This window comes from Phenylobacterium aquaticum (assembly GCF_947378715.1).
In the GTDB taxonomy this organism is placed as follows: Bacteria; Pseudomonadota; Alphaproteobacteria; order Caulobacterales; family Caulobacteraceae; genus Phenylobacterium; species Phenylobacterium aquaticum_A.
In genome coordinates this window covers 1-53,610 of sequence record NZ_CANCLE010000005.1, presented here as the reverse complement: position 1 = coordinate 53,610, position 53,610 = coordinate 1, and the positions used below count along the sequence as shown (strand labels likewise).

Here is a 53,610-nt window from a genome sequence, read left to right as displayed (position 1 = left end):
ATTGGGATTGGCGGCCAGGGCTTTCTGTAGATAGCTCCGGGCCTTGGCCGGATCTCCGAACCCGATCGGGAAGCCGGGGACCTGGGCGTAGAGCGAGCCGAGGCTGGTATAGACCGAGCCGTCGCCGAGGGCGGCGGGGTTGATGTGTTCGGCGCGCTCCAAGAGGCCCCGCGCCGACTTGGCCAGGGCCAGTCCGCCCAGTCCGCCCTTGGCGCCGGCCTCGGTGGCCGAGGCTATGGCTTCCCAGACCAGGGGCTCGGCGCGGCCTGGGAATTGCCGGGCGACGGCGTCGGCCTGGGCGACCAGGCTTGCCGCCGCCGCAGCCTGAGCGGGCTTGTCGCGGATCTCGTAGTTCAGGTGAGCCCAGTCGTGGGCCAGGGCGTCGACCTTGCTGTCGAGGCTCTCGGCGGCGAAGGCGGCGCCGGCCTGGGCGGCGAGCGCCAGGGCCAGGGCGAGGGGAATCAGTCGCATGGAAGGAACTCCTTGGGCGCTCAGCTGACGAACAGCTGGGCGGCCTTGCGGTCATTGGCCGACAGGGCGCGGTCGACGAGGCCGGGGAAGAGGGCGTTGAGGCGGACGAACAGCGTCTCGGGGAAGCCGAAATAGACGTCGCGCTTGCGCGTCCGGATGGCGGCGACGATGCGCTCGGCGATCGCTTGCGGCGCATCCATGTTCATGTGGGTGAGCTTGGCGAACTCCATCACCGCCGGAGAGTTGAGCGCGGTGCGCACCGCCCGGGGCGCCACATAGGTCACGGCGATGCCGGTTCCGGACAGCTCGCGGCGCAGGGCCTGGCTGAAGCCGCGCAGGCCGGCCTTGGCGCTGGAATAGGTGACGAAGTGGGCGAAATTGATCGAGCCGAAGATCGAGCCGACATTGACGATCTGGCCGGACTTCCGGGCCTTCATCTTTGGCAGCACCGCCTGGGTCAGGCGTACGGGCGCGACCAGGTTCACCAGATAGCTGGCCATCAGGTGGGCGGGGCTCTGCCGCTCCAGAGGCCCGAAGTGCTGGATGCCCGCCAGGTTGATGACGATGTCCCAGTCGCGGGCGGCGACGGCGGCGGCGGCGGCCTCGATGCCTTCCGGTGTTGAGAGGTCCTGGCGCAGGAAGCCGGTGGCGCCGACCGGTTCGGCCCGGTCGAGCACGGTGACGCGGCCGCCCTCGGCGGTCAGCAAGCGGCTGATCAGTCCGCCCAGGCCGCCGGACCCGCCGGTCAGCAGAATTTCTTTTCCATCAAAGGACATGGGCGATCTCTTGAACCTGGACGCGGCTGTGCGGGATGGCGCGGAAGACGTCGGCGAAGCGCTGGAAGATCCCCTTGGCGACCTCGATGATCGCGGCCTGGTCGGCGGGGTCCTCGACCTCGTCCATCAGCTTCTGGAAGAACACCAGATGGTCCTGGTCCAGCGCCCCATGGGAGGTCAGGTAGGAGAAGCACTGGGGGCCGAGGTCCAGGCTCCTGGCGACGGCCTGGGCGCCTTCGGTGGCGAGGCGGACGCTTGTCCCCTCCAGCACCAGGACCATGCCAAAGAAGCCCATCGGATTGACCGTGGCGATGTAGTCATAGGCGTAGTCGACCATGGCCTGGGTCGCGGCGCGGGGTCGGCCCAGACGCACGGCCTCGGCGTCGCCGCCGCAGTGGCGAATGTCATTGAGAATCCAGGCCTCATGGCCGGTCTCCTCGGCGATGTACTCGTCGAGCGCGTGGCGGAACCGGGCATGGCCGTCGTCCAGCCTGGCCTTGGCCGCCTGCATCAGGGGCACGGTGTGTTTGACGTGGTGATAGGCCTCGGTGAGATAGGCGATGTAGGTGGCCAGCGAGATCTGGCCGGTCAGGCCGTCCTGGATTTGCGGCACGGCGGCCAGCGCCTGCTGGCCCTCCACGGTCTCGGTGATCAGTCGGATGAAGAAGGTCACGGGGCGGTCCTATTGTTGAACGGGGGCTTCGACGAAGACCCTGTGGTGCTGGAGAATGACGGCGCGGCGGGGCCGGCCATTGCCGGTGAGTTCGCCGGCGGCGGGATCGAGCGGCGGGCGAACCCGCCAGCGGCCAACCTGGGCGTAGGGCGGCAAGTTCTGGTTGGCGCGGGCCACGGCCTGAGCCAGGTCCCGGTCCGACATGTCCGGCGACAGGGGGACGATCAGGGCGCCCAGCTCGGCCTGCGCCTCGCCGAACACGATGGCCTGGCGGATCTCCGGTTGGGCCAGCAGCTCGCTCTCCACCCATTCCGGCGCGATGTTGCGGCCATAGGCGTTGATGATGGTGTTGGCCTTGCGCCCGTCGAGATGCAGGAAGCCGTCGGCGTCGATCCGGCCGAGATCGCCGGTGCGGACCGGGCCTGACTGAACCGCGCCGCTGGCGTAGCCGAGGAAGGGGTGGGGCCCGACCACGATCTCGCCGTCGGCCCCGATCTCCACCGTCAGGTGGTGCAGGGGGCGGCCTACGGCGCCGATCTGTCGGGCGGCCGGCGTGTTCAGCGCCACGACCGAGGCGCATTCGCTGAGGCCATAGCCTTCGAACACCGGCAGTCCGAGACTGTCGGCCTGGGCCAGCAGCTGTGGCGAGACCTTGGCCCCGCCCACCGCCACCAGGTTCAGGGCCGGGAAGCGGGGGCCGGTGAAGATCATCACCATCAGCAGGGCGCGCAGCAGTTCCGGCACGAGGATCAGGCTGGTCGCGCCCTCGGCGGCGATCGCGCCGGCCAGCCTGGCGAGGTCGGGGCGGAAGGGCTCCGCCAGGCCCAGGGCCGCAGGCGGCAGCACGTGGTAGCGCCCGCCCGCCAGCAGGGTCGTGTAGAGCCCGGCGACGTTCTCCAACAGGATCGACAGCGGCAGGAGCGGCAGGTGGCGTCCGGCATAGTCGGCGCCGATCATCTCGACCAGGGAGGTCGCGACCGCCTCCATCTGGTCCAGGGACAGGCAGACGCCCTTGGGCTGGCCGGTTGAGCCGGAGGTGTAGGTGATCTTGGCCGTGCCCGCCGGCAGTTCGGTGGCGGGATCGCCCAGCAACTCGGCGTCGAGCGGGGTTCCAGCGACCAGCAGCGGGCCGCCCTCATGACCGGCGGTGATCAGCAGGCCGGCCCCGGCGTCGGCCAGGACGTGCAGGCGCTGGGCCTGGGTGAAGAAGGCGGGAATTGGCAGGCTGGGCCAGCCCAGGCGGATCAATGCAAGGTCAAGCACGACCCAGGCGGGGCCGTTCTCCAAGACCACCGCCACCGGGGCGCCGGGCCGCACCAGGGGCGCGAGCGCGAAGAGCTGAATGGCGGTCGCCTCAATCTCGGCGGCCAGTTCCGCATAGCTGAAGGTCCGCTCGGCGTCGCTGAGCGCGATGGCGTCGGGGGAGTCTGCGGCGCGGGCGGCGATGGCGGCGAGGACCCGGCTCACAGCGCGGCTCCAGCACGCAGGTCGGGGTGCAGGCGGGGCAGGATCCCGCACTCGACGATCGGATCGGCCAGCAGCATCTGGGCGAGCGCCGGCAGGGCGGGCGCGATGGCGCCGGCCAGCACCTGAGGGTCGCGGCTGTAATAGGCGCCCCAGTCGGCCCCCTGGTCGGGCAGGCGGTCGGGCGCGGCGCGGGTCAGATGTTCGGTGGCGAAGCCAACCCGGGCGAAGCCGCGGCGCAGTTGGCGGGTGGCGGTGGCGACCGCGTGGGTGCAGCCCTGACGGTCCAGGTGGCGGGCCAGGGCCAGGAACAGGAACAGCGAGGCGCCGGGGCTGTCGGAGGCGAGGTTGCCGATCTCGGCGACCTGGGCGCGGCGCAGGGGGGCGCCGAACCGAGCCTCCAGCGCCACCTCGACGGGGGCGTCCAGATATTGCTCCAGGAACAACGGGGCCCGGGCGGCGAGGCGGAAGCCGACGGCGGCGTGAATGTTCCCCTGGCGGTCCTGCACACTCATCAGGGTCGGGTAGTGGCGGCGGATTTGGCCGTCGAAGGCCTTGGCGTAAGCCGCCTCGAGATAGGCTTCGACCCGCTGGCGCTCGGGCTGGAGCAGGTGGTGGATGGAGATCACACCTGGCTGCAGGCGGGTGAAGCGGCGGACGCGATCGGCGTCGAACCTCAAATGGCCCAGGAGGGCGCCGTCATCGACCATCATCACGTCCAGCAAGGCTCATCTCCGGTTTTGGCGCGCGCCCCACGCCCTTCACCCAGCCATGACGACGTGGTCGGAGAACCTCCTCATCGGTTTCGATTGCGCCGGTCGGCGGCATGGGGATGATCGCGGTTGCGGCGAGAATCTTTGGCCGCAGGAGCCCGTCTTGGACGACAGCGATCCCCACCCTCTGCTGGCCGTCTATCTGGCGCGGCGCGAGGAGCTGGTGCGCTACTTCCGCGTCCGCCTGCGCTCGGAGGCCGCCGCCCAGGATCTGGTGCAGGACATCTTCCTGCGGATCACTCCGCCCCCCACCGAGGAGATCGGCAATCCCGGCGCCTATCTCTACCGGCTGGGTACGAACCTGATGCTCGACCGCATCAAGCAGCAGCGCCGGGCCGGCCGCCGCGACGCCGACTGGCGCGACAGCCAGACCATGGCGGCCGGCGGCCAGGACATGGCCGACGAACCTCCTGCCGACGAGGTGGTCGCCGCCCGCCTGCGCCTGGCCCAAATTGTCCAGGTGGTGGCTGACATGCCCGAGCCGGTGCGTGAGGCCTTCCGGCTGCACAAGCTGGAGGGGCTGAGCCATGCCGAGACGGCGGCGGCCATGGGGGTCTCCCGCTCCAGCGTGGAGAAATACATCATGGCCAGCCTGAAGCGCATCCTGGCGAAGGTCGGCCGATGACCCGGAGCAACCGCCTGAAGATTTCTTGGAGGCGCCTGGCGCTTTGTGGCGTCATTGGGGCGAGGACCATGATGCAGACGCCCCACCCCAAGAGCCCGAGATGAGCGCCGACGCCGACGCCCCGGCGGCCGAAGCCCTGCGCGACCAGGCGCTGGTCTGGCTGGTGCGCGTCCAATCGGACGCCGCGACGGCCGAGGACTGGGCGGCCCTGACGGCGTGGCTCGAAGCCTCGGACGCCCACCAGGCCGCCTTCGAGGCGGTTGAGTTGCTCAGCGCGGAGATCGGCGACCGGGCAGGTGAGATCGCGGGTGCGATGGCGCCCGCCAGCGCCCGGATCATTCCCTTCCGGCCCCGCCGCCTGGCCCCCTTCATGGCCGCCCTGACTGCGGCGGCCGCCGCCGTGATCGTGGTTCCCATGGCCTGGCGGTCCTATGAGGGCGCGCCGACTGTCTATTCGACCGGACCCGGCCAGACCCGGGTGGTGGCCCTGGCCGACGGCACTCATATCCGCCTCGACGCGGCCTCGAAGATGACCGTGCGGCTGGGCTGGACGGCGCGTCGCGTCGATCTGGCCGACGCCGAGGCGACTTTCGATGTCGCACACGACCCGTCAAAGCCGTTCCTGATCACGGTTGGTGACCAGCAGGTCCGGGTGGTCGGCACCGAGTTCAACATCCGCCACTATGACAAGGCCGTGGTGGTGTCGGTCCGCCGAGGGATCGTGGAGGTGCGCCAGCCGGCGCTCGGCCCGCAGCCTGTCGCGCGCCTGACCAAGGGCCAGGAGCTGCGGCATGTGGAAGGCGCCGTCCAGTCGACACGGGCCGAGGTCGACCCGGACGCCGCCTTCGCCTGGACGCAAGGGCGGATGGTCTGTGACGACCGGCCGCTCAGCGAGATCGTCGCCTATCTGAACCGTCGCTATCCGGTCCCGATCCGCCTGGGCCCGGCGGCGGCCCGTCTGAAATTCTCCGGTGTGCTGGAAATGGGCGACCAGCAAGCCCTGGTCCGTCGCCTGGCCGGCTATCTTTCGCTGCGGGTGGATCGCACCGGGCGGGAAATCACTCTAGGCTAAACGCTCCATTCGGCCCCGGGGACGTTCGTCTTGCCTCGCCATGACTGGCGCCGGCCGGCGCTCGCCCTCTGCCTGCTGGCCGCGTTCGGCCTGGCCTCGCCCGCTCGCGCGGCCGCGCCGGTTCACGCCTTCAACATTCCGCGCAAGCCGCTGAGCGCGGCCCTGGTCGATCTGGCGCTCCAGGCCGGGGTGTCGATCAGCACCCGCGCGGCGGAAACCTGCGCCCCGTCGAGCCAGCCTCTCATTGGCCGATACAGTCTGGGCCAGGCGCTCGATCGGCTGTTGGCGGGCACGGGCTGCGGCTACCGTCTGGTTGATGCGCGCGCCGTCGAGATCGTTCGCCTGCCGCCGCCTAGACCCGCCGCGACGCCCCTCCGCGTGGCGCCGCTCGCCGATGTCGCCGAGCTGGTGGTGGTGGCGACGCGCCAGCCGACGCCGGCCGATCGGCTGGCCTATCCGGTCAGCGCCCTCGAGGGGCGGACCCTGGAGTCCCAGGGGGTGCGCGACGCCAGCGACCTGGCCTTGGTCACCCCGGCCATGACCGTCACCAATCTCGGTTCCGGGCGGGACAAGATCCTGCTGCGCGGCCTGTCCGACGGCCCCCTGACCGGGCGGACCCAGTCGATGGTCGGGCTTTATCTCGACGACGCCCGGATCACCTACAACGCCCCGGACCCGGACCTGCGGCTGACCGATGTCGCCCAGGTCGAGGTACTGCGCGGCCCGCAGGGCGCCCTCTACGGATCGGGCTCGCTGGGCGGGGTGCTGCACCTGGTCACCGCCGCGCCGGACGCCAGCCGGAGCACGGGTTGGCTTTCGGTCTCCGGCGGGGTGACGCATGGAGGATCCGGCTCCAACCTGCTGGAGGGCATGGTCAATCTGCCGATCCTCAAGGACCGCGCGGCGATGCGCATGGTGGCCTATCGTGAGGTCCAGGGCGGCTATATCGACGACGTCGGCCTGGGCCTGAAGGACGTCAACCGCTCGATCCGGACCGGCGGGCGGCTGGCGCTCAGCCTGCGGCTCAACGCCGACTGGACCGCCAACGGCGGCCTGGTCTTCCAGGCGATCAATTCCGACGACACCCAGTACGCCCTGGCTGGCGAGGCGCCCTTCACCCGCCGCAACGCCCTGCGTGAGCCGCACGACAACGACTTCGCCATGGTTCACCTCGGCCTGACCGGCGATCTGGGCTGGGCGGAGGCGCGCTGGACCACGGCCTATGTCCGCCACCAGCTGACCAGCCGCTATGACGCCACCCGCGCGCCGCCCGTAGCCGTTCCGTCGGGGCCGGCCGCCTTCGATGACGAGAACAACATCGCCAGCCTGGTCACCGAGGCGACGCTCTCCTCCCATCCGGATGCGAGGGTGCAGTGGCTGGGCGGACTGTTCGTCGCCCGCACCCGCCAGGACGTGACCCTGGACCTGACCGCCCTGGGCGCGACGCCGTTCGTGGCCTTGTCCGAGGCGCGTCGCGATCGGTTGGATGAGGCGGCGCTCTACGGCCAGATGATCTGGCCCTTGACCGACCGGCTCAGCCTCACTCTAGGCGGGCGGCTGTTCAGTTCCCGCATCCAGGTCGACAGCGTGATCCGGACGCCCGCGACCGTCGCCGCCGCCTATGCCGCCGGGCTCAGCCGCACCGGCTTCTCCCCCAAGCTGTTGATCTCCTACGCCCCGACCGCGCGGAGCCTGATCTATGTGGAGGCGGCCGAGGGCTATCGCGCCGGGGGGATCAACACCACGGGCGCTCCTGGTCAGGTGTTCAGCGCGCCGGGCGGCCCCGAGCCCTACCGCAACTACCAGGGCGACGAGCTGTGGAGCTTCGAGGCGGGGGGCCGCGTCACCCTGCTGGAGGGGCGGCTCAGCCTGCGCGGGGCGATCTTCCAGGCCAGCTGGAAGAACATCCAGAGCGACCAGTTGCTGGCCTCGGCCCTGCCGTTCACCGCCAATATCGGCGATGGGCGCAACCGGGGGCTGGAGGCCGAGGCGGCCTATCGGGCAGGGCCGCTGGTGCTGCGCGCCGAAGGCCTGGTCAATGCGCCGGAGCTCGACCGCGCCAATCCGGCCTTTCCGGCCCGCGCCGAACTTGGGCTGGCCGGGGCGCCGAATGTCTCGCTGGGGGTGAGCGCCCACTATGGCTGGGAATTGCCCCGTGACCGGACGTTCGAGCTCGACGGCCGCTATGCCTATGTCGGCCCGTCGCACCTGACCTTCGATGCGGTGACCTCGCCCCGGATGGGCGGCTATGGCGCGGGGCGGCTGGCGGCGACCCTGGCCGCCGACCGCTGGCGGCTGACCCTGGCGGTGGACAATCCGACTGAGTCCCGAGGCGACACCTTCGCCTATGGCAACCCCTTCACCCTGCGGACCACGACCCAGGTGACCCCGCTCAGGCCGCGCACGCTCTCGCTCTGCCTCAAGGTCGCCTACTGAGCCCGCCCCGGGCAACTGAGGCGTTGGAGCGCGCCGTCGGCTGTGATCCTCTGGCGGTGCAAACGGAGCAGCCGGCATGAAGTTCGACGACTATCGCAAGCAGGACGCCGTGGGCCTGGCCGGGCTGGTCGCCAAGGGTGAGGTCTCGGCCGGCGAGCTGCTGGAGACCGCCGTGGCGCGGATGGCTGAGGTCAATCCAAGGATCAACGCCGTGACCCTCGACCTCGCCGAGCGGGCCCGCCAGGAGACCGCCGCCGCGAAGCCCACGGGGCCCCTGGCCGGCGTGCCCTATCTGCTGAAGGATCTCGGCGCCCTGCTGGCCGGAACCCCGACCACGGGCGGCTCGGCCCTGTGGAAGGACAATGTGCCCGCCTCCGACAGCGCCCTGGTCAGCGCCTACAAGCAGGCGGGCCTGGTGATCTTCGGCAAGACCAACACCCCGGAATTCGGCCTGATGCCGGTGACCGAGCCGGACTTCCTCGGCCCCTGCCGCAATCCCTGGGACACCGGGCGCACCCCGGGCGGCTCCTCCGGCGGGGCGGCCTCGGCGGTGGCTGCGGGCATCGTGCCGGCTGCTCACGCCAGCGACGGCGGCGGCTCGATCCGCACGCCCGCGTCCGCCTGCGGCCTGTTCGGCATGAAGCCGTCGCGCGGCCGGGTCTCCTTTGCTCCGCTCGGCGAGGGCTGGGGCGGGGCCTCGATCCAGCACGCCGTGACCCGCTCGGTTCGCGACAGCGCCGTCCTGCTGGACATCGCCTGCCAGCCGCAGGCCGGCGACCCCTATTATCTCGACGCCCCGGCCACGCCCTTCGCCCTGGAGGTCGGCCGGACGCCCGGGCGGCTGCGCATCGGCTTCACCACGGCGGCCCTGGCCGCGCCCGCGCTCGATCCAGAATGCGCCCAGGCGGTGCTGGACGCCGCCAGGCTGTGTGAAAGCCTGGGCCATGTGGTCGAGGAAGTGACCGTGCCCGGCGACCTGGCCGCCATGCAGAAGGCGGCCGGCGACGTGATCGCGGCCAGCGTCGCCGCCACCCTGGAGGCCGAGGGCGAGAAGCGCGGCCGCCCGGCCACCTCGGACGATGTCGAGCTGCTGACCTGGGCCATGGCCCGGCGGGGGCAGCAGGTGACCGGGGCGGCCTATGTCCGGGGCTTGGCGACCATCCACGCCTATGGCCGGGCGGTGGCCGAGCTGTTCAAGACCTATGACGTGTTGCTGCTCTCGACGCTCGGCAGTCCTGCGATCCCGATCGGCTGGCTGACCGAAAACTTCGAGACCTATGCGCCCCGACTGTTCGACTTCATGCCCAACACCCAGGCCTTCAACAACACCGGCCAGCCGGCCATGACCGTGCCTCTGGCCTGGTCGAAGTCGGGCCTGCCGATCGGGGTGCAGTTCGTGGCGGGCATGGCCCATGAGGCGATGCTGTTCCGCCTGGCCGGCCAGCTGGAGCAGGCGGCGCCGTGGTTCGAGCGGGTGGCCGAAATCTAGTCTGGGGCGTTATAGGCGCCGCTTGTTTTTACACGGAGCCTAGCCATGCCCCTGACCTTCGCGCGCGTCGCCCCGATCCTGATGCTGATCGGGTCCAATATCTTCATGACCTTCGCCTGGTACGGCCACCTGAAGGTGCATAACCGGCCGCTGTGGCTGATCATCTGCGTCAGCTGGGGGATCGCCTTCTTCGAATATTGCCTGGCGGTGCCGGCCAACCGGATCGGCGAGCAAGCCTATTCCCCCGCTGAGCTCAAGACGATGCAGGAGGTGATCACCTTGTCGGTGTTCGCCGTGTTCTCGGTGACCTATCTGGGCGAGCGCCTGACCCTGAACCACGCGCTCGGCTTCGGCTTCATCGCCATCGGCGCCCTGTTCGTGTTCAAGGGGCCGTTCTAGGCGGCCGTGTCCTTCGCCGGCAGCAGGCCCAGGATCGCCCCGGCGATCAGGTAGCTGACCAGCTGGTAGCCCATGTTCATGATCACCAGGCGACCCGGCAGCTGCAGGTACAGGAAGTCGATCGACATGGTGGTGAAGTTGAAGAAGAACCAGACCACCACTGCGGCCCCGATGCCGGCCAGGGAATTGACCCCGAGCCTGGCGAACACCCAGGCCAGCCCCACCACCAGGATCAGGGTGTTGACGATGCCCAGGCTCATATTGACCGCCTGGTTGGCCATGGAGGGCGCGTGGCCCATGGCCTCGGTATAGGCGGCGGTCCACACGTCGGACAGCAGGACCCCGTACCAGAGGTAGCCCAGCCCCTCGAGCAGCACCACGCAGATGGCGACCGCGACCCAGTTCACGCCCTTGATCATGTCAGCTCTCCCCAGAACGTCGGTATGCTGAGGCTATTGGGACCGGAAGGCGAGGGGGAAATCGCGCGGGCCACGCTGGCCGGCGAGAAGGCGGCTTTGGCGAAGCGGCCAGGCGCCCTATAAGCCGCCGCTTCCAAGTCTCCTCATTTCGAGCCCCCGCATGACCCGCATCCTCATCACCTCGGCTTTGCCCTACATCAACGGGATCAAGCACCTGGGGACGCTCGCGGGCTCCATGCTGCCGGCCGACGTCTTCGCCCGCTTCCAGCGGTCGCGGGGCCGCGAGACCCTCTATCTCTGCGCCACGGACGAGCATGGCACGCCCACGGAGCTCGCCGCCGCCGAGGCCGGCCAGAAGCCCGCCGATTTCTGCGCCGAGCAGCATGAGATCCAGCACCGGCTGGGCCGGGCCTTCGGCCTGTCCTGGGACCATTTCGGCCGCTCGTCCTCGCCGCAGAACGCCAAGCTGACCCAGCGCTTCGCCCAGACCCTTTGGGAGCAGGGCTTCATGGAGGAGCGGGTCACCCAGCAGGTCTATTCCAACGCCGACAAGCGCTTCCTGCCCGACCGCTATGTGATCGGCACCTGTCCGCACTGCGGCTACACGTCGGCGCGCGGCGACCAGTGCGAGAACTGCACCCGGGTGCTGGATCCGGCCGATCTGATCCACCCGCGCTCGGCGGTGTCGGGCTCAGAAGACATCGAGATCCGTGATTCCAAGCACCTGTTCCTGCGCCAGAGCCTGTTCTCCGACCGGCTGCGCGCCTGGATCGATGGCAAGAAGGGCGACTGGCCGCTGCTGGTCACCTCCATCGCCCTGAAATGGCTGGACGAGGGGTTGCAGGACCGAGGCGTCACCCGCGACCTGGAATGGGGTGTGCCTGTCAACGCCGCCGACTGGGGCCCGAACCCGGATGGTGTGACGCCCGACATCGCCGGCCTGGCCGGCAAGGTCTTCTATGTCTGGTTCGACGCGCCGATCGAATATATCGCCGCCACCTGGGAATGGGCCGACGCCCAGTCCGCCGCAGCCGGCAAGGGCCCGGCGGTCGACGCCGACTGGGAGCGCTGGTGGCGCAATCCGGTGGCCTCGGACGTCACCTATGTGGAGTTCATGGGCAAGGACAACGTGCCGTTCCACACGGTCGGCTTCCCCTGCAGCCTGATCGGGATCAACGAGCGGTTCGACGGGACCCACTGGACCCCGGCCAACAACGCGCCCTGGAAACTGGTCGACCGGCTGAAGGGCTTCAACTGGCTGGACTATTACGGCGGCAAGTTCTCGACCTCCCAGAAGCGCGGGGTGTTCATGGACCATGCGCTGGAGCTGTTGCCCGCCGACTACTGGCGCTGGTGGGTGACCGCCAATACGCCGGAGACCTCCGACGCCACCTTCACCTGGGAGCAGTTCCAGGCCCAGGTGAACGCCGATCTGGCCGATGTGCTGGGCAATTTCGTCAACCGCATCCTGAAGTTCACCGAGACCCGCTTCGAGGGCGTGGTTCCGGACGGCGGCGAGGACGGCCCGCTGGAGATCAAGCTGCGCGCCGACATCGACGCCAAGCTGGCCGAGCTTGAGGAAAACCTGGAGGGCATCGAGCTTCGCAAGTCGGCCCAATCGCTGCGCCAGCTGTGGGTGCTGGGCAACCAGTACCTGACCGAGGCGGCGCCCTGGACCGCCATCAAGACCGACCGCGACCGCGCCGCCGTGGCCGTGCGCACCGGCCTGAACCTGGTGGCCCTGTTCGCCAAGGTCTCCGAGCCCTTCATCCCCTTCGCCTGCGAGAAGATCGCCGACGGCGTGGGCGAGAGCTTCCCCGGCCGCTGGCCGGCCAGAGGCGAGGCGCTGAACGCCCTGCCGCCCGGTCGGACGGTGAAGGCCCCCGACGTGCTGTTCCGCAAGGTCGAGGATGCGCAGGTCACCGAATGGGTCGAGCGTTTCGGCGGCGCCGAGGCGGGGTGAACCGTCAAGGTTGACTCACCCTGCGGCGCCCCCTCGGAATGGCTTCTGACGTCGGGGCGATTCAGAAGCCCGGCGCGGGAGGATGACTTGACCAACGCCGCCTTCGAGGGCCGGCCGTGCCCGGACTGGTACGCCGAGCCCCAGCTGGGGATCTTCATCCACTGGGGCATGTGGGCGATACCCGCCTGGGCGCCGCGGGGCGCCTCGCTGACCGAGCTGGTGCGCGACGACTACGACCACGCTTTCGCGCTGGGGCCCTATGCCGAATGGTACCCCAACGCCATGAAGGTGGCGGGCAGCCCCACGGCGGTGCGCCACGCCGAACTCTATGGCGACCAGCCCTATTCCGCCTTCCGCGAGCCCTTCGAGGCCGCCGCCCAGGCTTTTGACGCCGAGGCCTGGGTGGATCTGTTCGAGGCCGCCGGCGCCGCCTATGTGGTCTTCGTCACCAAGCATCATGACGGCTTCTGCCTATGGCCGACCGGCGTGGAAAACCCCAACCGGCCGGGCTGGCATAGCCAGCGCGACTTCGTCGGCGAACTGGCGCAGGCGGTGCGCAAGCGCGGCATGCGGTTCGGGCTCTATTATTCCGGTGGGCTGGACTGGACCTTCCACCACAGCCCGATCTCGAACTTCGGCGAGATGTTCGCCTGCGTGCCGCCGGGCGAGGCCTATCGCCAATACGCCGTCGCCCAGGTCCGCGAACTGATCGACCGCTACAAACCCTCGGTGCTGTGGAACGATATCGCCTGGCCCGACGGCCGCGACCTCGATGACCTGTTCGCCTATTACTACGCGGCCGTTCCCGACGGCGTGGTCAACGACCGCTGGATGGGGAACACCGGCCTGTTCGACAGCCTGCGCACGCCGGAGGGCCTCGCGGGTTTCAACGCCATGGTCAAGGCTCGGACGGCTGCGAGCGGCGGGGAGAGCAGCTCGACGCCACGCCACCACTTCGACTTCCGCACGGTGGAATATGCCGACGGGGGCGACATGGGTGGAGCCAAGTGGGAATCGACCCGGGGTCTGGGCATGGCCTTTGGCTACAACGCCAATGAGGAGACGGCCGACTATCTGACCGGCGAAGCCCTGACCGCGCTCTATCGCGACGTCACGGCGCGGGGCGGCAATCTGCTGATCAATGTCGGGCCGATGGCGGACGCGACGATCCCACCGGTGCAGCAGGCCCCGTTGCGGGACCTGGGGCGGATCCTGCGGGGTGGGTAGAGTGGTGACGAAGCCTGTCGATGTGCAGGCGAAGGAGAGGACGATGAAGCCGCCGGCCACGAAGTTCGTATTCCTGAACAGGCGACCGGGCCTGTTCGAGACGTTCGACTACCGCTCGCCCTATGCCTTCGACAGCTTCGCCAAGTGGATACTGAACACCTTGGGGCGGCGCAAAGCCGGCGAGGGCGCCCTGAGCGACGGCCGGGAGGAAGGTCTGAAATTCCTCGGGTTGTCAGGGCGCAGGTCGGAGAGGCGACGGCGCGACTAGCCCTTCTTCGCCGCGTGCCTCGCCAGTTCGGCGGGGGTGATGTCCAGGGCCCGGGGCATGATCTCGTTATAGGTCGTGACCTTGCCCAGATCGATGATCACGCTGCGGTGGCCCTCCCAGATCATCCGGGCCGAGACCAAGAGCACGATGACCAGGCCCAGATAGCCCAGCCAGCGGAAGCGGTGCAGCAGCTTGGCGATCCAGCTGGCGGCCACGCCCATCAGGGTGATGGACAGCAAGAGGCCGGCGATCAGCACCTGCGGGTGTTCCCGCGCGGCGCCAGCCACGGCCAGCACATTGTCCAGCGACATGGTCAGGTCAGCGACCAGGATCTGCAGCAGGGCCTGACCCATGGTCTTGGCCTTGGTCGCCCGACGGGTCTTGCCGCCGATATTGACCCCGGTGGCCTCGCCCAGGGCCGTCTCGCCTTCCGCCTCGGCCTCATGGCCCTGGTCGGAGAGCTCGCGCCACATCTTCCAGCAGACCCAGAGCAGCAGGAGCCCGCCGGCCAGCAGCAGTCCGACCAGCTTGAGCAGCTGGACGGTGATCAGGGCGAAGCCGATCAGCATCACCACCGCGCCCATCAGGCCGAAGACGATGGCCTTGCGGCGTTGCTTAGGTGGCAGACCGGCGGCGGCCAGGCCCACGGCCACGGCGTTGTCGCCAGCCAGCGCCAGATCGATCATCACGACCTGGAAGAAGGCGACGAGGGCGCCGGCGGCCGGCAGATGGGTCAGGAAGTCCATCGCCCCTTAGTGCGGCGCCCCGTCCGGAGGCGCAAGCACGTCAGGGTTTGGGGGCGAAGGCCGTGACGACGTTGCGGCCCCGTTCGTCCTGGCGCACCTGCACCGTCGCGCCCAGGGGTTCGCCGGCGATCATCTGGCCCGCGATGTCGTCCGGGCCGGCCTCGGTCATGGCCACGAACCGGTTCCCCGCCGCGTCGGCGCAGACCAGCACCCCATGTGGGGCCTCGCGGCCATAGTCGATGGTGTAGGTGACCACGGTCCCGGTGGTGGGCGCCTCGGCGATCACGGGCTTTGGCCAGGCGTTGATCTCGGCCTGCAGACCCTTGGACTCGAAGCCCTTCCAGGTTGCCGGCCGGGTCGAATAGACGCCGGTGGAATATTTCGACAGGAAGCCGCCATTGGCGCCGACGAAGCCGTAGTCACCCGGTCGCGCGCGCAGAGCCCGGACCATGCTGGCGATGGCGTGCATGGAATAGTTGTTCCCGGCTCCGCCGAAGAACGGCAGGCCGCCGGTGACGGTGAGCGGGCGAGGATCGTCGGCGGCTATGCCCAGGTCATCGCGGACCGTGGTCACGGCGATCGGAAAGCAGCTGTAGAGGTCGAACACCGCGATGTCGGCCGCCGTCACCCCGGCTCGCTCCAACGCCGCCTTGGCGGCGATCGCCGCCGCAGGATAGGCGGCCAGGTCCTGGCGCTCGATCGGGGTGCGCTCGGCGACGTCTGCGCCGCCATGCAGATAGATCCACTTGTCTTCCGGAATGCCCAGTTCGCGGGCCTTGCCGACCGAGGTCATCAGCACGGCCGCGCCCTGGTTGGCCTGGTCGCGGGCCACCATGCGGCGGGGGAAGGGATCGGCGACGATGCGGTTCTTGGGCGTGACGGTCGCCAGGCCCTGGGCGTCGAACACCTCCTGGCTCATGGCGTGCGGATTGCCGTGGGCGACCTCCGTGAAGGGGGCGAACAGCCGGCCCATCTCCAGGGCGTAGGCCTCGCGGTCGAGGCCCGTCTTGGCGCGGCGCGCGTTCTCGAACATCGCATAGAGCTGGATCGGGGTGCGGGCCCCGTGGCCGGCGAGGTCCATGGTGACCAGGCCGTCCAGGCCATAGCCACGGTTCTCCATCTGGCCGCCGACGCTCTCGTTCCAGTCGCGCTTTTCCCCCTGGCTCATCAGGTGGCGCACGGTGGAGATGGCTTCGGAGCCGAAGAACAGCGCCATGCCGGTTTCGCCCTTGGCGATGGCCTGGGCGAACTCATTGACCAGGTGCTGCGGGCCCTGGCCGCCCACGGGCTCGAGGATGGCGCGGGCCGGATCAGCGCCGATGCGCTGGGCCACGGCGCGGGGGAAGTTGTCGGCCCGGCCGAAGGGGGCGACAGCCTGGGGCCCGGAAATCTCGAACTGCGGAATGCCGGCGACGACGTCGAGGTGCGGGGCCAGGGCGGCGACCGACAGGGCGTCATCGAGGGCGGCGCGGGCGGCGGCGGCGGCCAGGTCCACGGGCGACAGGGCTTGATAGCCGGGCGCGTCGATGCGCTCCGAGGCCTCGCCCACGCCCACGATGATCGGCGTCAGATCGCTCATTCCAGATACTCCTCAAAGTCCTGGCGCGGTCGGACGCGCCCTCGACGCGGACACTAGCCGGCTGACGCAGCGGCGCCCAAAGTCATTGAGACGACGGTTGCGTGCGGGCGCTGCAATTCCGCATATGTGGAAGGGGCGAGGGGCGCGATGTGACCGACGCAGTGGTGAAATCGGCTCAGCGGGCCTTCGCAGTGCTCGAGTTGTTCGAGCTGGAGCGTCGGGCGTTGAGCCTTGGCGAGGTGACCGCGCGGCTGGGCTATCCGACCTCCAGCGCCGCAGCCCTGCTCAAGAGCCTCGTGGTCATGGGCTATCTCGAATATGACCGGGCGCGGCGGACCTATATGCCGACCATGCGCATCGCGGTCCTGGGCCAGTGGGTGCATGAGGGGCTGTTCGGCGAGGGCGCGATCCTGGCCGCCGCCCACCGGCTGCACGCCGAGACCGGCCTGACCGTGGTGCTGGCCGCCCAGTCCGACCTGCATGCCCAGTACCTGCATCTGGTCCATTCCGGAGAGCCGTTGAAGGCCATGGTGACGCCGGGCCAGCTGCGGCCGCTCGCCCATTCGGGCATGGGGTTGCTGTTGCTCAGCGCCCAGCCGGACGCCGAGGTGCGCCGCCTGATGCGCCGGGTGCGGGCCCGCCAGCCCGACGACCGCATGGATGTCGCAGACCTGCTGGTGCGGCTGCATGGCGTTCGGACGCGGGGCTACGCCTTCTCCAAGGACGCGGTCAGCCCGGGCTTCGGCCTGATCGGCGTGCTGGCGCCCCGGGCGGTCGCGGCCCGGCAACTGGCGATCGGGGTGACGGGCCGCACCGAGGAGCTCGAGCCCCTTGAAGCGGGGCTGGTCTCGCGCCTGCGCGAAGCGGTGGCCGCTCTGGGCTCTATCTGAGCGGCGGCGCGCCAGGCAGGGTCGCCAGCCACTTCAGGACCAGGATCTGCAGGGCCACCCGGTGGTCGCTGGAGCCGTGATCGCTGTCCAGGGTCACCGCCTGCAGCTTCTTGGCCTTGGCCTCGGCGAGCGCCGGCAGCAGGGCCAGCGCCTTGTCGTCATCATCGTCACGGGTATCGGTGACCACCAGCAGCGGGTGATTGGCGAGAGCGGGCGCCAGGTCGGCCAGTCTCCAGGTCTGGCCTTCGGTGGCGATGATCTCGGCGATCTGCCGAGCGGTCATGCCGCTGATCCGGCCGTCGATGTCGTCGAGGCTGGTGGCGGCGAAGTGATCGCGTTCCTCAGGCGTCATCTTGGCCAGGGCCGGTTGGTCGGCGCTGATGTCCCACGGCGCGAGCAGGGCGCAACCCAGCACCGAGGGGGTGTGGGCGCAGGCATAGGCCGCGTCATAGCCGCCCATGGAGTGGCCCAGCACGACCACCCGGCCCGGATCGAAGCGGAAGGCCTTGGTGGTGGCCGACATGTGCAGCCAGTCCATCACCGCCATGCCGTCGTCCGCCGACCCGCCGAGGCTGAAGGCGCCCCCCGAGCCCCAGGTTCCCCGATAGTGGAAGGTGATCACCGCCCATCCCGCGCGCCGCATCACCTGGGCGAGGTCGAGGTTCCCGTCGTAGCCGGGCAGGCCGTGCATCAGGATCGCGACCGGATGCGGTCCGCGCCCGGCCGGCAGATAGAGCAAGGCGTTCATCATCTGGCCGCCGCTGGGAATTTGGACGGCGACGCCGCGGGCGGGGAAGGCTGCGTCCGCAGGCGGGTCGGCATAGATCGCGGCCGGGAGATCGGCGGGCGGCGCGGCCCATGCCTGGGTCGCGAGGCCCAGCGCCAGCAACATCGACGGCAGAGATTTCATGGGTCGGACTCCGGGCGAAGCAGCGAGTGAACCCGCCGTGACCAACATGGCCTTTCGCGTTTGGAATGACCATTGCCGCTTGGCGGTCCGGACGCCTCGGCTAAGCTCTCGGCCATGAGCTCTGGGGGGCGCTGATGCGAGACGGTCGATCGATCCTGGTCCGCGCAGTTGGGTTGGCTCAGGCGCTTGTGCTGCTGGGAGCTGGCGCGGCGACGGCGGCGGACCTTGCCAGCCTGCGCAAGCCGATGACTGACCTGACCCCGGCCGCCGTGCTGCATCTGAGCGCGACCGCCGACTGGGTGGCCATCGCCCGGCATGAGGTCTGGATCGGCGGGACCGGCCCGAACGCCCTGCATGAGATCGACCCGAAGACCAATCGCGAGATCGCGGCGGTCGCCCTGCCGGGCGAGCCCTGCGCGGGGCTCGTCATTGGCTTTGGCGCGATCTGGGCGCCGCTGTGCGGGGACAAGGCCGGCTTGGCCCGGGTGGATCTGAAGACCCATGCCCTGATGGTCCTGCCGGTCGCTCCAGCCGGGGCGGAGGGCGGGATCGCGGCCAGCGCCGACAGCCTGTGGATGGCGACCAACAAGGACGGCGCCCTGGCGCGGATCGATCCGGTGTCCGGCGCCGTGCGCCAGACCGTGAAGCTGGCGGCGGGATCCTTCAACCCGCACGTCCGTGGCGGCGTGGTCTGGGTGACCAGTATTGAGGCCAGCCTGGTCACCGCCGTGGACTCCAGGACCGGTGTGGTGCTGACTACGGTTCCCACCGGCCCCCGCCCGCGCTTCCTGGCGGATGGGGCGGGCGCGGTCTGGACCCTGAACCAGGGTGACGGCACGCTGACTCGCATTGATGCGCGGCGCCGGGTCGCGGTCGGGACGACGGCCCTGGAGACCCCGGGGCATGGCGGCGACATCGCCTTCGCTCGCGGCAGGGTCTGGACCACCATGCGCAAGGTTCCGCTGTCGGCCACCGACGCGCGCACCGGCCAGGTTTGGCGGCAATGGGTGGGGGAGGGCGGCGATTCTCTCGGCATCGGCTTCGGCGCCATCTGGCTGACGGACTACTACAAGGGCGACGTGGTGCGGATTCCGCTGAAGACCGCGCTTCGCCCCTGAGCGGCGGTGGTCAGGCGGCTGGTTTCTGGCTACCAAGCGGCCATGTCCGCCCAGATCGATCCGTTCCACGCCATCGCCATCTCCAGCCTGGCCCACCGGCTGAAGGCGGAGGGGCGCTCCATCATCCACATGGAGTTCGGCCAACCCTCGACCGGCGCTCCGGCGGCGGCCATAGCGGTGGCCCACCAGGTGCTGGACACCGACGGCATGGGCTATTGGGAAAGCCCGGCGCTCAAGGCGCGGATCGCGCGGCACTATGACGAGACCTATGGGGTCAAGGTCGAGGCCGACCAGATCATCCTGACCTGTGGGGCGTCGCCGGCCCTGCTGCTCGCCCTGGCCTCCAGCTTCTCGCCAGGGGATGAGGTGGCTTTGGCGCGGCCGGGCTATGTGGCCTATCGCAACACCCTGAAGGCCCTGCACATGGTTCCGGTGGAGATCGCCTGCGGACCCGAGAGCCGGTTCCAGCTGACCGCCGCTCACCTGGAGGCGCTGGATCCCGCGCCGGCCGGGGTGGTCCTGGCCAGCCCGGCCAATCCGACCGGCACGATCATCGAGGCTCAGGAGCTGGAGGCGATCGCCAAGGTCTGCCAGGCGCGCGGCATCCGCATCGTCTCCGACGAGATCTATCACGGCCTGAGCTATGTGGCGCCGGCCCGCTCGATCCTGGAGTTCGCGCCTGACGCCCTGGTGATCAACAGCTTCTCGAAATATTTCAGCATGGTGGGCTGGCGTCTGGGCTGGTTGCTGGCCCCCAGGAGCCATCTGTCACGGGCCAGGGCCTATGTCGGCAACCTGTTCCTGACCGCGCCTTCGCTCAGCCAGCACGCGGCTCTGGCCGCCATGGACGCGCGCGAGGAGTTGGAAGGCCATGTGGCCGTCTATCGGCGCAATCGCGAGCTGTTGCTGGCCGCCTTGCCCGATCTCGGCCTGCGCTCGATCGCGCCGCCGGACGGGGCCTTCTATATCTATGCCCATGTGGGACATCTGACCGAGGACAGCCTGGCCTTCTGCAAGGACCTGCTGCGCGACACCGGGGTCGCGACCGCGCCCGGCGTCGATTTCGATCCTGTGGAAGGGCGTCACTACATCCGGCTGAGCTTCGCGGTCTCGACGCCGGAGGTCGAGGAGGCGCTGAAGCGCCTGACGCCCTGGTTCGCCGCGCGCATGGCGGCGACCGCCGTCTAGATCCTATTGGGGGAGACCCGCGCGGCCGTGCAGGGCGCAACCGCGCCACAGCGCCGCAAGCATCATGCCGATGAGCGCTCCGAGGGCATTGATCATGCCGACCTCCTGCCGTCCTCCGCGCCGCGTCTGATGCGCGGCTAAGACGGGGAGTGAAACACCGATAACGCTGTTTGGCAACGCGGCTCCGCGCGCCGAAGGCGCGGGGTTTCGCGCGGTCGTCGGCGCCGGATCGTTGTCATCCGGCGCCGTCCGAGCGGCTGGGCGAGGCCCAGTTCGTCAGTGGGCGTGCTCGAGTTCCTTGGCGTGGTCGTCGTGCCCGTGCCCATGATCGTCATGGCCATGATCGTCGTGCGCGGCGGCCGGCGCATGGCCATGGTCGTCGTGGCCGTGGTCATCGTGAGCCGGTGCGGCGTGGCCATGGTCGTCATGCCCGTGCCCGTGGTCATCGTGGGCCGCAGCGGCGGGCGCGTGACCGTGGTCGTCGTGCCCATGATCATCATGGGCCGGCGCGGCGTGCCCGTGATCGTCGTGGCCATGATCGTCATGAGCGGCGGCGGGCGCATGACCATGGTCATCGTGGCCGTGGCCGTGGTCGTCGGCGGCCGGTGCGGCGTGGCCGTGGTCGTCATGGCCGTGCCCGTGATCGTCATGGGCGGCGGCCGGCGCGTGGCCATGGTCGTCATGTCCATGCCCATGATCGTCATGAGCGGCCGGAGCATGACCATGGTCGTCGTGAGCCGGCGCGGCGTGGCCGTGATCGTCATGCCCGTGATCGTCATGGCCGTGGCCATGATTATCGTGAGCGTGGGCGGCGGCGGCGATAACCCCGGCGGCGGCGGCGCCCGCAGCGGCGGCGGCCAGCGGCGCGGCGAGGCCGCTACCGTGGCCGTGGTCGTGATCGTCGACCTCGACGGCATGGCCGCCGGTGTCGGTCATAGTGCGGAACTTCCGCCGACGCTCATTGCGGCGGGCGCTTTCGCCGGCGTTGCGGGCGATCGCCACCAGCAGGGCCAGGCCCAGCAGCAGCAGACCGACAGCGACCACCTTCTTGGAGGCCACCACCCCGATGCCGGGAATCTTGACGGTGGGCATGCCGGGGATGGCCAGCTTATCGAGCAGGGACCCCTTGTCGCGCGGCGTCGGCGCGGGCAGGGCGGCCTTCACCGCCTGCTCCAGGCTGGCGAGCGAGAAGGTCATCGGCAGCTTGAAGCCCTTGAGGCTGGCGTCGACGTCGGCCTTCAGGGGGCCTTTCTCGCCGGCGCCCGGCTTGACCTGCCAGTTGAAGGCGGGCGCCTGGCCGAGCTTCAGCTTGGCGGTCTGCGGACCGTTCGGGGTGATCTCATAGCCGTCGCCGGACAGGGTGGCGGTGACGTCCGCCTTCTTGGCGGCCTTGCCGAGGCCGAGCTTGCCCGCTTCGCGCTGGATGATCGCCAGCAGGGTCTGGGGCAGCGACAGGCTGACCTGGGCGGTTTCGCCCTTGGCCAGGCCCTCAGGCACGGTCAGCTTGGAGCCGGCGGCCACTTCGCCGCCCACAGCGGTCTGCAGGGCGGCCAGCTTGGGATCGGTCGGCGCCGGCAGGCCCGTGGCCGGAGGCGGCGTCATCACCGCGGCGACGATCGGCGCCGGCTTGGCGGTTTCGCTGACCACGGTCTGGGGCGCGGGCGCGGCCGTCACCGGCGGCAGCGGCTTGGCGGCCACGATCTGGGGCGCGGGCTTGGCCTGGGCCATCATCACCGGCGCAGGCTTCGCCTGGGCGACGCCATAGGCATGGACGTGGCCGCTGACATGAGCGCGGGGCGCATAGCGGGTGCCATAGACCTGACGCCGCTCGGCGGCGGTCATGTCTTCGGGATTCTTGACGGGACGCATGGCGGTGACCAGCACGCCGTCGGCGCGGCGATAGGTGACCAGACGCATCAGATATTTCGGATTCGAGGTCGCGGACGGCCCAGGCGCCTGGGCCTTCGTCCCACCAGGTCCGCCCATCAGGCCGGAGCTGTCCGACGAGCCCGGCGCGCCGCCCATCAGCGACGGCGGCGGAGCCTGGCCATAGCTGTTCGGCGGTGGCGGGGTCTGGTGCGGCGACGGACCGCTACACCCCGCGAAGGTCAATAAGGCGACCGCTGCAGCCCCCCGCAACGCCGTCTTGGTTAACACGCCCGCCATCGGAAGCCCCCATCCCATCGCGTAGATCACAGGTCAAAGTGACCGAACTTGGTGTCAGGATGACAACAAACACGGTGGAGGCGGAAATCAAAAGGGTGAATCGATTGAGGTATATGCATTTCGCCTGATGAGCGAACGGCGTTCGCCCCATTTATCGGACACGTGTCGCCTCATAGAGGGCGACCGCCGCCGCGGCTGAAACGTTAAGACTCTCGAACCCGCCGGGCATGGCGATGCGGACCAGCTCGTCGCAGTGCTCGGCGACGAGCCTGCGCAGCCCCTCGCCCTCGGAGCCCAGAATGAGCAACACGGCCTGACCGTCCAGGGCGGCGTCCAGGGTTCGCTCTCCCGATCCCGCCAGGCCGAGCGCCCGCCAGCCAGATTCGGTGAGGGTCTCGATGGCCCGCGACAGGTTGGTCACCCGCGCCGTCGGGATCTTGTCGACCGCGCCGACCGCCGCCTTGGCCAGCATGCCGGTCAGCTTGGGCGCATGGCGATCCTGCAGGATGACGCCCGCCGCCCCGAAGGCGGCGGCCGAGCGCAGCACGGCGCCGACGTTCTGCGGGTCGGTCACCTGGTCCAGCATGATCAGCACGGCGCCGGGCCGGGCCACGAAGTCCTCGAGCGAGACGTCCTCAAGCGGCGGACCGCGCAGGGCGACGCCCTGATGGACGGCGCCGGCGGGCAGATTCTGACCAATCAGTGGGGCGTCGACGATCTCCAGGGCGGCCGGTCGGCCGAATCGCGCCTCGATCTCCTTGGCGCGATCGGCGGTGGCCAGCAGGCGCATGGGCGCGCCCCGCGCCGGGTTCTCAAGGGCCGCAGCCACGGCGTGCCAGCCCCAAAGCCAGTCATCCGAGGCGTTATCGCGCTTGGGATGGAAGCGCGCGGGGGCGGGCTTTCCATGCGGCTTTTTAGAACCCTTTCGGGCTGCGTTGCGTTCGTGAGACGACGACACTATAAGACGCCCTCCAAATTGGGGCCGGAGATGATTACCGCGTCCTAATAGGGCTCTGAGCGCGCTGGGGGAATGTCCCGAGTGGCAAAGGGGGGGGACTGTAAATCCCCTGGCGTCAGCCTTCGTAGGTTCGAGTCCTACTTCCCCCACCACGCGCCAGAGCAAAACATCTTCAGGGAGGCTCGCCCGAGCACCGCCCCAATTGCGGGTATAGCACAGTGGTAGTGCAGCAGCCTTCCAAGCTGAGGATGCGGGTTCGATTCCCGCTACCCGCTCCAACCCATTCGACCTACGCCGTCAGGGACCCCCATGGCCAAAGAGAAGTTTGAACGCAATAAGCCGCACTGCAACATCGGCACGATTGGTCACGTTGACCATGGGAAGACGACGCTGACGGCGGCGATCACGATTGTTCTGGCGAAGAGCGGTGGCGCGACGGCGAAGGCCTACGCGGATATCGACGCTGCGCCGGAAGAGAAGGCGCGCGGGATCACGATCAACACGGCGCACGTGGAATATGAGACGGCGAACCGTCACTACGCGCACGTCGACTGCCCTGGTCACGCCGACTATGTGAAGAACATGATCACGGGCGCGGCCCAGATGGACGGGGCCATTCTGGTGGTTTCGGCCGCTGATGGTCCGATGCCGCAGACCCGCGAGCACATTCTGCTGGCGCGCCAGGTTGGTGTTCCGGCCCTGGTGGTGTTCATGAACAAGGTCGACATGGTCGACGACGAAGAGCTGCTGGAACTGGTTGAGATGGAGGTTCGCGAACTTCTGTCGTCGTATCAGTTCCCGGGCGACGACATTCCGATCGTCAAGGGCTCGGCCCTGGCGGCGGTTGAAGGTCGTGAGCCGGCGATCGGCGAAGACCGGATCCTCGAGCTGATGACCCAGGTCGACGCCTATATCCCGCAGCCGGATCGTCCTGTGGACCTTCCGTTCCTGATGCCTGTGGAAGACGTGTTCTCGATCTCGGGCCGCGGCACGGTTGTGACCGGCCGTATCGAGAAGGGGATCGTGAAGGTCGGTGAGGAAGTCGAGATCGTGGGCATCCGCCCCGTTCAGAAGACGACCTGCACGGGCGTGGAAATGTTCCGCAAGCTGCTGGATCAAGGCCAGGCCGGCGACAACGTGGGTGTGCTGCTGCGCGGCACCAAGCGTGAGGACGTCGAGCGTGGTCAGGTTCTGTGCAAGCCGGGTTCGATCACTCCGCACACCAAGTTCGTGGCCGAAGCCTATATCCTGACGAAGGAAGAGGGCGGCCGTCACACCCCGTTCTTCACCAACTATCGTCCTCAGTTCTACTTCCGCACGACGGACGTGACCGGGATCATCAAGCTGCGCGAAGGCGTGGAAATGATCATGCCGGGCGACAACGCCGAGCTGGACGTCGAGCTGATCACCCCGATCGCCATGGACCAGGGCCTGCGCTTCGCCATTCGCGAAGGCGGCCGGACCGTCGGCGCCGGCGTGGTGTCCAAGATCATCGAATAGTCGCCGCCCTCGTCAGAGGGTGACGCTGAAGACCAGGCCGCCCAGGGAAACCTGGGCGGCCTTTTCTTTGGGTGTTCAGCGAACCTGGCGCATGGAGGTCACGGCCTCGCCCATGCCGAACTGGTTCAGATCACGGACATCGGAGGTGAAGATCTCACAGCGGCCGCGGAAGTCGCTGTCGGTGCAGACCTGCCAGGCGCTGCCCCGGCTGATCCGCAAGCTCATGGCCTTGTCATTGTCGCGCTTGGGCAGGTTGGTGATCTCACGATTGGCTCCAAAGCTGGGCCCTGTGAAGTTCACCCCATAGAAGATGGTGATGGAGCCGCCGCTTGCCCCTGGCCGGCCCGGATAGCCCCCGGCGCCATAGCCGCCGTTCCCATAGCCACCTTGGCCATAACCACCCTGGCCATAACCACCCTGGCCATAACCGCCCTGGCCGTAGCCACCCTGGCCATAGCCTCCGTTGCCGCCGCCATTTCCGGGACCATAGCCATTGCCGTAGCCGTTCCCATACCCGCCGCCATTGACCGGCGGGCGGTAGCCGCCTTGATTGGGATCACCGGAGAAGCAGGCCAGCTGGCCGTCTCGGTTCTCGATTTCGCCGCGGCAATCGGTGTAGCGCAGGCTGGAGCTGCGCCAGCCGCCGCGCACGTCGCGGCATTCGGCTGACAAGGTGCGGTTGGCCCCGCCGCCGCTGACCCGCACGTTCTGGCAGGTCTGCCAGTAGCTGCCGGGGGGAGGGGCGTCATAGCCCTGGGCCAATGCGGCGTGCGGCGCCGCCGCGGCGATTGTGCTGGCGCCCACCAGCGCGGCGATGGAGAAAATTCCGGTTTTCATGCCCAACCTCAAGCCTGTCGTTTCGTCCCTGGCGCACGGCCTTCGCATGCGCGCCTCGTGCCGGGTTGATCTTCCGAACCCTGGGGTGAACGGCGGCTGAACCGGCGCAGGCCCTCGGGGCGGCGTCACCCTGGAGCTTCACCCTAGAAGCTCAGCCGCGAAAGTGGAGTCCGATCGTGCCGGCCGGGCCGCAGGCTTGACACGGCCTCTCGCCTGCTGCGCGGTGACCGGGTTTGGGGAGAGAAGTCGGATGGCGTGGCGGGCAAGGGGACGGATCGCGATCGGGACCTTGGGGATGCTGATCCTGGGGCTGCTGGCCGGGCCGGCGGCGGCGCGCCAGCCAGACCTGGCGCATATGACTGGCGGCGAGCTGGCCGCCTTCGCCCGCGCCTTTCCCAAGGGCGGCGAGCTGCACAATCACCTGTCCGGCGCGATCTTCGGGGAGACCCTGCTGCAGTGGGCGGTTGAGGACGGACTCTGCATCGACACCAAACGCCTGGCGCTCGCCCCGCCCTGTACGCCCGATGACACCCTGAAGCCGGCGGCTGCGGCGGTCCGGGACGAGACCCTTCGCTCGGCGCTGATCGATTCCTTCTCCACCCGACACCCCGAGTTCATGGGCCGCTCCGGCCACGACCAGTTCTTCACCGCATTTGGTCGCATCGGCGCCCTGCCGGAGGCCCGGGCCGGGGATGAGTTGGCCGTCGTGCTGGAGGGCCTGGCCCGTCAGAACACCTTCTATCTGGAGGTGATGGTCACGCCCCAGGGCCTGGCCGCCGCGCTCAAGGGCGGGCAGGCGGGCTGGAAGGGCGGGGATCTGGCGGCCCAGAAGGCGGCCGACAGCGCGGCCGGGCTCGAAGCCCTGGTCCCCGCCGCCATGGCCCAGACCGACGCCCTGGAGGCCCGCGCCCGCACGGTGATGAAGTGCGGCGCCCCCGACGCGTCGCCAGGCTGCCAGGTGACCGTCCGCTATCTGGTCCAGACCATCCGGGTCCTGGCGCCGGAACAGACCTTCGCCCAGTTGCAACTGGGCGTGGCCCTGATCGCCGCCGACCCCCGCTGGGTGGGTCTGCAGATGGTGGCGCCGGAGGACAATCCCGCGTCGCTCGCCAATTACAGCCTGCACATGCGGATGGTGGACTATCTGACCGATCACGGCCGCAAGGTTCCGGTGGCTCTTCACGCCGGTGAGCTGACGCTGAAATACGCTACGCCCGCCGACCTGGGGTCTCACGTCGCCCAGGCGATCCGCGTGGCCGGCGCGCGGCGCATCGGCCATGGGGTCGACTTCGCCCAGGAGGATGGGGCCGAGGCCCTGGCGGCGGAGGCGGCGGCCAAGGGGGTGCTGGTCGAGATCAATCTGTCGTCCAATGACTCCATCCTGGAGGTCCGGGGCAAGGCCCACCCCTATGCCTGGCTACGCCAGCGCCGGGTGCCCACCAGCCTGTCGACCGACGACGCCGGCCTGCTGCGCATCGACCTCTCCCATGAATACGCCCGGGCGGCGGGGGAGGGGGCCGACTATGCCGACCTCAAACGCTCGGCCCGCAACGCCATCGCCTATGCCTTCCTGAGCGGGGAGGGGCTCTGGCGCGACCCTGGGACCTACGCCAAGCCCGCCCAGGCCTGCGCCGGGCAGATCGGCGCCGAGGCGCCCAAGCCCGGCCCCTGCGCGGCCCTGGTGGCGGGTTCGGACAAGGCGCGGGAACAATGGCGTCACGAACATCTGCTGGCGCTGTTCGAAGCCGCAGGCGCAGCCAGATGAAACCTCTGTCATGACCGCGAATTAAGCTGCTCGCCCAGGGCCGCCCGACTACCGTCCGCGCAGGGTTGTTCATAAAGGAGGAGACGAATGCGTCTTCTAGCCGCCATCGCTGCGACAGGTCTGGCCATGGCCGGCGGCGTCGCCAACGCCGCCTCCGTCGAGGTCAAGGACGCGGTCGCCCGCGTCGTCGTGATCCCAGAGGATCGCTCAGACGTGAAGGTCGAGATCATCTCGTCCAATCCCGCCCTGCCGCTGCAGGTGCGCAACCTGGGCGGAAAGTGGATCATCGACGGCAATCTCGACCGCCGCATCCGCGAGTGCCACGGCTCCGAGGGCCATGTCTCGGTGCGGGTGTCGGGGATCGGCGACATCGCCTATGCCGATATGCCCCAGGTGGTCATCCGGACGCCGCGCGACGCCGATGTCGCCACGGGCGGCGCGGTGTTCGGCTCGGTCGGCAAGACCGCCAGCCTGAGCTTCTCCAACGCCGGCTGCGGCGACTGGACCGTGGCCAACGTGGCCGGCAAGTTCCGGCTCAATGAGGCGGGCTCCGGCGACGTCAATGTCGGCTCGGTCGGGGAGGCGGTGATCCGCATCGCCGGCTCCGGGGATGTCCACACCCAGGCGATCGCGGGCCGGCTCGAGGTCGAGACCGCCGGCTCCGGCGATGTCTGGGCCGCCTCGATCGGCGGGCCGTTGAACGTCAAGATCGCCGGCTCGGGCGATGTCCGCGTCGCAGGCGGCCACGCCGACGAGATGGCGGTCACCATCGCCGGCTCTGGCGATGTGCGCTTCGACGGCGTCGTGGGCGAGCTCAAGGCCAAGATCGCCGGCTCTGGCGATGTCAGCGTCAAGCAGGTCACGGGCGGCGTCAGCAAGGCGATCGTCGGTTCGGGCAGCGTCAACATCGGCTGATCTCACCCCGTCACGAGCCGCCTCGCGCGGCTCTTGACGGGGCCGAGTCGCACACGTATAGACGCGCCTCCTGTTGGATCGGCTGTGCGCTTCGAAGTGATTTGAAGCGCAGACGCGGTTCGCGGAACGACCTGAGGCAAGCTAATTCAGCATCTCGGGAAGCGGCCCTCGCGGAAGGTTTTCGCGCGGGCCTAAATCGTTTGAGCGGACTTACGCGTACGGGCTCCTTTTACGAGGGGCGCGGGTTGGTCTTTGAAATGGTCAAAGTCACGCGGACGGACCGTCGTCTGTAGGGGAAATTGAAGAGCGATATGGATCGTCAGAACATCCGCATCCGGCTCAAGGCCTTTGACCACCGCGTGCTGGACCATTCCACACGCGAGATCGTCAATACGGCCAAGCGCACCGGCGCGACCGTGCGGGGGCCCATCCCCCTGCCGACGCAGATCGAAAAATTCACCGTCAACCGCTCGCCGCACATCGACAAGAAGTCGCGCGAGCAGTTCGAAATCCGCACGCATAAGCGCGTGCTCGATATCGTCGACCCCACCCCGCAGACCGTGGACGCGCTCATGAAGCTCGACCTGTCCGCTGGCGTGGACGTCGAGATCAAGCTGTAAGGGGGATCGGTCGATGCGTACCGGCGTGATCGCCAAGAAACTGGGTATGGCCCGCTTCTTCGATGAAGCCGGCGTCCATGTTCCCGTGACCGTGCTCAGCCTTGAAGGCTGCCAGGTCACCGGCCAGCGGACCCAGGAAAAGGACGGCTATGTTGCGCTCCAGCTCGGAGCCGGCGCCAAGAAGCCGAAAAACACCAGCAAGGCCATGCGCGGCCATTTCGCCAAGGCTGAAGTCGAGCCGAAGCGCGAACTGGCCGAGTTCCGGGTCAGCCCGGACAACCTGATCGAAGTGGGCGCGGAACTGACCGCCGACCACTACCTCCCCGGCCAAAAGGTCGATGTGACGGGCGTGACGGTTGGTAAGGGTTTCCAGGGCGCCATGAAGCGCTGGAACTTCGGCGGTATGCGGGCCACCCACGGTGTGTCCGTCTCCCACCGGGCCCACGGCTCGACCGGTCAGCGCCAGGATCCTGGCAAGACCTTCAAGGGCAAGAAGATGGCCGGCCACCTCGGGGTCGAGACCGTCACCACCCTGAACCTGACCGTCTGGCGCATCGACGCCGAGCGCGGCCTGATCCTGGTCAAGGGCGCTGTGCCCGGGACCGAGGGTTCCTTCGTGAAGATCCGCGACGCGGTGAAGATTGCGGCTCCCGCCGAGGCTCCCAAGCCTGGCGCGTTCCGTAAGCCTGGCCAGTCGGTTGCGGCTCCCGCGGCGGAAGAGGCTCCTGCCGAGGCGCCCCAAGCTGAGGGCGAAGCATAATGAAACTCGACGTCATCAAGCTCGACGGCGCGAAGGGCGGTTCGATTGAACTGTCCGACGCCATCTTCGGTATCGAAGACATCCGCGGCGACATCCTGCAGCGCATGGTCACTTGGCAGCTCGCCAAGCGCCGCTCGGGCAATCACAAGATCCAGGTCCGGAACGAGGTCTCTCGCACCGGCAAGAAGATGTACAAGCAGAAGGGCTCCGGCGGCGCTCGTCACGGTTCGCGCCGTGCGGCTCAGTTCGTCGGCGGCGCCAAGGCCCACGGTCCCGTGGTCCGCAGCCACGCCTTCGATCTGCCCAAGAAGTTCCGCGCCCTGGCCCTGCGCCATGCGCTGTCTTCCAAGGCCAAGAGCGGCGCCCTGGTGATCGTGGATACGGTGGCCATCACCGATCCGAAGACCTCGGCCCTGCGCGCTCAGCTCGGCAAGATGGGTTGGACCAACGTCCTGGTGATCGCCGGGTCGGAAGTCGACACCAACTTCGCCATGGCCTCGCGCAACATCCCGAACGTGGACGTGCTGCCGAACGCCGGCCTCAACGTCTATGACGTGCTGCGTCGCCAGACCCTGGTCCTCACCAAGGACGCGGTCGATGCGATCAACGCGCGCTTCGCCGAGAAGGAGGCCGCGTAATGGCTAGCCCGACCGCCCGCCACTACGACGCGATCCTGTCGCCGGTGATCACGGAAAAGGCCACTCTGCTCTCCGAGCAGAACAAGGTCGTCTTCCGGGTCGCCAACGACGCGACCAAGGACGAAATCGCCGCCGCCGTCGAAGCCCTGTTCAAAGTCACTGTCACCAAGGTCAACACCCTGGTCGTCAAGGGCAAGACCAAGCGCTTCCGGGGCCGTCCGGGCCGCCGCTCGGACGTCAAGAAAGCTGTCGTGACCCTGGCCGAAGGCCAGTCGATCGACATCACCACGGGGCTCTAAGCAGATGGCTCTGAAGCATTACAATCCGACCTCGCCGTCCCGTCGTGGGCTGGTGCTGGTCGACAAGTCCGAGCTCCACAAGGGCAAGCCGGAGAAGTCGCTCGTCCACGGTCTGACCAAGACCGGCGGTCGTGGCGGCGGTGGCCGGATCGCCGTCCGCTTCCGCGGCGGCGGCGCCAAGCGCCTGTACCGCATGGTCGACTTCAAGCGTCGCAAGTGGGACATCCCGGCCACGGTCGAACGCCTTGAGTACGACCCGAACCGGACCGCCTTCATCGCGCTGATCAAGTACGCCGATGGCGAGCTGGCCTATATCCTGGCCCCGCAGCGCATCAAGGCCGGCGATCAGGTGATCGCCTCCGAGAAGGCCGACGTGAAGCCGGGCAACGCCATGCCGCTGCGTGGCATGCCGATCGGCACGATCATTCACAATGTCGAGCTGAAGCCCCTCAAGGGCGGTCAGATCGCCCGTTCGGCTGGCGCCTACGCCCAGCTGGTCGGTCGTGACGCCGGCTACGCCCAGATCCGCCTGAACTCGGGCGAACTGCGGATGGTCCAGGACAGCTGCATGGCCACGGTCGGCGCCGTCTCGAACCAGGATCACATGAACCAGGTGCTCGGCAAGGCCGGCCGCACCCGTCACATGGGCTTCCGCCCGCACGTCCGCGGCGTCGTCATGAACCCCGTCGACCACCCGCACGGCGGCGGCGAAGGCCGCACCTCTGGCGGTCGTCACCCGGTCACCCCGTGGGGCAAGCCGACCAAGGGCGCCAAGACCCGCACCAACAAGACGACGGATAAGTACATCATCCGTTCGCGCCATGCTCGGAAGGCTCGCTAAGCCATGACCCGTTCCGTCTGGAAAGGTCCGTTTGTCGACGGATACCTGCTGAAGAAGGCCGAAACCGCCCAAGGTTCCGGCCGCAAGGACGTGATCAAGACCTGGTCGCGTCGCTCCACCATCATGCCGCAGTTCGTGGGCCTCACCTTTGGGGTTCACAACGGCCAAAAGCACGTCCCGGTGCTGATTAGCGAAGACATGGTCGGCATGAAGCTCGGTGAGTTCGCGCCTACCCGGTACTTCCCGGGCCACGCGGCCGATAAGAAGGCCAAGAGGAAGTAGTCATGGCCAAGCAAGCAAAAGCCCGGCGCTTCAGCGCCGCCGAGGCGGTGGCCAAGGTCACCTCCCTGCGCATCAGCCCCCGCAAGCTGAACCTCGTCGCTCAGTCGATCCGCGGCCTCAAGGTCCAGCGGGCTCTGAACGAACTGGAATTCAGCCACAAGCGCATCGCTCGCGATGTGCGCAAGGCGCTCTACTCGGCGATCTCCAACGCCGAGAACAACCACAACCTCGACATCGACTCGCTCGTCGTCGCCGAGGCCTTCGTGGGCAAGAACCTGGTTATGAAGCGCTTCTCCGCCCGCGCTCGCGGCCGGGCCTCGCGCATCGAAAAGCCGTTTAGCGAGATCACGATCGTGGTCCGCGAGCTGGGTGAGGCCGCCTGATGGGTCAAAAAGTCAATCCGGTCGGGCTTCGCCTCGGCATCAACCGCACCTGGGACTCCCGTTGGTTCGCCGACGGCGCCGAGTACGGCAAGCTTCTGCACGAGGACATCAAGGTCCGTAAGATGCTGAAGAAGCGCCTGTACCAAGCCGGCGTCTCGCGCATCATCATCGAGCGTCCCCACAAGAAGTGCCGCATCACCATCTATGCCGCGCGCCCTGGCGTGATCATCGGCAAGAAGGGCGCGGACATCGACAAGCTCCGCAAGGACGTCACCACCATCACCGGCGGTGAAGTTCACCTAAACATCGTTGAGATCCGCAAGCCGGAAACCGACGCCCAGCTGGTGGCCGAGAACATCGCCCAGCAACTCGAGCGCCGGATCGCCTTCCGTCGCGCCATGAAGCGTTCGCTGCAAAGCGCGATGCGTCTGGGCGCGAAGGGCATGCGCATCGAAGTCGCCGGTCGTCTGGGCGGCGCGGAAATCGCCCGTACCGAGTCCTACCACGAGGGCCGGGTGCCGCGTCACACGCTGCGCGCGGACATCGACTACGGGCTGACGGAAGCCAAGACCACCTACGGCATCATCGGTGTGAAGGTGTGGGTGTTTAAGGGCGAAGTCCTCGAGCACGATCCCATGGCGCTGGATAAGCGCCTGGCCACTGAATCCGGTCCCGCTGGCGAAGGCGGCGGTCGTGAACGGGGCGATCGCCCTGATCGCGGTCCGCGTCGCGATCGCCGCGACCAGGCCGGCGCGTGAGGTTGAGCCATGCTTTCACCTAAGAAAACCAAGTACCGCAAGCAGTTCAAGGGCAAGATCCACGGGGTCGCCAAGGGCGGCTTCTCCCTGAACTTCGGGTCTCACGGCCTGAAGTCGGTCGAGCCTGAACGCATCACCGCGCGTCAGATCGAAGCGGCTCGTCGGGCGATCACTCGCCAGATGAAGCGCCAAGGTCGCGTGTGGATCCGGATCTTCCCGGACGTTCCTGTCACCGACAAGCCCGCCGAAGTTCGGATGGGTAAGGGTAAGGGCGCGGTTGAGTACTGGGCCGCCCGGGTTCACCCCGGTCGGATCATGTTCGAAATCGACGGCGTGCCGGACGATGTGGCCCGTGAAGCCCTGCGCCTCGGCGCGGCCAAGCTTCCGGTGAAGACGCGTATCGTCACCCGCATCGACGCCGCTGTTGCGGAGCACGCGTGATGAAGATTGATGACATCCGGGGCATGACGCCCGACCAACTCGGCGACACCCTGCTGAGCCTGAAGAAAGAGCAGTTCAACCTGCGTTTCCAGGCCGCGACGGGCCAGGTCGAGAAGACCCACCGTTCGAGCGAGGTCCGCAAGGACATCGCCCGGATCAAGACCGTCCTGCGCGCCAAGCAGTCCGCGGCCTAAGGAGACCCAAATGCCGAAACGAATTCTCGAAGGCGTGGTCGTCTCCGACAAGGGTGACAAGACCATCGTCGTGAAGGTCGAACGGACCTTCCTGCATCCGGTGCTTAAGAAGACCGTCCGTCGGTCGAAGAAGTACCACGCGCACGACGAAGCCAATGCCTACAAGGCCGGCGAGATCGCCCGCATCATCGAATGCGCGCCGAAATCGAAAACCAAGACCTGGGAAGCGCTGCCTAAGGCAGCCGCGGTCCAGGGCTCGTAAGGAAGGTCTGATCCATGATCCAGATGCAGACTAACCTCGAAGTCGCCGACAATTCCGGCGCGCGTCGTGTGATGTGCATCAAGGTGCTCGGCGGCGCTGGCCGTCGTTACGCCGGCGTGGGCGACAAGATCGTCGTCTCCGTCAAGGAAGCCATTCCGCGCGGCCGGGTGAAGAAGGGCGACGTCCTTCAAGCCATCGTCGTGCGCACGTCCTCCGCGATCAAGCGCAAGGACGGTTCGGTGATCCGTTTCGATAAGAACGCCGCCGTCATCGTGAACAAGCAGAGCGAGCCGATCGGCACGCGGATTTTCGGCCCGGTTCCCCGTGAACTGCGCGCGAAGAACCACATGAAGATCATCTCCCTCGCGCCCGAGGTGCTGTAATGGCCGCGAAGATCAAAAAGGGGGATCGCGTCGTGATCCTCGCCGGAAAGGACAAGGGCCGCCAAGGCAATGTCCTGAAGGTCCTGCCCAAGGAAGACCGCCTGGTCGTGGAAGGCCTGAACCTGGTTCAGCGTCACACCCGTCCGACCCAGGCCGATCCGCAAGGCGGCATCAAGAGCAAGGAAGCGGCGCTTCACGTGTCCAACGTGGCGATCGTCGATTCCAAGGGTAAGCCGACCCGCGTCGGTTTCCGTGTCGAAGGCGACAAGAAGGTTCGTGTCGCTAAGACGACCGGCGAGGTGATCAATGGCTGAGCAAGCTTACGAGCCCCGACTGAAGTCCGAATATCGCCAGCGCATCCGCGCGGTGATGAAGGAACAGTTCGGCTACACCAACGAGATGCAGATCCCCAAGCTGGACAAGATTGTCCTGAACATGGGGATCGGTGAGGCGGTCAACGATACCAAGAAGGTCCAAACGGCCATCGCGGATCTGACGGCCATCGCCGGCCAGAAGCCGGTCGCCACCCGCGCGCGCAATTCCATCGCCGGCTTCAAGCTGCGCGAAGGCATGGTGATCGGCGCGAAGGTGACCCTTCGCAAGGACCGCATGTACGAATTCCTGGACCGTCTGATCACCATCGCTCTCCCGCGGGTGAAGGACTTCCGGGGCCTGAAGCCCACCTCGTTCGACGGTCGTGGCAACTACGCCATGGGTCTGAAGGAGCACATCGTGTTCCCCGAGATCAACTACGACCAGATCGATCAAATGTGGGGCATGGACATCATCGTCGCCACGACTGCGAAGACCGACGACGAAGCGCGCGCGCTTCTCAAGGAATTCCAGTTCCCGTTCGTTCAAGCTTAAGGGCGGGAAGGAAAGCAAAATGGCCAAGAAAAGCGCCGTCAACCGCAACGAGATGGTCAAGCGTCTCGTCGCGCAATACGCCTCCAAGCGCGAGTCGCTCAAGGACATCGCCAACGACGAGAAGCTGCCCCTCGAGGAGCGCTTCGAAGCCCGGCTGAAGCTCGCGGAACTGCCGCGGAATTCGTCCAAGACCCGCATCCGTAACCGGTGCGAGATCACGGGCCGTCCGCGCGCCTATTATCGTAAGCTGAAGATGAGCCGGATCTCCCTGCGCGAACTCGGTTCGCACGGGCTGATCCCCGGCCTCGTGAAATCGAGCTGGTGAGGAGGGTCCCATGGTGAACGACCCCGTTGGCGATATGATCGCCCGCATCAAGAACGCCGCCACCCGTGGCCGTTCGAAAGTCATGACCCCGGCCTCGAAGATGCGCGCGCGCGTCCTCGATGTGCTGGCCGAGGAAGGCTACATCCGCGGCTACCACCTGGTGGAAAAGCCCGGCGCCTTCCCGGAATTCGAGATCGAGCTGAAGTACTTTGACGGCCAGCCCGTCATCGTCGAGATCAGCCGCGTCTCGAAGCCGGGCCGTCGCGTCTATTCGTCGATCGCGGACCTGAAGCCGGTTAAGAACGGCCTGGGTATCTCGATCCTGTCGACGCCCAAGGGCGTCATGTCCGACTCCGCGGCGCGCGATGCGAACGTGGGCGGCGAAGTCCTCTGCCGGGTCTATTAGAGATGTCGCGGATCGGAAAGAAGGCGGTCGCCGTCCCCACCGGGGTTACGGTCACCATCTCCGGCCAAACGGTGTCGGTGAAGGGCCCCAAGGGGGAACTCGCCTGGACCGTGGCCGAAGAAATCGAGGTCAAGCAGGAGGGCGCCGAGCTGGTGCTGTCCAAGCGTGTCGAGAACACGCGTGCTCAGGCCATGTGGGGTCTGTCCCGCACGCTGGTCGCCAACATGGTCCATGGGGTCACCCAGGGCTATGAGGAGACCCTCGAGCTGGTCGGCGTCGGCTATCGCGCGGCGATGAAGGGCAATGCGCTCTCCATGCAGCTGGGCTTCAGCCACGAGGTGGACGTTCCTCCGCCCGAAGGCATCGCCTTCGCCGTGCCGAAGCAGACTGAAATCAAGATCAGCGGCATCGACAAGCAGGCGGTCGGCGAGATCGCCGCGCGCATCCGTCGTATCCGCCCGCCGGAGCCCTACAAGGGCAAGGGCGTGCGCTACGCGGGCGAGAAGGTGCGTCGCAAGGAAGGCAAGAAGAAGTAGGCCATGGCTCTTACTCCTCGTGAAACGTCCAAGCGCCGCGCCGAGCGCAACCGGATCCGCCTTCGCAAGCTGTCGAATGGCCGTCCGCGTCTGTCGGTGTTCCGTTCGGACAAGAACATCTACGCCCAGGTCATCGATGATGCGAACGGCGTGACCCTGGCCTCGGCCTCGTCCCTCGAGGGCGAAGGCAAGACCAAGGGTTCCGACAAGGACGCCGCCGCTCGCGTCGGCGCTCTCGTCGCCCAGCGCGCGATTGAAAAAGGCGTCAAGGACGTCGTCTTCGATCGTGGCGGCTACATCTATCACGGCCGGGTGAAGGCGCTGGCTGACGCCGCGCGCGAAGCCGGCTTGAATTTCTAGGGGTAATCCAATGGCTCGTGGAAACGAACAACGCGGCGAAGGCGGTCAACGCCGGGGCCGGGACCGGAACGCCCCGCAGGAAGAGCGCGCCGACAGCGACATCGTCGAGAAGCTGGTGCACATCAACCGCGTTGCCGCGACTGTGAAGGGTGGCCGTCGTTTCTCGTTCGCCGCCCTGATGATCGTCGGCGACCAGAAGGGCCGCGTCGGCTTCGGTCATGGCAAGGCGCGTGAAGTGCCGGAAGCCATCCGCAAGGCGACCGAAGAAGCCAAGAAGTCGATGATCCGTGTGCCGCTCCGCGAGAGCCGCACCCTGCACCACGACGGCAAGGGCCGTTGGGGCGCTGGCAAGGTCATGGTCCGTGCGGCGCCCGCCGGCACCGGCGTGATCGCCGGCGGTCCGATGCGCGCCGTGCTCGAAACCCTGGGCGTCCAGGACGTGGTCGGCAAGTCAGTCGGCTCGTCCAATCCCTACAACATGGTGCGCGCGACCTTTGAGGCGCTGAAGGCTCAGTCTTCGCCCCGCCAGGTCGCCAACAAGCGTGGCAAGAAGGTCGCCGACGTGCTGGGCCGCAAGGCTGACGGCGCTCCGGTCGCCACCGACGGAGAATAAGTCATGGCTAAGGTCACCGTTCGTCAGACGGCGAGCCCCATTCGCCGGACCAAGGACCAGCGCGCGACTCTCGCGGGTCTGGGCCTGAACAAGATTGGTCGCACCGCGATCCTGGAGGACACCCCCTCCGTGCGCGGCATGATCGCCAAGGTCCACCATCTGGTGGAAGTGCTCGAAGGCTAAGGCCTCAAGGGGCGGCGGAGACGCCGCCCCTGTTCGCGCATCGGCCCGGGGTTCCGGGCCATTCGTTTTTACATCAGCCGAGTCGGGGGCGGGCCCCCGGCGACAGATCTCCAAGGAGAGGCATCCCATGACCAAGCTCAATGAACTCGCCCCGGCGCCGGGCTCCACCAAGAACCGCATGCGCGTCGGTCGCGGCCCGGGTTCGGGCAAGGGCAAGACCGCCGGTCGCGGTGTGAAGGGCCAGAAGGCGCGCTCCGGCGTCGCCATCGCCGGCTTCGAAGGCGGTCAGATGCCGCTGCACATGCGCATGCCCAAGCGCGGCTTCAACAATCCCTTCGCCCTCGAGTTCGCGGAAGTGAACCTGTGGCGTCTGGAGCAGGCCTTCGCCGCCGGCAAGCTCGACGCCAAGAAGCCGATCGACGCCGCCGCCCTGCTGGCCGCCGGCGTGATCCGTCGCGAACGCGACGGCGTCCGTCTGCTGGGCAAGGGCGAGATCAAGACCAAGATCAACATCACGGTCTATTCGGCCTCCGCCGGGGCCAAGGCCGCCGTGGAAGCCGCCGGCGGCACGGTCACCACGACCATGCCGGTCGAGAGCGACGCGCCCAAGGGCAAGCTGCAGAAGAAGGTCAAGGCCGAGGCCTGAGGCCAAACACCCTCTCCCTCGTGGGGAGGGTGGATGGCGCGGCGCGCCTGAGGGGTGGGGGCTCGGTCCGGCCGAACCCCACCTTGGCCGGCGCGCTGGCCAGTCCCTTCCCACAAGGGGGAGGGAAGGGCTGACAGAGCCTGTCAGACACCCTATGTACGACCAGTCTTAAACGCTCGGGGACTTGCATGGCTTCGGCCGCCGAACAGCTCGCAGCCAATATGAACTTCGGCGCCTTTCAAAAGGCGACGGAGCTTCACAAGCGTATCTGGTTCACGCTCATCGCGATGATCGTCTATCGGCTCGGGACCTATATCCCGATCCCCGGCATCGACATCGAAGCCTTCTCCCGGGTGTTCGAGGGGCAGTCCAAGGGCATCCTGGGCATGTTCAACATGTTCTCGGGCGGCGCCGTGCAGCGCATGGCGATCTTTTCCCTGAACGTCGGCCCCTATATCTCCGCCTCGATCATCGTCCAGCTGCTCGGCACGGTCTATCCGCCGTGGGAGAAGATGCGCAAGGAAGGCGGGGAGGCGGGGCGCAAGACGCTCAACCAATATACCCGCTACCTGACTGTGGTCCTGGCCTTGCTGCAGTCCTTCGCCATCGCCACGGGGCTGCAGGCCAGCCCGGGCCTGGTGGTCAATCCGGGCCTGTTCTTCGTGGTCTCCACGGTCATCACCCTGACCGGCGGCACCCTGTTCCTGATGTGGCTGGGCGAGCAGATCACCAGCCGTGGCGTCGGCAACGGCGTGTCCCTGATCATCTTCGCCGGCATCGTCGCCAATCTGCCCACCGGTGTGTGGCAGTTGCTGACCGTCATGCGCACCGGCCAGATGTCCACCTTCGGCGGTCTCGCCATCCTGGTGGTCGCAGTCGCGGCCATCCTGTCCATCGTCTTCATGGAACGCTCGCAGCGCCGGCTCCTGGTGCAATATCCGAAGCGCCAGCAGGGCAATCGGATGTTCGGCGGCGACACCTCGTTCCTGCCGCTGAAGGTCAACACCTCCGGCGTCATCCCGCCAATCTTCGCCTCGTCGCTGCTGCTCTTGCCGACGACGGCCTTGAGCTTCCTGACCGCGGCCAATCTGCCAAGCCAGCTTCAGTGGCTGCCGACCGTGGTCGGCAAGCTGCAGCACGGACAGCCGCTGTTCATGGTGCTGTACGCGGCCCTGATCATCTTCTTCTGTTTCTTCTACACCTCGGTCGTCTTCAATCCGGAGGACACGGCGGAGAACCTGCGCAAGTACGGCGGCTTCCTGCCGGGGATTCGCCCGGGTAAGCGGACGGCGGAGTATCTGGACTTTGTCCTGACCCGCCTGACGGTCATCGGCGCGGTCTACATCACCGTGGTCTGCCTGGTGCCGGAGATCTTCATCAGCGCCTTTCACGCGCCCTTCTATCTGGGCGGCACCTCGATCCTGATCGTGGTGAGCGTGACCATGGATACGGTCACTCAGATTCAATCGCACCTTCTGGCCCACCAGTATGAGGGCCTGATCAAGAAGTCGAAGCTGCGCGGGGTGCGCGGGCGTTAATTTCAGACGCCTGGCCGCGGTTCAACCGGTCATGGGGATGACCGGCGGGGAGGGATAAGACCACTATGAATTTGATCCTGTTCGGACCGCCAGCGGCGGGGAAGGGCACCCAGGCCAAGCGTCTGGTGGAGGACCGCAAGATGGTCCAGCTCTCGACCGGTGACATGCTGCGCGCCGCCATCGCCTCGGGCTCCGAGCTCGGCAAGCGGGTAGAGGGCGTGATGCAGCGCGGCGAGCTGGTGACGGACGAGATTGTCATCGCGCTCATCGAAGAGCGCCTGCCAGAGGCCGAGGCTGCAGGCGGCGCGATCTTCGACGGGTTCCCGCGCACCCTGGCTCAGGCTGAGGCGCTGGACGCGATGCTCGCCAAGCGCGGCGCCAAGATCGATGTGGTGCTGCGACTGAAGGTGGACGACGAGGCGTTGATGACCCGGATCGCTGGGCGCTTCGCGGAGTCGGGCCGGCCGGACGACAATCCGGACAGCTTCAAGGTTCGGCTGGGCGCCTATAACGCCCAGACCGCGCCGCTGCTGCCCTACTACAAGGACCAGGGCAAACTGGTCGAACTGGACGGCATGGGCTCGATCGAGTCGGTGGCCGGCGGGATCGACCAGGCGCTGGTCAGGCTTCAGGCTTAGGGGCCTGGGCTGACGAATCGCTCCATGCCCCCGGGCGTGGACGGGTTTTACGGACGTCGCGGCCCCTTCGGGGGGCGTGCCGGCCCGAAGATGAAGACCGGTTCGCCGAATTTCCCCGGCCAGGCCCCGCAAGGGCCTTTGCGGGGAGTAAAATTCGTTAAACCGGGCATTGACGGAAGCGTAACGATCCCTATAACGGGCCGCTTCCGCGAAACGCGCGATCGCCGCGCTGGCCTTCCCGTCAGGGATGCAGGGGCCGGGGCGTCGTTCGCGCATCTCTGCGTGACCAGGAGAATACACGACGTGGCCCGTATCGCCGGCGTAAACATTCCGACTAACAAGCGCGTCGTCATCGCGCTTCAGTACATCCATGGCATCGGCCAGGCTAAGGCCCGCCAGATCGTGGACAAGGTTGGCATCGAGGACGCTCGTCGCGTCAATCAGCTGACCGATGCTGAGGTGCTGCAGATTCGCGAAACCATCGACCGTGACTTCACCGTCGAAGGGGACCTGCGTCGCGAGACGGCGGTCAACATCAAGCGTCTGATGGACCTGGCCTGCTACCGCGGCCTGCGTCACCGCAAGGGCCTTCCGGTCCGCGGTCAGCGCACGCACACCAACGCCCGCACCCGCAAGGGTCCGGCTAAGCCGATCGCCGGCAAGAAGAAGTAAGAGAGCTCAGCGATGGCCAAAGAACCGGCTCGCGTCAAAAAGCGCGAACGCAAGAACATCACCTCGGGCGTGGCGCACGTGAACGCCTCGTTCAACAACACCATGATCACCATCACCGACGCGCAAGGGAACACGATCTCGTGGTCCTCGGCCGGCATGATGGGCTTCAAGGGTTCCCGGAAGTCGACGCCCTACGCCGCCCAGATGGCCGCGGAAGACGCCGGCAAGAAGGCCGCCGAGCATGGCGTGAAGACGCTGGAAGTCAACGTTTCCGGCCCGGGTTCGGGACGTGAGTCCGCTCTTCGCGCGCTGCAGTCGGTGGGTATGACCATCACGACCATTCGTGACGTGACCCCCATTCCGCACAACGGCTGCCGGCCGCCCAAGCGCCGGCGCGTCTGAGTACCGAAGTACTGCTATCCCCATGCGCCGGACCGCGTAAGCCGCGTCCGGCGATCCTGCGTTCGAGGGACATCCATCCGTGATCGAAAGAAACTGGAACGAGCTCATCCGTCCCGAGAAGCCGATGATCGAGACCGGCCAAGACGCGAACCGCAAGGCGCGTCTGGTGGCCGAACCTCTCGAGCGCGGCTTCGGCGTGACGCTGGGCAACAGCCTGCGTCGTGTTCTCCTATCCTCGCTGCAAGGCGCCGCTGTGACGGCCGTGCAGATCGATGGTGTGGTGCACGAATTCTCCTCGCTTGAAGGCGTCCGCGAAGACGTCGTCGACATCGTCCTGAACATCAAGCAGATGGCGCTGCGCATGCACGCCGAAGGCCCCAAGCGCATGACCCTGCGCGCCACGGGCCCCGGCGCTGTTACGGCCGGCCAGATTGAGTCCGGCGGCGACATCGAGATCCTGAACCCCGACCACGTGCTCTGCACCCTGGACGACGGCGCCACCGTGCGCATGGAGTTCACCGTGCAGAACGGCAAGGGTTATGTGCCCGCCGAACTGAACCGTCCGGAAGACGCGCCCATCGGCCTGATCGCCGTGGACAGCCTCTATTCGCCGGTCAAGCGCGTCGCCTATCGTGTCGAGCCGACCCGTCAGGGCCAGAGCCTCGACTACGACAAGCTGATCATGGAAGTGGAGACCAACGGCGCCGTTTCGCCGGTGGACGCCGTGGCCTACGCCGCCCGCATCCTGCAGGACCAGCTGCAGATCTTCATCACCTTCGAAGAGCCGAAGAAGAAGGTCGAAGGCGAAGCCAAGCCGGAACTGCCGTTCAACCCGGCGCTGCTGAAGAAGGTCGACGAGCTCGAGCTCTCGGTCCGTTCGGCCAACTGCCTGAAGAACGACAACATCGTCTATATCGGCGACCTGATCCAGAAGACCGAGGCGGAGATGCTCCGCACCCCGAACTTCGGACGCAAGTCGCTGAACGAGATCAAGGAAGTGCTCGCGGGCATGAACCTGCATCTCGGCATGGACGTGCCGAACTGGCCGCCCGAGAACATCGAAGAACTGGCCAAGAAGTTCGAAGACCAGATGTAATACGGCCCAAAATCTGCGCAGCAGATTTTGGATCTAGAAGTCGGAGCAGGTTCGGGCGGCGGAACATTTCCGCCTAACGTGCTCCCCGCGCCGACTCCGGGCTGCTTCGGCGGTCTGGGCCTGATGAAGCCGCACCAGCGGTGAAGGGCCCCGGCGCATCGTGTTGACCCAAGCGGGAGCTGTTTGGGATTGATCAGGTTGGAGCGCTCCCGTGGATATCGGGGGCCTCAAAGCGGGCCGAAGGGCTCTGGAGATTTTATATGCGTCACGGAAAAGCCCACCGCAAACTGGGTCGCACCAGCGCCCACCGCACCGCGATGTTCGCCAATATGGCGGCGAGCCTGATCAAGCACGAGCAGATCGTGACCACCCTGCCCAAGGCCAAGGAGCTCCGGCCCGTGGTCGAGAAGCTGATCACCCTGGCCAAGCGCGGCGACCTGCATGCGCGTCGCCAGGCGATCAGCACGGTGCGTGACGTCGAACAGGTCGGTAAGCTCTTCGCCGTGCTGGGTCCGCGCTACAAGGACCGCATGGGCGGCTATTGCCGCGTCCTGAAGGCCGGCTATCGCTATGGCGACAACGCGGCCGTCGCCGTGATCGAGTTCGTCGACCGTGATCCGTCGGAAAAGGGCAAGGACTCCGGTCCGGTCCAGGTCTCCGGCGGCTTCGACGACGAATAGGGCTTCCAGCCTCGCGAATTTTCAGAGCCCCGGACAGCGATGTCCGGGGCTTTTGCGTTTTCAGTCCGTCATGGAAGCGCGTTAGATCAGGGGTGATGAACAAGCTCCTCTGCGCCCTGGGCGCCCTGTTGTGCCTGGTTGGCGCTCCGGCCTTCGCGGCGGATCGGCCCCTGACCCTGCTGATCTCCATCGACGGCTTCCGGGCCGACTATCTGGACCGGGGTGTGACCCCGGCGCTCAGCGCGCTTGCAGCCGGCGGCGTCCGCGCCAAGGCCGGCATGCGGCCGTCCTTCCCCTCGCTGACCTATCCCAATCACTACACGCTGGTGACCGGTCTGAGGCCCGACCATCACGGGTTGGTGGACAATGTGATGGTCGACGCCACGCGGCCGGGACAGACCTTCCGGATGGGGGCCAAGGGCATCGCCTGGGACCGCTTCTGGTGGGATGGCGGCACGCCGATCTGGGTGACGGCCGAGCAGGCGGGCCTCCGCACCGCGACCATGTTCTGGCCGGGCTCGGACCTCGATGTCCAGGGCGTGCGCCCCCACGACTGGCTGATGTTCAACCAGGCTGTCCTGGCCCCGGCGCGGGTGGACCAGGTCCTGGCCTGGGTCGATCGCCCGCCAGCGGAACGGCCCAGCTTCATCACCCTCTATTTCGACGACGTCGACACGGCCGGCCACTATTTCGGGCCGGATAGTCGCGAGGTCGAGCAGGCGGCGGGGCGCGTCGACGCCCAGATCGGCCGCCTGGTCGCCGGGCTCAAGGATCGCGGGCTCGCCGCGAACATCGTGGTGGTCGCCGACCATGGCATGGCGCCGGTCTCCAAGGACCGCATCGCCTATATCGATGACGTCGCTCCGGCAGAGAGCCTGAACATCATCACCATGGGATCCTCCATTGAGCTGTTCCCGGCGGCGGGCCAAGAGGCCGAGGTCCGGCGCGCCGTGATCGGCCGCCACCCGCACTTCACCTGCTGGCCCAAGGCGCGCCTGCCGGTCCATCTGCACTTCGGAACCCATCCCCGGATCCCGCCCATTGTCTGCGTGGCGCAGACGGGGTGGATGCTCGAGACCCATGCCGGCCAGGCCAAGCACCCCATGGTCTACAAGGGCGCCCATGGCTTCGATCCCTATGACCCGACGATGCGGGCGCTGTTCGTGGCGGCGGGGCCAGACTTCAAGCCGGGGGTGGTGTTGCCGGTCTTCGACAATGTCGATGTCTATCCGCTATTGGCCCGGCTGGTCGGGGTGACGCCCCTGAAGGGCGACGGCGATCTCGCCCCCCTGCAGGCCGCGCTCACCCATTGAGGGGCGGCCGGCCAGGGGGCATGCTGGCGCCATGGACGGCGCCGAGACCCGCCTGGAAGGCTTCATCGCCAAATACGCCGACGCTACGGCGATCCAGGCTCGGCTGGCGATCGCGGAGATGCGCCGGCGGCTGCCCGGGGCGATCATCCTGGTCTACGACAACTACAACGCCCTGGCCGTCGGCTTCGGGGCCACGGACAAGCAGGCGGGCCTGGTGTTCTCCATCGCCGTCTATCCCCGCTGGGTCAGCCTGTTCTTCGCCCGGGGCATCGGGCTCAACGATCCCGATGGCCTGCTGAGGGGCGAGGGGAGCCGGGTGCGCCACATCGTGCTCGAAGGGGCTCAGAGTTTGGACGATCCCCGCGTCCGCGCCCTGATGGACCAGGCCCTGACCCGGGCCGATCCGCCCATAGACGCCCGTCAGCCCAGCCGGCTGATCATCCAGTCGGTGTCGGCGAAACAACGCCCACGCCGGGCGGGTTGACATAGTTGCATAATTGAAGAAATATTATCGCAAGATGAAATGAAGTGCGCCTGCCGGGGAGGTGGCCAAGATGACCGAACGTTCCGCCATCGTCCCGGTGATCTGGTATCGCGACCCCCGCGCGGCCATCGCCTGGCTGGAACGGGCCTTCGGGTTCGAGCCCCTGATGATCGTCGATGACGGCCAGGGCGGGGTGGCGCATTCCGAGCTGGGCTTCCGGGGCGGCCTGGTCATGTTGGTCGGCCCGCCGCGGGACCATGCGGTCAGCCCGAGCCAGTTCGGCGGACGCTCCACCCAATCGGTCCACGTGCAACTGCCCGACGGCCTCGACGCCCATTGCGAGCGGGCCCGGGCGGCCGGCGCCCGCATCGCCCGCGAACCGGAGACCCAGGCCTATGGGGACCGGGTCTACACCTGCTTCGATCCTGAGGATCACCCCTGGTCCTTCGGCCAGACCCTGGTCGTCCTGTCGGCGGCCCAGATGGCCGAGGCGACGGGCCACGACATCACCACCCAGCTGGAGCGCCCATCATGACCCGCAGTCTGAGTTCGGCCCTGTTCTATCGCGATCCCCGCGCGGCCCTGGCCTGGTTGGCTGAGGCCATGGGCTTCGAGTTGGTCATGCTGCTGGAAGACGCCGAAGGCAATGTCGCCCATTCCCAGATGGCCTTTGGCGATAGCCGGGTGATGATCGGATCGGAATGGTCGGCGGACCACCAGAGCCCGGCCTCGGTCGGAGGTCGCAACACCCAGGCCGTGCACGTCAATATCGACGAGGACGTCGACGCCCATTGCGAACGGGCGCGGCGGGCGGGCGGCGTGATCCTGGTCGAGCCGGAAACCCAGTTCTATGGCGCGCGGACCTATCGCTGCCGCGATCCGGAGGGCCACATCTGGACGGTGTCCCAAGCCGTCAAGCAGGTCAGCCGCGAGGAGGCCGAGGCGATAACGGGTCTCAAGATCACCGGCTGGGAATGACCGCGGCCCTCGCTCTCGACCGCACCTTGGCGGCCCTGGCCGATCCCTGCCGTCGCCAGGTGGTGGATCTGCTGGCGCGCGGTCCCCGCGCCGCCGGGGACCTCGCCCGCGAGGTTGGGGTGCCAGCCCCGGCGATGAGCCGTCACCTCAAGGCCCTGAAGGACTCAGGCCTGGTGGAGGACAGCCACCCCGCCTTCGACGCCCGTGTCCGTGTCTATGCCCTGAGGCCTGAACCCATGATCCATCTGCTGCGCTGGCTGGAAGAGTCCGAACGGCTGTGGAGTGAGCAGCTGCTGGCCTTCAAGGCCCATGTCGAGCGCCAGGCGTGAGTTCCAAGGTCTTCGTCGCCCTGCGGGTGAAGGCCTCCCGCGAGCGCGCCTTCGAGGCCTTCGTCGGCGAGATCGGCGCCTGGTGGCGACCGAACATGCTGTTTGCGACCACGCCGCGCCCACCGGGCCGCCTGGCCTTCGAGGCGGGAGAGGGCGGTCGACTCACCGAGACGCTCGCCAATGGCAAGGTGTTCGAGATCGGCCGCATCCTGGCCTGGGCGCCGCCGGAGCGCCTGGTGTTTTCCTGGCGCCAGGCCAGCTTTCCGCCGGACCTGACGACCGAAGTCGAGGTGCGGTTCGAGGCGGTGGGCGAGGAGACCCGGGTCAGCGTCGAGCATCGCGGCTTCGACCAGGTCCCCCGCGACAATGTCGCCCGCCATGGATTCCCGGACCAGGCGCTCGGCATGCGGCTGGCCGAATGGTGGCGCGACCTGCTAACCGGCCTGGGCGACGCGGCTCAGTGACCGGCTTGTCAGAGTTCTTGCTTTGTTTCATGTTGCGCGTGAGGGGACCCCGACCATGACTCAATCCGATCCGGCCACGCCCGGCGGGCGCAACGCCGCCTTCCGCTTCATCTTCGTCTGCGCCCTGATGAACGCGGTGTCGTTCGGCATCATGATCCCGGTGCTGCCCAACCTGATCAAGTCGTTCGTCGGCGGCGACACCGCCCACGCGTCGGAGATCAGCATGGTGTTCTCGGTCTCCTGGGGGCTGATGCAGTTCTTCTGCGGCCCGATCCTCGGCATGTTGTCGGACCGGATCGGGCGGCGGCCGGTGCTGCTGATCTCGTTCTTCGGTCTGGCGATCGACTTCGTGTTCATGACCTTCGCGCCGACCCTGGCCTGGCTGTTCATCGGCCGGATCATCAATGGGGCGACCGCCGCCAGCTTCTCCACCGCCAACGCCTATGTCGCCGACGTCACCGCACCGGAGGCTCGGGCCAAGACCTTCGGCATGATGGGGGCGGCGTTCAGTTTCGGCTTCCTGATCGGCCCCGTCATGGGCGGCTTCCTGGCCGGCGGGGCGATGCAGCACCTGATCGGGAATTTCGCCCTGCGGCTGCCGTTCCTGGTCGCCGGCGTCCTGACCGCGATCAACTGGCTCTATGGCTATTTCATCCTGCCGGAGTCCCTGCCGGTGGAGCGTCGGATGACCCGGTTCGACTGGGCGCGGGCCAATCCCGTCGGGTCGCTGGGCTTCCTGAAGGCGCACGGGTCGCTGCTGGGGCTGGCGACGACCGGGTTCCTGTTCCAGATCTCCCACACCGTCCTGCCGTCGATCTTCGTGCTCTATGCCGGCTATCGCTATCATTGGGGCAGCGACATCGTCGGCTTGACCCTGCTGCTGACCGGCCTGCTTGGCATTCTCGTCCAGACCCGTCTGGTCGGACCGGTCGTCGGCCGGATCGGTGAGCGCGGTTCGCTGCTGCTGGGTACGCTCGGCGGGGCGCTTGGCTTCGCCCTCTACGGCTTCGCTCCCAATGGCTGGGCCTATGTGGCCGCGGCGCCTGTCTTCGCCCTGATCAATTTCGTGCAGCCGGGGCTCCAGGGGCTGATGACGCGCCGGGTGGGGCCGCAGGAGCAGGGCCGCCTCCAGGGCGCCAACCAGAGCCTGCAGGGCATCGCCTCGATCCTGGGCCCGCTGGTGTTCAATGGCGCCTTCACCTACGCCGTGCTGCATGACGCCACCCTGCATGCGCCCGGCCTGCCGATCTTCATCTCGTCGAGCCTGATGCTGACCGCCTTCTTCCTGGCGGTGAAAGTGGGTCGTCCCCTGGAGCCCGCCGCCGCCCTCGCCTAGAGGGCGCTTTCGGGCTTGCCACAACCAGATGGGCGGATAGGATCACGCGATGGAAATGACGACGACAGACGGGACCATGGCGGCCTAAGCACGGGGCCCGCCGGCGCGTGACGCCCGGCCAGACCCCTTCGCCCCTTCCGAATTCCGCTCCGCCCGCGCCCTTCGCGCGGGCGCGTCGAGTGTCTCCCATGACTCATGATCCGATTTCCGCCCCGGGCGAGACCGCGCGCGCGGCCGTCCGCCAGGCCGGGCTGCCCTTCATCGCCATCACCATCTGCCTGGACGTGGTGTCCCATTCGATGGTGTTCCCGGTCCTGCCCCGGCTGGTCGAGGGGCTGGTCGGCGGCCAGGTCTCCTCCGCCGCCCGCTGGGTGGGGGTGCTGGTCGCCGCCTGGTCGGTGGCCCAGTTCTTCGCCGCGCCGGTGATCGGCATGTTGTCAGACCGCTTCGGCCGCCGGCCGGTGATCCTGATCTCGATCTTCGGCCTCAGCCTCGATCTGGCGATCATGGCGCTCGCCCCGACGCTGGCCTGGCTGTTGGTCGGCCGCATCCTCTGCGGCCTGACTGCCGGCGCCCAGGGCGCGGCCATGGCCTATGTGGCCGACATCACCCCGCAGGAAGATCGGGCCAAGAGCTATGGCTGGCTGAACGCCGCGGCCTGGACCGGGGTGATCCTGGGCCCGGCGCTGGGCGGCCTGATGGGCGCCTGGAACCCGCGCGCGCCGTTCTGGCTGGCCGCCGCCGTCGCCCTGGGCAACGGCCTCTATGGCCTGCTGGTCTTGCCGGAATCCCTGCCGCGCGACCGGCGCGCGCCCATGCGCTGGGCCAAGGCCAATCCGATCGGGGCTCTGGGTCTGCTGGTGTCGCGTCCGGGACTGCCGGTCCTGGCCCTGGCGCTCTTGCTGCTGTGGTTCGCCATGTTCGCCATGAACAGCGTCTTCGTGCTCTACACGGCCTACCGCTACGCCTGGGATCCTCTGGCGCTCGGGGTGTTCTGCAGCGCGCTCGCGGCGGTCAATATCGTGGTCACCAGCCAGCTTTCCGGCCGCGCCGTCACCTGGATCGGCGAACGCAGGACCCTGCTGGCCGGCCTGGTCGCCCAGGTGATCGGCTTCCTCGCCTGCGGCCTGGCGCCCACCGGGGTGCTGTTCTGGATCGCCAATATCCCGATGACCCTGGCCAACATCGCCGGCCCGGCCTTGCAGGCCATGATGACGGCCAAGGTCGAGCCGGACGAACAGGGACGCCTGCAGGGGGCCATGGGCGGCATATCCAGCCTCACCGGCCTGTTCGGTCCCATCGCCTTCACCCAGATCTTCGCCCTGGCCATCGCCGCCGGCCGGGGGCCGGCCTGGTCCGGCGTAACCATACTGGTCGGCGGGGCGTTGAGCTTGATCGCCGGCCTGCTGGTGCTGTTCTTCACGCGCGAGAGCGCAGGGGCCCCTGATCCGGCCTAGCCCCCGCCATCATTGCGCCCGAAACCTCGGCTGTTTTTCGGGTCCACCTATCGGAGACTTCATGCGCGCTCACCGCCTCCTGATCCCGGCCCTGGTCCTGCTGGCGGCCTGCTCGGATCCCTCGGCCCGGTCCAACGCCCAGATCCCGCCGCTCGCCCAGCCGACCCGGGCGGCGCCCGGCGACGCCGCGACCTTGAAGGTCTCCTTCGCGCCCGTGGTGAAGAAGGCGGCCCCCGCCGTGGTCAACATCTCCGCCAAGCGGGTGGTGCGCCAGCAGGCCGATCCCTTCTGGCAGCTGTTCGGCATGGGCGCCCCGCGCGAGCGGGTCGAGGGCTCGCTGGGCTCCGGTGTCCTGGTCCGCGCCGACGGGATCATCATCACCAACAACCACGTCATCGAAGGCAGCCAGGACATCACGGTGGGCCTGGCCGATCGGCGCGAATTTCCGGCCAAGGTGCTGCTGGCCGACCCCCGGGTCGACCTGGCGGTGCTGAAGATCGATGTCGGGGCCGAGCGCCTGCCGACGCTGGCCATCGACGACAGCGGCGAGACCCAGGTCGGCGACCTGGTCCTGGCCATCGGCGATCCCTTCGGCGTCGGCCAGACGGTGACCAATGGCATCATCTCGGCGTTGAACCGCTCGACCGACCCCAATGGCGACGCCGGCAACGCCTATATCCAGACCGATGCGGCCATCAATCCCGGCAATTCCGGCGGCGCCCTGGTCGACATGGACGGCGACCTGATCGGGGTGAACAGCTTCATCCTGTCCCGCTCAGGCTCCTCGGCCGGGGTGGGCTTCGCCATTCCGGCGGCCATGGTCCGCCGCATCGTCGAGACCGCGGCTGGCGGCGGCCACGCCCTGGTCCGTCCGTGGTTGGGCGCCCGCACCCAGACCGTGACCCCAGACATCGCCAAGAGCCTGGGCCTGCCGATCCCCCAAGGCGCCCTGGTCGCGGACCTCTGGCCCAACGGCCCGGCCGCCCGGGCCGGGCTGCGCCAGGGCGACGTGATCGTCTCGGTCGATGGCAAGTCGGTGGCCGACGCCGCCGCCGTCAGCTACGTGGTCGGCTCCAGCCGCCCGGGCCAGGCCCTCAAGCTCGGCATCCATCGCGGCGCGGGCGAGCAAGCTCTGATCCTGAAGGCCGAGGCGGCTCCCGCCACGCCGCCGCGTGACGAGAAGCTGCTGACCGGTCGCAATCCCTTCGATGGCGCCACCGTGGTCAATGTCTCGCCGGCGGTGGCCGACGAACTCGGCATCGATCCCTTCGCCGCCAAGGGGGTGATGGTGATCAATATCGGCCGGGGCTTCGCCATGAACGCCGGACTGCGCCCGGGCGATGTGATCAAGCGGGTGAATGGCCGCGACATCGCCACGGTCGGCGAACTGACCGGCGCGCTCAGCGCGGGCGGCGGCCAGTGGCAGGTGACCATCGTTCGCGAGGGCCAGGAGATCACCGGCAACTTCCGCACCTAGGCGCCCAAACGCGGCCTTGCCTCGCGCCGCGTCCCCGTCCCAACTGCATCATTCCAGTGGGGACGGGGGAGCAGGGCATGCGGATCAACAGGCGCGCGGTCGTAGGCTTGGGCTTGGCGGCGGGCGCCGCCCTGGCCAGGCCGGCGGAGGCCCAGACCCAGGTCGCGGTCACCGTCGCCGGCGGTCAGCCCGGCCGCTTCGCCGAAGCGCTGGACGAGATCGCGGCCTATGGCGCTCAGCACATGAGCGCCTACGGCCTGCCGGGCCTGACGCTTTCGGTGGTCGGGCCAGACGGCCTGACCGCCTTCATGCGCTATGGCCACGGCGACGCAGATCGTCGGGCGCCGATCAGCCCGGACCAGCTGTTCCAGGTGGGCTCGATCTCCAAGTCGTTCACGGCGCTCTGCGTGTTCAAGCTGATGGAAGCCGGCAAGCTCAGCCTGGATGCCGATGTCCGCGATCTGCTCCCCGACCTGCCGCTGCCCAGCGACGGGCCGACCACGGTCCAGAGCCTGCTGAACCACGGCTCCGGCCTGCCGGATGACGCGCCGATGTTCCCGCGTGGCGGGGACGGGCGGCTGTGGCGCGGCTTCGCGCCCGGGACCCACTGGTCCTATTCCAACCTCGGCTTCGCACTCCTGTCGCATCTGGTGGAGCGGATTTCGGGGCGGCCCTTCGCCGACTATCTGCAGGCCGAGATCCTGACCCCGCTCGGCATGACGGCGACCAAGCCGGCGATCCTGACCGGCGATCGGGCGCTCTATGCGGCCAGCTACGCGCCGTTCTACGCCGACCGGTCCTTCCCCCGCGCCGGCCCCCTGGGCCCTGGTCCCTGGACCGACATGACCGAGGGCTCGGGCTGCGTGGCCTCGACCGCCGCCGACATGGCCCGCTATGCCCGCTACCTGATTGCGGCCGGGTCCGGCCATGGCGCGCCGCTGTTGTCCGACGCCGCTGCGGCCCGGTTCTGCACGCCGAGCATCGACGCGCCCGGCTGGGCGGTGAAGGGGGCCAAATACGCCAATGGCCTGGCGGTCGTGCCGGTCGAGGATCGCCCCCTGCTGCACCACACCGGCGGCATGCTGTCGTTCAATTCGGCGATCCACATCGACCCCATCGCCGGGGTCGGCGCCTTCGCCAGCACCAATGTCGGCTTGATGGGCTATCGCCCCCGGGAACTGACCGCCTTTGCCTGCGCCCGGTTGCGAGCCGTGGTGGAGCCCCGTCCCGCCCCCAAGCCCACCCCGGTTCCGCATAAGACGCCGGACACCCCCGACGTGCTGGGTCGCTATGTCGACGCCAAGGGCGTGGCGCTGGAGGTTGCGGCCTCGGCGCGCGGCGTCACCGCCACCATGGCCGGCAAGGCGGTCGAGATGGAGCTGGCCGACGAGGACGCCTTCATCGCCGTCGATCCCGCCGCGACGCCCTTCGCCCTGGTCTTCCGTCGGACCGCCAAGCTGGTGACCCGGGTCTGGTGGGGCGAGACGGAATATGTCCGCTCGGGCCAGGCTTTCACCCCGCCCACCTCGCCGGCGCTCAAGGCCCTGACGGGCCACTATGGCAATGACGATCCCTGGCGCGGATCGTTCCATGTCCTGGCCCAGGGGGAGAAGCTCTATCTGGACGGGGGCACGCTGCTGACGCCGCTGCCCGGTGGCGGTTACCGGGTCGGCGACGACGACTGGTCACCGGAGCGTCTGTGGTTCGAGGCGATGGCGGGCGGGCGGCCGCAACGGCTGGTGCTGTCCGGCGTCGACTATTTGCGCCGGACCTAACGCGCGCTTCGCCGATTTGCTAAGGCTCCCCGATGGCCGACCTCTTCGAAGCTGCGGGGATGACCCCCCACGCGCCGTCCCCGCTCGCCGACCGTCTGCGCCCGCGGACGCTCGACGAGGTCGTGGGCCAGGATCACCTGCTGGGTCCCGAGGGCCCGATCGGCCGCATGGCGGAGGCCAGGCGCCTGGCCTCGATGATCCTGTGGGGGCCGCCCGGCACCGGCAAGACCACCATCGCCCGGCTGTTGGCCAAGGCGGCGGGCTATGAGTTCCAGCAGCTGTCGGCGGTGTTTTCCGGGGTCGCCGACCTGAAGAAGGCCTTTGAACAGGCCCGCATGCGCCGCTCGGCCGGCCAGTCGACCCTGTTGTTCGTCGATGAAATCCACCGGTTCAACCGCGCCCAGCAGGACGGCTTCCTGCCCTTCGTGGAGGAGGGGATCGTCACCCTGGTCGGCGCCACCACCGAGAACCCGTCCTTCGAACTGAATGGGGCGCTCCTGTCGCGTTGCCAGGTCTTCGTGCTCAAGCGGCTGGACGACGAAGCGCT

64 protein-coding genes and 2 tRNA genes (1 of these 66 only partly in view) are annotated in these 53,610 nt (G+C 67.9%); 54 read left to right on the top strand and 12 right to left on the bottom strand.

All coding sequences use genetic code 11. From position 1 onward, the window contains the following. The 5 genes in view from Q7P21_RS01860 to Q7P21_RS01840 are tightly spaced (at most 20 nt apart) and all read right to left on the bottom strand, a layout consistent with a single transcriptional unit that may run on beyond the window. Window positions 1-471: the 5' portion of a lipopolysaccharide assembly protein LapB gene (locus tag Q7P21_RS01860; protein ID WP_304164273.1), read on the bottom strand. It extends 186 nt beyond the left edge of the window; 471 of the gene's 657 nt are visible here — the first part of the coding sequence; its start codon is at window positions 469-471; its stop codon lies off the left edge, out of view. A 20-nt stretch (window positions 472-491) separates the two neighbouring features. Beyond that, the gene (locus Q7P21_RS01855) at window positions 492-1,247 is read right to left on the bottom strand and encodes an SDR family NAD(P)-dependent oxidoreductase (RefSeq protein WP_304175459.1); all 756 of its coding nucleotides are present in this window, start codon (window positions 1,245-1,247) and stop codon (window positions 492-494) included. Beyond that, the gene (locus tag Q7P21_RS01850; protein ID WP_304175457.1) at window positions 1,237-1,920 is read right to left on the bottom strand and encodes a TenA family transcriptional regulator; all 684 of its coding nucleotides are present in this window, start codon (window positions 1,918-1,920) and stop codon (window positions 1,237-1,239) included. Before Q7P21_RS01850 ends, Q7P21_RS01855 begins: the two co-directional genes overlap by 11 nt. A gap of 9 nt (window positions 1,921-1,929) precedes the next feature. Beyond that, a complete protein-coding gene (locus tag Q7P21_RS01845) occupies window positions 1,930-3,387 on the bottom strand; it encodes an AMP-binding protein (RefSeq protein WP_304175455.1) in 1,458 nt (485 codons plus the stop codon). Further along, window positions 3,384-4,100 (bottom strand): thermostable hemolysin, encoded by a 717-nt coding sequence (locus Q7P21_RS01840; protein WP_304175464.1) that lies wholly within the window; start codon window positions 4,098-4,100, stop codon window positions 3,384-3,386. The genes Q7P21_RS01845 and Q7P21_RS01840 overlap by 4 nt, the downstream gene beginning before the upstream one ends. A gap of 160 nt (window positions 4,101-4,260) precedes the next feature. Here Q7P21_RS01840 and Q7P21_RS01835 point away from each other — a divergent pair, with 160 nt between their 5' ends. The 5 genes from Q7P21_RS01835 (at window position 4,261) to Q7P21_RS01815 (ending at window position 10,178) form a co-directional block, all read left to right on the top strand. Then, entirely contained in the window at window positions 4,261-4,782 is a 522-nt protein-coding gene (locus tag Q7P21_RS01835) for an RNA polymerase sigma factor (RefSeq protein WP_304164264.1), read from the top strand. Between the two features lie 100 nt (window positions 4,783-4,882). Then, on the top strand, window positions 4,883-5,854 hold the full coding sequence (locus Q7P21_RS01830) for a FecR domain-containing protein (RefSeq protein WP_304175453.1): 972 nt from the start codon (window positions 4,883-4,885) through the stop codon (window positions 5,852-5,854). 30 nt (window positions 5,855-5,884) lie between these two features. Beyond that, window positions 5,885-8,290 carry a TonB-dependent receptor domain-containing protein gene (locus Q7P21_RS01825; protein ID WP_304175451.1) on the top strand — a complete coding sequence of 802 codons (2,406 nt, stop codon included), beginning with the start codon at window positions 5,885-5,887 and terminating at the stop codon, window positions 8,288-8,290. A 76-nt stretch (window positions 8,291-8,366) separates the two neighbouring features. Continuing rightward, window positions 8,367-9,779 carry an amidase gene (locus tag Q7P21_RS01820; RefSeq protein WP_304175450.1) on the top strand — a complete coding sequence of 471 codons (1,413 nt, stop codon included), beginning with the start codon at window positions 8,367-8,369 and terminating at the stop codon, window positions 9,777-9,779. Window positions 9,780-9,824: 45 nt separating this feature from the next. After that, window positions 9,825-10,178 (top strand): DMT family protein, encoded by a 354-nt coding sequence (locus tag Q7P21_RS01815; RefSeq protein ID WP_304164254.1) that lies wholly within the window; start codon window positions 9,825-9,827, stop codon window positions 10,176-10,178. Here the strand turns inward: Q7P21_RS01815 and Q7P21_RS01810 are convergent. Continuing rightward, entirely contained in the window at window positions 10,175-10,597 is a 423-nt protein-coding gene (locus Q7P21_RS01810) for a DUF1761 domain-containing protein (RefSeq protein ID WP_304175448.1), read from the bottom strand. The genes Q7P21_RS01815 and Q7P21_RS01810 overlap by 4 nt on opposite strands. A 160-nt stretch (window positions 10,598-10,757) precedes the next feature. Here Q7P21_RS01810 and metG point away from each other — a divergent pair, with 160 nt between their 5' ends. The 3 genes from metG to Q7P21_RS01795 all read left to right on the top strand — a co-directional run bounded on the left by metG (window position 10,758) and on the right by Q7P21_RS01795 (window position 14,055). Continuing rightward, window positions 10,758-12,560, top strand: a complete 1,803-nt coding sequence (gene metG, locus Q7P21_RS01805; RefSeq protein ID WP_304175446.1) for a methionine--tRNA ligase — start codon at window positions 10,758-10,760, stop codon at window positions 12,558-12,560. A gap of 87 nt (window positions 12,561-12,647) precedes the next feature. After that, window positions 12,648-13,787, top strand: a complete 1,140-nt coding sequence (locus Q7P21_RS01800; RefSeq protein ID WP_304175444.1) for an alpha-L-fucosidase — start codon at window positions 12,648-12,650, stop codon at window positions 13,785-13,787. Between the two features lie 43 nt (window positions 13,788-13,830). After that, a complete protein-coding gene (locus tag Q7P21_RS01795) occupies window positions 13,831-14,055 on the top strand; it encodes a hypothetical protein (protein ID WP_304164244.1) in 225 nt (74 codons plus the stop codon). Here the strand turns inward: Q7P21_RS01795 and Q7P21_RS01790 are convergent. Both Q7P21_RS01790 and Q7P21_RS01785 read right to left on the bottom strand, forming a co-directional pair. Further along, window positions 14,052-14,801, bottom strand: a complete 750-nt coding sequence (locus Q7P21_RS01790; protein ID WP_304164242.1) for a YjbE family putative metal transport protein — start codon at window positions 14,799-14,801, stop codon at window positions 14,052-14,054. The two genes, Q7P21_RS01795 and Q7P21_RS01790, sit on opposite strands and share 4 nt — an antisense overlap. Before the next feature lie 40 nt (window positions 14,802-14,841). Further along, the gene (locus tag Q7P21_RS01785; RefSeq protein WP_304164241.1) at window positions 14,842-16,380 is read right to left on the bottom strand and encodes an acetyl-CoA acetyltransferase; all 1,539 of its coding nucleotides are present in this window, start codon (window positions 16,378-16,380) and stop codon (window positions 14,842-14,844) included. Between the two features lie 149 nt (window positions 16,381-16,529). Here Q7P21_RS01785 and Q7P21_RS01780 point away from each other — a divergent pair, with 149 nt between their 5' ends. Beyond that, on the top strand, window positions 16,530-17,270 hold the full coding sequence (locus Q7P21_RS01780; RefSeq protein ID WP_304164238.1) for an IclR family transcriptional regulator: 741 nt from the start codon (window positions 16,530-16,532) through the stop codon (window positions 17,268-17,270). Here the strand turns inward: Q7P21_RS01780 and Q7P21_RS01775 are convergent. Then, a complete protein-coding gene (locus tag Q7P21_RS01775) occupies window positions 17,263-18,180 on the bottom strand; it encodes a S9 family peptidase (RefSeq protein ID WP_304175442.1) in 918 nt (305 codons plus the stop codon). The two genes, Q7P21_RS01780 and Q7P21_RS01775, sit on opposite strands and share 8 nt — an antisense overlap. A gap of 134 nt (window positions 18,181-18,314) precedes the next feature. Here Q7P21_RS01775 and Q7P21_RS01770 point away from each other — a divergent pair, with 134 nt between their 5' ends. After that, a complete protein-coding gene (locus Q7P21_RS01770) occupies window positions 18,315-19,298 on the top strand; it encodes a hypothetical protein (protein ID WP_304175440.1) in 984 nt (327 codons plus the stop codon). 42 nt (window positions 19,299-19,340) lie between these two features. Then, the gene (locus Q7P21_RS01765; RefSeq protein WP_304164231.1) at window positions 19,341-20,486 is read left to right on the top strand and encodes an aminotransferase class I/II-fold pyridoxal phosphate-dependent enzyme; all 1,146 of its coding nucleotides are present in this window, start codon (window positions 19,341-19,343) and stop codon (window positions 20,484-20,486) included. 276 nt (window positions 20,487-20,762) lie between these two features. Here the strand turns inward: Q7P21_RS01765 and Q7P21_RS01760 are convergent, their stop codons facing one another. Both Q7P21_RS01760 and rlmB read right to left on the bottom strand, forming a co-directional pair. Beyond that, window positions 20,763-22,652 carry a stalk-specific protein X gene (locus Q7P21_RS01760; protein WP_304175439.1) on the bottom strand — a complete coding sequence of 630 codons (1,890 nt, stop codon included), beginning with the start codon at window positions 22,650-22,652 and terminating at the stop codon, window positions 20,763-20,765. A 151-nt stretch (window positions 22,653-22,803) separates the two neighbouring features. Further along, window positions 22,804-23,610, bottom strand: a complete 807-nt coding sequence (gene rlmB / locus Q7P21_RS01755; protein WP_304164225.1) for a 23S rRNA (guanosine(2251)-2'-O)-methyltransferase RlmB — start codon at window positions 23,608-23,610, stop codon at window positions 22,804-22,806. A 66-nt stretch (window positions 23,611-23,676) separates the two neighbouring features. On the opposite strand from rlmB, the gene Q7P21_RS01750 reads away from it, so the two are divergent. From Q7P21_RS01750 to tuf, 3 genes are all read left to right on the top strand, one after another. After that, window positions 23,677-23,762 (top strand) — tRNA-Tyr (locus Q7P21_RS01750). A 52-nt stretch (window positions 23,763-23,814) separates the two neighbouring features. Continuing rightward, window positions 23,815-23,888 (top strand) — tRNA-Gly (locus Q7P21_RS01745). 31 nt (window positions 23,889-23,919) lie between these two features. Next, window positions 23,920-25,110 (top strand): elongation factor Tu, encoded by a 1,191-nt coding sequence (tuf, locus tag Q7P21_RS01740; protein WP_304175437.1) that lies wholly within the window; start codon window positions 23,920-23,922, stop codon window positions 25,108-25,110. Window positions 25,111-25,185: 75 nt separating this feature from the next. On the opposite strand, the gene Q7P21_RS01735 is transcribed toward tuf, so the two are convergent. Further along, a complete protein-coding gene (locus Q7P21_RS01735; protein ID WP_304175435.1) occupies window positions 25,186-25,947 on the bottom strand; it encodes a beta/gamma crystallin-related protein in 762 nt (253 codons plus the stop codon). A 295-nt stretch (window positions 25,948-26,242) separates the two neighbouring features. On the opposite strand from Q7P21_RS01735, the gene Q7P21_RS01730 reads away from it, so the two are divergent. The 40 genes from Q7P21_RS01730 to Q7P21_RS01535 all read left to right on the top strand — a co-directional run. Continuing rightward, a complete protein-coding gene (locus Q7P21_RS01730; protein WP_304170277.1) occupies window positions 26,243-27,712 on the top strand; it encodes an adenosine deaminase in 1,470 nt (489 codons plus the stop codon). Between the two features lie 87 nt (window positions 27,713-27,799). After that, on the top strand, window positions 27,800-28,627 hold the full coding sequence (locus Q7P21_RS01725; protein WP_304175433.1) for a GIN domain-containing protein: 828 nt from the start codon (window positions 27,800-27,802) through the stop codon (window positions 28,625-28,627). Window positions 28,628-28,938: 311 nt separating this feature from the next. Next, entirely contained in the window at window positions 28,939-29,247 is a 309-nt protein-coding gene (rpsJ, locus tag Q7P21_RS01720; protein ID WP_110449816.1) for a 30S ribosomal protein S10, read from the top strand. Between the two features lie 13 nt (window positions 29,248-29,260). Next, the gene (gene rplC, locus Q7P21_RS01715; RefSeq protein ID WP_304170279.1) at window positions 29,261-30,007 is read left to right on the top strand and encodes a 50S ribosomal protein L3; all 747 of its coding nucleotides are present in this window, start codon (window positions 29,261-29,263) and stop codon (window positions 30,005-30,007) included. Continuing rightward, window positions 30,007-30,645, top strand: coding sequence for a 50S ribosomal protein L4 (rplD, locus tag Q7P21_RS01710; RefSeq protein ID WP_304170280.1), 639 nt, complete (start codon window positions 30,007-30,009; stop codon window positions 30,643-30,645). The genes rplC and rplD overlap by 1 nt, the downstream gene beginning before the upstream one ends. Then, the gene (locus tag Q7P21_RS01705) at window positions 30,645-30,944 is read left to right on the top strand and encodes a 50S ribosomal protein L23 (protein WP_242562609.1); all 300 of its coding nucleotides are present in this window, start codon (window positions 30,645-30,647) and stop codon (window positions 30,942-30,944) included. The genes rplD and Q7P21_RS01705 overlap by 1 nt, the downstream gene beginning before the upstream one ends. A 4-nt stretch (window positions 30,945-30,948) precedes the next feature. Next, window positions 30,949-31,785 carry a 50S ribosomal protein L2 gene (gene rplB, locus Q7P21_RS01700; protein ID WP_304170281.1) on the top strand — a complete coding sequence of 279 codons (837 nt, stop codon included), beginning with the start codon at window positions 30,949-30,951 and terminating at the stop codon, window positions 31,783-31,785. 3 nt (window positions 31,786-31,788) lie between these two features. After that, complete coding sequence (gene rpsS / locus Q7P21_RS01695) at window positions 31,789-32,067, top strand: 30S ribosomal protein S19 (RefSeq protein WP_242562611.1); 279 nt, start codon at window positions 31,789-31,791, stop codon at window positions 32,065-32,067. A 2-nt stretch (window positions 32,068-32,069) separates the two neighbouring features. Beyond that, window positions 32,070-32,450 carry a 50S ribosomal protein L22 gene (rplV, locus tag Q7P21_RS01690; protein WP_242562612.1) on the top strand — a complete coding sequence of 127 codons (381 nt, stop codon included), beginning with the start codon at window positions 32,070-32,072 and terminating at the stop codon, window positions 32,448-32,450. Next, window positions 32,450-33,208 (top strand): 30S ribosomal protein S3, encoded by a 759-nt coding sequence (gene rpsC, locus Q7P21_RS01685; RefSeq protein WP_304170282.1) that lies wholly within the window; start codon window positions 32,450-32,452, stop codon window positions 33,206-33,208. Before rplV ends, rpsC begins: the two co-directional genes overlap by 1 nt. Before the next feature lie 9 nt (window positions 33,209-33,217). Then, entirely contained in the window at window positions 33,218-33,649 is a 432-nt protein-coding gene (gene rplP / locus Q7P21_RS01680) for a 50S ribosomal protein L16 (RefSeq protein ID WP_242562614.1), read from the top strand. Beyond that, entirely contained in the window at window positions 33,649-33,843 is a 195-nt protein-coding gene (gene rpmC / locus Q7P21_RS01675; protein WP_304170283.1) for a 50S ribosomal protein L29, read from the top strand. The genes rplP and rpmC overlap by 1 nt, the downstream gene beginning before the upstream one ends. A gap of 10 nt (window positions 33,844-33,853) precedes the next feature. Further along, complete coding sequence (gene rpsQ, locus Q7P21_RS01670) at window positions 33,854-34,105, top strand: 30S ribosomal protein S17 (protein WP_304170284.1); 252 nt, start codon at window positions 33,854-33,856, stop codon at window positions 34,103-34,105. Window positions 34,106-34,119: 14 nt separating this feature from the next. Then, window positions 34,120-34,488: a 50S ribosomal protein L14 gene (gene rplN, locus Q7P21_RS01665; RefSeq protein WP_056018090.1), complete on the top strand. Its 369-nt coding sequence runs from the start codon at window positions 34,120-34,122 to the stop codon at window positions 34,486-34,488. Next, complete coding sequence (rplX, locus tag Q7P21_RS01660) at window positions 34,488-34,802, top strand: 50S ribosomal protein L24 (protein ID WP_304170285.1); 315 nt, start codon at window positions 34,488-34,490, stop codon at window positions 34,800-34,802. The genes rplN and rplX overlap by 1 nt, the downstream gene beginning before the upstream one ends. Next, window positions 34,795-35,355: a 50S ribosomal protein L5 gene (gene rplE, locus Q7P21_RS01655; protein WP_304175430.1), complete on the top strand. Its 561-nt coding sequence runs from the start codon at window positions 34,795-34,797 to the stop codon at window positions 35,353-35,355. Before rplX ends, rplE begins: the two co-directional genes overlap by 8 nt. Window positions 35,356-35,374: 19 nt before the next feature. Continuing rightward, the gene (gene rpsN / locus Q7P21_RS01650) at window positions 35,375-35,680 is read left to right on the top strand and encodes a 30S ribosomal protein S14 (protein WP_304167446.1); all 306 of its coding nucleotides are present in this window, start codon (window positions 35,375-35,377) and stop codon (window positions 35,678-35,680) included. Window positions 35,681-35,690: 10 nt separating this feature from the next. Further along, window positions 35,691-36,086: a 30S ribosomal protein S8 gene (rpsH, locus tag Q7P21_RS01645; protein ID WP_304175428.1), complete on the top strand. Its 396-nt coding sequence runs from the start codon at window positions 35,691-35,693 to the stop codon at window positions 36,084-36,086. Window positions 36,087-36,088: 2 nt separating this feature from the next. Further along, window positions 36,089-36,622, top strand: coding sequence for a 50S ribosomal protein L6 (rplF, locus tag Q7P21_RS01640; protein ID WP_304167450.1), 534 nt, complete (start codon window positions 36,089-36,091; stop codon window positions 36,620-36,622). A 3-nt stretch (window positions 36,623-36,625) separates the two neighbouring features. After that, the gene (gene rplR / locus Q7P21_RS01635; protein ID WP_304167453.1) at window positions 36,626-36,982 is read left to right on the top strand and encodes a 50S ribosomal protein L18; all 357 of its coding nucleotides are present in this window, start codon (window positions 36,626-36,628) and stop codon (window positions 36,980-36,982) included. A 10-nt stretch (window positions 36,983-36,992) separates the two neighbouring features. After that, complete coding sequence (gene rpsE / locus Q7P21_RS01630; protein WP_304167456.1) at window positions 36,993-37,595, top strand: 30S ribosomal protein S5; 603 nt, start codon at window positions 36,993-36,995, stop codon at window positions 37,593-37,595. 3 nt (window positions 37,596-37,598) lie between these two features. After that, window positions 37,599-37,778, top strand: coding sequence for a 50S ribosomal protein L30 (gene rpmD / locus Q7P21_RS01625; RefSeq protein WP_304167459.1), 180 nt, complete (start codon window positions 37,599-37,601; stop codon window positions 37,776-37,778). 127 nt (window positions 37,779-37,905) lie between these two features. Next, window positions 37,906-38,424 (top strand): 50S ribosomal protein L15, encoded by a 519-nt coding sequence (gene rplO, locus Q7P21_RS01620; RefSeq protein WP_304167461.1) that lies wholly within the window; start codon window positions 37,906-37,908, stop codon window positions 38,422-38,424. 188 nt (window positions 38,425-38,612) lie between these two features. Further along, a complete protein-coding gene (secY, locus tag Q7P21_RS01615; RefSeq protein WP_304167464.1) occupies window positions 38,613-39,962 on the top strand; it encodes a preprotein translocase subunit SecY in 1,350 nt (449 codons plus the stop codon). Between the two features lie 65 nt (window positions 39,963-40,027). After that, window positions 40,028-40,600, top strand: a complete 573-nt coding sequence (locus Q7P21_RS01610; RefSeq protein WP_304167465.1) for an adenylate kinase — start codon at window positions 40,028-40,030, stop codon at window positions 40,598-40,600. A 303-nt stretch (window positions 40,601-40,903) separates the two neighbouring features. After that, window positions 40,904-41,272 carry a 30S ribosomal protein S13 gene (gene rpsM, locus Q7P21_RS01605; RefSeq protein WP_304167466.1) on the top strand — a complete coding sequence of 123 codons (369 nt, stop codon included), beginning with the start codon at window positions 40,904-40,906 and terminating at the stop codon, window positions 41,270-41,272. Between the two features lie 12 nt (window positions 41,273-41,284). Next, entirely contained in the window at window positions 41,285-41,674 is a 390-nt protein-coding gene (rpsK, locus tag Q7P21_RS01600; protein WP_242562628.1) for a 30S ribosomal protein S11, read from the top strand. Window positions 41,675-41,753: 79 nt separating this feature from the next. Continuing rightward, a complete protein-coding gene (locus Q7P21_RS01595) occupies window positions 41,754-42,770 on the top strand; it encodes a DNA-directed RNA polymerase subunit alpha (protein ID WP_304167468.1) in 1,017 nt (338 codons plus the stop codon). Window positions 42,771-43,030: 260 nt separating this feature from the next. Beyond that, window positions 43,031-43,450, top strand: a complete 420-nt coding sequence (gene rplQ / locus Q7P21_RS01590; protein ID WP_304167470.1) for a 50S ribosomal protein L17 — start codon at window positions 43,031-43,033, stop codon at window positions 43,448-43,450. A 95-nt stretch (window positions 43,451-43,545) separates the two neighbouring features. After that, window positions 43,546-44,763 (top strand): ectonucleotide pyrophosphatase/phosphodiesterase, encoded by a 1,218-nt coding sequence (locus tag Q7P21_RS01585; RefSeq protein ID WP_304167472.1) that lies wholly within the window; start codon window positions 43,546-43,548, stop codon window positions 44,761-44,763. A 31-nt stretch (window positions 44,764-44,794) separates the two neighbouring features. Beyond that, entirely contained in the window at window positions 44,795-45,247 is a 453-nt protein-coding gene (locus Q7P21_RS01580) for a hypothetical protein (protein ID WP_304175426.1), read from the top strand. A 70-nt stretch (window positions 45,248-45,317) separates the two neighbouring features. Beyond that, complete coding sequence (locus Q7P21_RS01575) at window positions 45,318-45,782, top strand: VOC family protein (RefSeq protein ID WP_304167477.1); 465 nt, start codon at window positions 45,318-45,320, stop codon at window positions 45,780-45,782. Beyond that, a complete protein-coding gene (locus Q7P21_RS01570; RefSeq protein WP_304167479.1) occupies window positions 45,779-46,225 on the top strand; it encodes a VOC family protein in 447 nt (148 codons plus the stop codon). Before Q7P21_RS01575 ends, Q7P21_RS01570 begins: the two co-directional genes overlap by 4 nt. Continuing rightward, window positions 46,222-46,554, top strand: coding sequence for a helix-turn-helix transcriptional regulator (locus tag Q7P21_RS01565; RefSeq protein ID WP_304167481.1), 333 nt, complete (start codon window positions 46,222-46,224; stop codon window positions 46,552-46,554). The genes Q7P21_RS01570 and Q7P21_RS01565 overlap by 4 nt, the downstream gene beginning before the upstream one ends. Then, a complete protein-coding gene (locus Q7P21_RS01560; protein ID WP_304167483.1) occupies window positions 46,551-47,018 on the top strand; it encodes an SRPBCC family protein in 468 nt (155 codons plus the stop codon). The genes Q7P21_RS01565 and Q7P21_RS01560 overlap by 4 nt, the downstream gene beginning before the upstream one ends. 55 nt (window positions 47,019-47,073) lie before the next feature. Then, a complete protein-coding gene (locus tag Q7P21_RS01555; protein WP_304167485.1) occupies window positions 47,074-48,354 on the top strand; it encodes a TCR/Tet family MFS transporter in 1,281 nt (426 codons plus the stop codon). A gap of 188 nt (window positions 48,355-48,542) precedes the next feature. Next, window positions 48,543-49,811, top strand: coding sequence for an MFS transporter (locus Q7P21_RS01550; protein WP_304167487.1), 1,269 nt, complete (start codon window positions 48,543-48,545; stop codon window positions 49,809-49,811). A 61-nt stretch (window positions 49,812-49,872) separates the two neighbouring features. Continuing rightward, a complete protein-coding gene (locus Q7P21_RS01545; RefSeq protein ID WP_304175424.1) occupies window positions 49,873-51,288 on the top strand; it encodes a Do family serine endopeptidase in 1,416 nt (471 codons plus the stop codon). Window positions 51,289-51,365: 77 nt separating this feature from the next. Then, window positions 51,366-53,063, top strand: coding sequence for a serine hydrolase (locus Q7P21_RS01540; RefSeq protein ID WP_304175422.1), 1,698 nt, complete (start codon window positions 51,366-51,368; stop codon window positions 53,061-53,063). Window positions 53,064-53,095: 32 nt separating this feature from the next. After that, a partial coding sequence (locus Q7P21_RS01535) for an AAA family ATPase (RefSeq protein WP_304175420.1) occupies window positions 53,096-53,610 on the top strand: 515 nt, incomplete at its 3' end.

Excerpts from the sequence above, each read along its gene's own strand:
- tuf (WP_304175437.1), top strand. The coding sequence starts at position 23,920 with ATGGCCAAAGAGAAGTTTGAACGCAATAAGCCGCACTGCAACATCGGC.
- secY (WP_304167464.1), top strand. The coding sequence starts at position 38,613 with ATGGCTTCGGCCGCCGAACAGCTCGCAGCCAATATGAACTTCGGCGCC.
- rplF (WP_304167450.1), top strand. The coding sequence starts at position 36,089 with ATGTCGCGGATCGGAAAGAAGGCGGTCGCCGTCCCCACCGGGGTTACG.
- metG (WP_304175446.1), top strand. The coding sequence starts at position 10,758 with ATGACCCGCATCCTCATCACCTCGGCTTTGCCCTACATCAACGGGATC.
- Q7P21_RS01790 (WP_304164242.1), bottom strand. The coding sequence starts at position 14,801 with ATGGACTTCCTGACCCATCTGCCGGCCGCCGGCGCCCTCGTCGCCTTC.
- rplE (WP_304175430.1), top strand. The coding sequence starts at position 34,795 with ATGGCTGAGCAAGCTTACGAGCCCCGACTGAAGTCCGAATATCGCCAG.
- Q7P21_RS01555 (WP_304167485.1), top strand. The coding sequence starts at position 47,074 with ATGACTCAATCCGATCCGGCCACGCCCGGCGGGCGCAACGCCGCCTTC.
- rplR (WP_304167453.1), top strand. The coding sequence starts at position 36,626 with ATGGCTCTTACTCCTCGTGAAACGTCCAAGCGCCGCGCCGAGCGCAAC.
- rpsK (WP_242562628.1), top strand. The coding sequence starts at position 41,285 with ATGGCCAAAGAACCGGCTCGCGTCAAAAAGCGCGAACGCAAGAACATC.
- rplC (WP_304170279.1), top strand. The coding sequence starts at position 29,261 with ATGCGTACCGGCGTGATCGCCAAGAAACTGGGTATGGCCCGCTTCTTC.
- Q7P21_RS01550 (WP_304167487.1), top strand. The coding sequence starts at position 48,543 with ATGACTCATGATCCGATTTCCGCCCCGGGCGAGACCGCGCGCGCGGCC.
- rpsE (WP_304167456.1), top strand. The coding sequence starts at position 36,993 with ATGGCTCGTGGAAACGAACAACGCGGCGAAGGCGGTCAACGCCGGGGC.
- rplB (WP_304170281.1), top strand. The coding sequence starts at position 30,949 with ATGGCTCTGAAGCATTACAATCCGACCTCGCCGTCCCGTCGTGGGCTG.
- Q7P21_RS01820 (WP_304175450.1), top strand. The coding sequence starts at position 8,367 with ATGAAGTTCGACGACTATCGCAAGCAGGACGCCGTGGGCCTGGCCGGG.
- rpsQ (WP_304170284.1), top strand. The coding sequence starts at position 33,854 with ATGCCGAAACGAATTCTCGAAGGCGTGGTCGTCTCCGACAAGGGTGAC.
- rplN (WP_056018090.1), top strand. The coding sequence starts at position 34,120 with ATGATCCAGATGCAGACTAACCTCGAAGTCGCCGACAATTCCGGCGCG.
- Q7P21_RS01765 (WP_304164231.1), top strand. The coding sequence starts at position 19,341 with ATGTCCGCCCAGATCGATCCGTTCCACGCCATCGCCATCTCCAGCCTG.
- Q7P21_RS01775 (WP_304175442.1), bottom strand. The coding sequence starts at position 18,180 with ATGAAATCTCTGCCGTCGATGTTGCTGGCGCTGGGCCTCGCGACCCAG.
- Q7P21_RS01770 (WP_304175440.1), top strand. The coding sequence starts at position 18,315 with ATGCGAGACGGTCGATCGATCCTGGTCCGCGCAGTTGGGTTGGCTCAG.
- Q7P21_RS01575 (WP_304167477.1), top strand. The coding sequence starts at position 45,318 with ATGACCGAACGTTCCGCCATCGTCCCGGTGATCTGGTATCGCGACCCC.
- rplD (WP_304170280.1), top strand. The coding sequence starts at position 30,007 with ATGAAACTCGACGTCATCAAGCTCGACGGCGCGAAGGGCGGTTCGATT.
- Q7P21_RS01585 (WP_304167472.1), top strand. The coding sequence starts at position 43,546 with ATGAACAAGCTCCTCTGCGCCCTGGGCGCCCTGTTGTGCCTGGTTGGC.
- Q7P21_RS01705 (WP_242562609.1), top strand. The coding sequence starts at position 30,645 with ATGGCTAGCCCGACCGCCCGCCACTACGACGCGATCCTGTCGCCGGTG.
- Q7P21_RS01545 (WP_304175424.1), top strand. The coding sequence starts at position 49,873 with ATGCGCGCTCACCGCCTCCTGATCCCGGCCCTGGTCCTGCTGGCGGCC.
- rplQ (WP_304167470.1), top strand. The coding sequence starts at position 43,031 with ATGCGTCACGGAAAAGCCCACCGCAAACTGGGTCGCACCAGCGCCCAC.
- Q7P21_RS01785 (WP_304164241.1), bottom strand. The coding sequence starts at position 16,380 with ATGAGCGATCTGACGCCGATCATCGTGGGCGTGGGCGAGGCCTCGGAG.
- Q7P21_RS01810 (WP_304175448.1), bottom strand. The coding sequence starts at position 10,597 with ATGATCAAGGGCGTGAACTGGGTCGCGGTCGCCATCTGCGTGGTGCTG.
- rpsJ (WP_110449816.1), top strand. The coding sequence starts at position 28,939 with ATGGATCGTCAGAACATCCGCATCCGGCTCAAGGCCTTTGACCACCGC.
- Q7P21_RS01730 (WP_304170277.1), top strand. The coding sequence starts at position 26,243 with ATGCTGATCCTGGGGCTGCTGGCCGGGCCGGCGGCGGCGCGCCAGCCA.
- Q7P21_RS01725 (WP_304175433.1), top strand. The coding sequence starts at position 27,800 with ATGCGTCTTCTAGCCGCCATCGCTGCGACAGGTCTGGCCATGGCCGGC.
- rplO (WP_304167461.1), top strand. The coding sequence starts at position 37,906 with ATGACCAAGCTCAATGAACTCGCCCCGGCGCCGGGCTCCACCAAGAAC.
- rpsH (WP_304175428.1), top strand. The coding sequence starts at position 35,691 with ATGGTGAACGACCCCGTTGGCGATATGATCGCCCGCATCAAGAACGCC.
- rplP (WP_242562614.1), top strand. The coding sequence starts at position 33,218 with ATGCTTTCACCTAAGAAAACCAAGTACCGCAAGCAGTTCAAGGGCAAG.
- Q7P21_RS01855 (WP_304175459.1), bottom strand. The coding sequence starts at position 1,247 with ATGTCCTTTGATGGAAAAGAAATTCTGCTGACCGGCGGGTCCGGCGGC.
- rplX (WP_304170285.1), top strand. The coding sequence starts at position 34,488 with ATGGCCGCGAAGATCAAAAAGGGGGATCGCGTCGTGATCCTCGCCGGA.
- Q7P21_RS01830 (WP_304175453.1), top strand. The coding sequence starts at position 4,883 with ATGAGCGCCGACGCCGACGCCCCGGCGGCCGAAGCCCTGCGCGACCAG.
- Q7P21_RS01795 (WP_304164244.1), top strand. The coding sequence starts at position 13,831 with ATGAAGCCGCCGGCCACGAAGTTCGTATTCCTGAACAGGCGACCGGGC.
- rpsS (WP_242562611.1), top strand. The coding sequence starts at position 31,789 with ATGACCCGTTCCGTCTGGAAAGGTCCGTTTGTCGACGGATACCTGCTG.
- rplV (WP_242562612.1), top strand. The coding sequence starts at position 32,070 with ATGGCCAAGCAAGCAAAAGCCCGGCGCTTCAGCGCCGCCGAGGCGGTG.
- Q7P21_RS01570 (WP_304167479.1), top strand. The coding sequence starts at position 45,779 with ATGACCCGCAGTCTGAGTTCGGCCCTGTTCTATCGCGATCCCCGCGCG.
- rpmC (WP_304170283.1), top strand. The coding sequence starts at position 33,649 with ATGAAGATTGATGACATCCGGGGCATGACGCCCGACCAACTCGGCGAC.
- Q7P21_RS01565 (WP_304167481.1), top strand. The coding sequence starts at position 46,222 with ATGACCGCGGCCCTCGCTCTCGACCGCACCTTGGCGGCCCTGGCCGAT.
- Q7P21_RS01760 (WP_304175439.1), bottom strand. The coding sequence starts at position 22,652 with ATGGCGGGCGTGTTAACCAAGACGGCGTTGCGGGGGGCTGCAGCGGTC.
- rpsC (WP_304170282.1), top strand. The coding sequence starts at position 32,450 with ATGGGTCAAAAAGTCAATCCGGTCGGGCTTCGCCTCGGCATCAACCGC.
- Q7P21_RS01610 (WP_304167465.1), top strand. The coding sequence starts at position 40,028 with ATGAATTTGATCCTGTTCGGACCGCCAGCGGCGGGGAAGGGCACCCAG.
- Q7P21_RS01540 (WP_304175422.1), top strand. The coding sequence starts at position 51,366 with ATGCGGATCAACAGGCGCGCGGTCGTAGGCTTGGGCTTGGCGGCGGGC.
- Q7P21_RS01815 (WP_304164254.1), top strand. The coding sequence starts at position 9,825 with ATGCCCCTGACCTTCGCGCGCGTCGCCCCGATCCTGATGCTGATCGGG.
- rpmD (WP_304167459.1), top strand. The coding sequence starts at position 37,599 with ATGGCTAAGGTCACCGTTCGTCAGACGGCGAGCCCCATTCGCCGGACC.
- Q7P21_RS01735 (WP_304175435.1), bottom strand. The coding sequence starts at position 25,947 with ATGAAAACCGGAATTTTCTCCATCGCCGCGCTGGTGGGCGCCAGCACA.
- rpsN (WP_304167446.1), top strand. The coding sequence starts at position 35,375 with ATGGCCAAGAAAAGCGCCGTCAACCGCAACGAGATGGTCAAGCGTCTC.
- Q7P21_RS01580 (WP_304175426.1), top strand. The coding sequence starts at position 44,795 with ATGGACGGCGCCGAGACCCGCCTGGAAGGCTTCATCGCCAAATACGCC.